This is a genomic window from Burkholderia sp. BC1 (genome assembly GCF_052683555.1).
Genome location: NZ_JBQYLP010000199.1, coordinates 1 through 55921, shown reverse-complemented (window position 1 = coordinate 55921; position 55921 = coordinate 1). Strand labels below are relative to the sequence as shown.

General features: G+C 68.6%; 53 protein-coding genes and 2 pseudogenes (1 of these 55 cut by a window edge). 25 read left to right on the top strand and 30 right to left on the bottom strand.

What is annotated here, in order from left to right; all coding sequences use genetic code 11:
- Both ACSHSS_RS30610 and ACSHSS_RS30605 read right to left on the bottom strand, forming a co-directional pair.
- Positions 1-103, bottom strand: the beginning of a protein-coding gene (locus ACSHSS_RS30610; RefSeq protein ID WP_445546014.1) for a peptidoglycan D,D-transpeptidase FtsI family protein. The gene continues 1754 nt to the left of window position 1, outside the view; only the first 103 of its 1857 coding nucleotides appear in the window; the start codon lies at positions 101-103; its stop codon lies off the left edge, out of view.
- A gap of 385 nt (positions 104-488) precedes the next feature.
- Entirely contained in the window at positions 489-836 is a 348-nt protein-coding gene (locus ACSHSS_RS30605) for a DUF3564 family protein (RefSeq protein WP_445546013.1), read from the bottom strand.
- Between the two features lie 594 nt (positions 837-1430).
- Between ACSHSS_RS30605 and ACSHSS_RS30600 the strand changes: the two genes are divergently transcribed.
- Positions 1431-2627 (top strand): SDR family oxidoreductase, encoded by a 1197-nt coding sequence (locus ACSHSS_RS30600; protein WP_445546012.1) that lies wholly within the window; start codon positions 1431-1433, stop codon positions 2625-2627.
- A 55-nt stretch (positions 2628-2682) separates the two neighbouring features.
- Here the strand turns inward: ACSHSS_RS30600 and hpaR are convergent, their stop codons facing one another.
- Positions 2683-3129, bottom strand: coding sequence for a homoprotocatechuate degradation operon regulator HpaR (gene hpaR / locus ACSHSS_RS30595; protein ID WP_006402383.1), 447 nt, complete (start codon positions 3127-3129; stop codon positions 2683-2685).
- 150 nt (positions 3130-3279) lie between these two features.
- Between hpaR and ACSHSS_RS30590 the strand changes: the two genes are divergently transcribed.
- The 9 genes from ACSHSS_RS30590 (at position 3280) to ACSHSS_RS30550 (ending at position 10322) form a co-directional block, all read left to right on the top strand.
- Positions 3280-3969, top strand: a complete 690-nt coding sequence (locus ACSHSS_RS30590; RefSeq protein WP_445546011.1) for a fumarylacetoacetate hydrolase family protein — start codon at positions 3280-3282, stop codon at positions 3967-3969.
- Positions 3966-4730: a fumarylacetoacetate hydrolase family protein gene (locus ACSHSS_RS30585; protein WP_253572789.1), complete on the top strand. Its 765-nt coding sequence runs from the start codon at positions 3966-3968 to the stop codon at positions 4728-4730. Before ACSHSS_RS30590 ends, ACSHSS_RS30585 begins: the two co-directional genes overlap by 4 nt.
- A gap of 22 nt (positions 4731-4752) precedes the next feature.
- A complete protein-coding gene (hpaE, locus tag ACSHSS_RS30580) occupies positions 4753-6216 on the top strand; it encodes a 5-carboxymethyl-2-hydroxymuconate semialdehyde dehydrogenase (protein WP_445546010.1) in 1464 nt (487 codons plus the stop codon).
- Between the two features lie 42 nt (positions 6217-6258).
- Positions 6259-7107, top strand: coding sequence for a 3,4-dihydroxyphenylacetate 2,3-dioxygenase (gene hpaD / locus ACSHSS_RS30575; RefSeq protein ID WP_012217098.1), 849 nt, complete (start codon positions 6259-6261; stop codon positions 7105-7107).
- Positions 7108-7142: 35 nt separating this feature from the next.
- Positions 7143-7535, top strand: a complete 393-nt coding sequence (locus ACSHSS_RS30570) for a 5-carboxymethyl-2-hydroxymuconate Delta-isomerase (protein ID WP_006403681.1) — start codon at positions 7143-7145, stop codon at positions 7533-7535.
- Positions 7536-7549: 14 nt separating this feature from the next.
- Positions 7550-8353 (top strand): 2-oxo-hept-4-ene-1,7-dioate hydratase, encoded by an 804-nt coding sequence (hpaH, locus tag ACSHSS_RS30565; protein WP_105842135.1) that lies wholly within the window; start codon positions 7550-7552, stop codon positions 8351-8353.
- A gap of 7 nt (positions 8354-8360) precedes the next feature.
- The gene (gene hpaI / locus ACSHSS_RS30560; RefSeq protein WP_445546009.1) at positions 8361-9167 is read left to right on the top strand and encodes a 4-hydroxy-2-oxoheptanedioate aldolase; all 807 of its coding nucleotides are present in this window, start codon (positions 8361-8363) and stop codon (positions 9165-9167) included.
- A gap of 115 nt (positions 9168-9282) precedes the next feature.
- Positions 9283-9750: a helix-turn-helix domain-containing protein gene (locus tag ACSHSS_RS30555; protein WP_445546008.1), complete on the top strand. Its 468-nt coding sequence runs from the start codon at positions 9283-9285 to the stop codon at positions 9748-9750.
- Positions 9747-10322, top strand: coding sequence for a PIN domain-containing protein (locus ACSHSS_RS30550; protein WP_060096181.1), 576 nt, complete (start codon positions 9747-9749; stop codon positions 10320-10322). The genes ACSHSS_RS30555 and ACSHSS_RS30550 overlap by 4 nt, the downstream gene beginning before the upstream one ends.
- 244 nt (positions 10323-10566) lie before the next feature.
- Here the strand turns inward: ACSHSS_RS30550 and ACSHSS_RS30545 are convergent, their stop codons facing one another.
- A complete protein-coding gene (locus ACSHSS_RS30545; RefSeq protein ID WP_445546007.1) occupies positions 10567-11376 on the bottom strand; it encodes an AraC family transcriptional regulator in 810 nt (269 codons plus the stop codon).
- Between the two features lie 95 nt (positions 11377-11471).
- Here ACSHSS_RS30545 and ACSHSS_RS30540 point away from each other — a divergent pair, with 95 nt between their 5' ends.
- Both ACSHSS_RS30540 and ACSHSS_RS30535 read left to right on the top strand, forming a co-directional pair.
- Complete coding sequence (locus ACSHSS_RS30540) at positions 11472-11723, top strand: hypothetical protein (RefSeq protein ID WP_035954739.1); 252 nt, start codon at positions 11472-11474, stop codon at positions 11721-11723.
- Positions 11724-11803: 80 nt separating this feature from the next.
- Entirely contained in the window at positions 11804-12763 is a 960-nt protein-coding gene (locus ACSHSS_RS30535) for a quinone oxidoreductase family protein (protein WP_445546006.1), read from the top strand.
- A gap of 65 nt (positions 12764-12828) precedes the next feature.
- On the opposite strand, the pseudogene ACSHSS_RS30530 reads toward ACSHSS_RS30535, so the two are convergent.
- Positions 12829-12951 (bottom strand): annotated as a pseudogene (locus ACSHSS_RS30530) (porin); the annotation flags it as partial.
- Between the two features lie 275 nt (positions 12952-13226).
- Between ACSHSS_RS30530 and ACSHSS_RS30525 the strand changes: the two are divergent.
- The gene (locus ACSHSS_RS30525) at positions 13227-13727 is read left to right on the top strand and encodes a hypothetical protein (protein ID WP_445546005.1); all 501 of its coding nucleotides are present in this window, start codon (positions 13227-13229) and stop codon (positions 13725-13727) included.
- A gap of 135 nt (positions 13728-13862) precedes the next feature.
- On the opposite strand, the gene ACSHSS_RS30520 is transcribed toward ACSHSS_RS30525, so the two are convergent.
- From ACSHSS_RS30520 to ACSHSS_RS30500, 5 genes and pseudogenes are all read right to left on the bottom strand, one after another.
- Positions 13863-14945, bottom strand: a complete 1083-nt coding sequence (locus ACSHSS_RS30520; RefSeq protein WP_445546004.1) for a porin — start codon at positions 14943-14945, stop codon at positions 13863-13865.
- A gap of 210 nt (positions 14946-15155) precedes the next feature.
- Positions 15156-16223, bottom strand: coding sequence for an ABC transporter ATP-binding protein (locus ACSHSS_RS30515; protein ID WP_105841871.1), 1068 nt, complete (start codon positions 16221-16223; stop codon positions 15156-15158).
- The gene (locus ACSHSS_RS30510) at positions 16216-17988 is read right to left on the bottom strand and encodes an ABC transporter permease (RefSeq protein WP_060042072.1); all 1773 of its coding nucleotides are present in this window, start codon (positions 17986-17988) and stop codon (positions 16216-16218) included. The genes ACSHSS_RS30515 and ACSHSS_RS30510 overlap by 8 nt, the downstream gene beginning before the upstream one ends.
- Positions 17989-18086: 98 nt before the next feature.
- Entirely contained in the window at positions 18087-19187 is a 1101-nt protein-coding gene (locus ACSHSS_RS30505; protein ID WP_253572766.1) for an ABC transporter substrate-binding protein, read from the bottom strand.
- Positions 19188-19326: 139 nt separating this feature from the next.
- Positions 19327-19515, bottom strand: a pseudogene (locus tag ACSHSS_RS30500) (winged helix-turn-helix domain-containing protein); the annotation flags it as partial.
- 228 nt (positions 19516-19743) lie between these two features.
- Between ACSHSS_RS30500 and ACSHSS_RS30495 the strand changes: the two are divergent.
- The gene (locus ACSHSS_RS30495; protein WP_006402365.1) at positions 19744-20418 is read left to right on the top strand and encodes a response regulator; all 675 of its coding nucleotides are present in this window, start codon (positions 19744-19746) and stop codon (positions 20416-20418) included.
- Positions 20415-21842, top strand: coding sequence for a sensor histidine kinase N-terminal domain-containing protein (locus ACSHSS_RS30490; RefSeq protein WP_445546003.1), 1428 nt, complete (start codon positions 20415-20417; stop codon positions 21840-21842). The genes ACSHSS_RS30495 and ACSHSS_RS30490 overlap by 4 nt, the downstream gene beginning before the upstream one ends.
- A 12-nt stretch (positions 21843-21854) precedes the next feature.
- Here the strand turns inward: ACSHSS_RS30490 and ACSHSS_RS30485 are convergent, their stop codons facing one another.
- The 8 genes from ACSHSS_RS30485 to ACSHSS_RS30450 all read right to left on the bottom strand — a co-directional run bounded on the left by ACSHSS_RS30485 (position 21855) and on the right by ACSHSS_RS30450 (position 29956).
- Entirely contained in the window at positions 21855-22721 is an 867-nt protein-coding gene (locus ACSHSS_RS30485) for an MOSC domain-containing protein (RefSeq protein ID WP_445546002.1), read from the bottom strand.
- A gap of 74 nt (positions 22722-22795) precedes the next feature.
- Entirely contained in the window at positions 22796-23758 is a 963-nt protein-coding gene (locus ACSHSS_RS30480) for an ABC transporter substrate-binding protein (RefSeq protein WP_445546001.1), read from the bottom strand.
- Positions 23759-23794: 36 nt separating this feature from the next.
- Positions 23795-24976 carry a c-type cytochrome gene (locus ACSHSS_RS30475; RefSeq protein WP_445546000.1) on the bottom strand — a complete coding sequence of 394 codons (1182 nt, stop codon included), beginning with the start codon at positions 24974-24976 and terminating at the stop codon, positions 23795-23797.
- A gap of 59 nt (positions 24977-25035) precedes the next feature.
- Positions 25036-25851: an ABC transporter ATP-binding protein gene (locus tag ACSHSS_RS30470; protein ID WP_105808541.1), complete on the bottom strand. Its 816-nt coding sequence runs from the start codon at positions 25849-25851 to the stop codon at positions 25036-25038.
- Entirely contained in the window at positions 25845-26936 is a 1092-nt protein-coding gene (locus ACSHSS_RS30465) for an ABC transporter permease (protein ID WP_445545999.1), read from the bottom strand. The genes ACSHSS_RS30470 and ACSHSS_RS30465 overlap by 7 nt, the downstream gene beginning before the upstream one ends.
- A gap of 4 nt (positions 26937-26940) precedes the next feature.
- Entirely contained in the window at positions 26941-27975 is a 1035-nt protein-coding gene (locus ACSHSS_RS30460) for an ABC transporter substrate-binding protein (RefSeq protein WP_012217066.1), read from the bottom strand.
- 35 nt (positions 27976-28010) lie between these two features.
- Positions 28011-28850, bottom strand: a complete 840-nt coding sequence (locus tag ACSHSS_RS30455; protein ID WP_445545998.1) for a class II aldolase/adducin family protein — start codon at positions 28848-28850, stop codon at positions 28011-28013.
- A gap of 20 nt (positions 28851-28870) precedes the next feature.
- Positions 28871-29956 (bottom strand): LLM class flavin-dependent oxidoreductase, encoded by a 1086-nt coding sequence (locus ACSHSS_RS30450; RefSeq protein ID WP_445545997.1) that lies wholly within the window; start codon positions 29954-29956, stop codon positions 28871-28873.
- 380 nt (positions 29957-30336) lie between these two features.
- On the opposite strand from ACSHSS_RS30450, the gene ACSHSS_RS30445 reads away from it, so the two are divergent.
- Positions 30337-31653 (top strand): acyl-CoA dehydrogenase family protein, encoded by a 1317-nt coding sequence (locus ACSHSS_RS30445; RefSeq protein ID WP_445545996.1) that lies wholly within the window; start codon positions 30337-30339, stop codon positions 31651-31653.
- Between the two features lie 169 nt (positions 31654-31822).
- On the opposite strand, the gene ACSHSS_RS30440 is transcribed toward ACSHSS_RS30445, so the two are convergent.
- The gene (locus ACSHSS_RS30440; protein ID WP_445545995.1) at positions 31823-32734 is read right to left on the bottom strand and encodes a LysR family transcriptional regulator; all 912 of its coding nucleotides are present in this window, start codon (positions 32732-32734) and stop codon (positions 31823-31825) included.
- 74 nt (positions 32735-32808) lie between these two features.
- On the opposite strand from ACSHSS_RS30440, the gene ACSHSS_RS30435 reads away from it, so the two are divergent.
- Entirely contained in the window at positions 32809-33375 is a 567-nt protein-coding gene (locus ACSHSS_RS30435) for a cysteine dioxygenase family protein (RefSeq protein WP_445545994.1), read from the top strand.
- A gap of 73 nt (positions 33376-33448) precedes the next feature.
- A complete protein-coding gene (locus ACSHSS_RS30430) occupies positions 33449-35077 on the top strand; it encodes a rhodanese-related sulfurtransferase (RefSeq protein WP_445545993.1) in 1629 nt (542 codons plus the stop codon).
- A gap of 95 nt (positions 35078-35172) precedes the next feature.
- On the opposite strand, the gene ACSHSS_RS30425 is transcribed toward ACSHSS_RS30430, so the two are convergent.
- Positions 35173-36318, bottom strand: a complete 1146-nt coding sequence (locus ACSHSS_RS30425) for a glycerophosphodiester phosphodiesterase (protein ID WP_445545992.1) — start codon at positions 36316-36318, stop codon at positions 35173-35175.
- 360 nt (positions 36319-36678) lie between these two features.
- Here ACSHSS_RS30425 and ACSHSS_RS30420 point away from each other — a divergent pair, with 360 nt between their 5' ends.
- Both ACSHSS_RS30420 and ACSHSS_RS30415 read left to right on the top strand, forming a co-directional pair.
- The gene (locus ACSHSS_RS30420) at positions 36679-37734 is read left to right on the top strand and encodes a phytoene/squalene synthase family protein (RefSeq protein ID WP_105781124.1); all 1056 of its coding nucleotides are present in this window, start codon (positions 36679-36681) and stop codon (positions 37732-37734) included.
- A 439-nt stretch (positions 37735-38173) separates the two neighbouring features.
- Positions 38174-39373 carry a porin gene (locus ACSHSS_RS30415; protein ID WP_006397190.1) on the top strand — a complete coding sequence of 400 codons (1200 nt, stop codon included), beginning with the start codon at positions 38174-38176 and terminating at the stop codon, positions 39371-39373.
- A gap of 109 nt (positions 39374-39482) precedes the next feature.
- Here the strand turns inward: ACSHSS_RS30415 and ACSHSS_RS30410 are convergent, their stop codons facing one another.
- The 3 genes from ACSHSS_RS30410 to pdxR all read right to left on the bottom strand — a co-directional run bounded on the left by ACSHSS_RS30410 (position 39483) and on the right by pdxR (position 41934).
- The gene (locus tag ACSHSS_RS30410) at positions 39483-39905 is read right to left on the bottom strand and encodes a cupin domain-containing protein (RefSeq protein WP_105842087.1); all 423 of its coding nucleotides are present in this window, start codon (positions 39903-39905) and stop codon (positions 39483-39485) included.
- 10 nt (positions 39906-39915) lie between these two features.
- Positions 39916-40353, bottom strand: a complete 438-nt coding sequence (locus ACSHSS_RS30405) for a carboxymuconolactone decarboxylase family protein (protein WP_006397188.1) — start codon at positions 40351-40353, stop codon at positions 39916-39918.
- 93 nt (positions 40354-40446) lie between these two features.
- Positions 40447-41934 carry a MocR-like pyridoxine biosynthesis transcription factor PdxR gene (pdxR, locus tag ACSHSS_RS30400; RefSeq protein ID WP_445545991.1) on the bottom strand — a complete coding sequence of 496 codons (1488 nt, stop codon included), beginning with the start codon at positions 41932-41934 and terminating at the stop codon, positions 40447-40449.
- Positions 41935-42546: 612 nt separating this feature from the next.
- Between pdxR and ACSHSS_RS30395 the strand changes: the two genes are divergently transcribed.
- From ACSHSS_RS30395 to ACSHSS_RS30380, 4 genes are all read left to right on the top strand, one after another.
- On the top strand, positions 42547-43233 hold the full coding sequence (locus ACSHSS_RS30395) for a type 1 glutamine amidotransferase domain-containing protein (RefSeq protein WP_445545990.1): 687 nt from the start codon (positions 42547-42549) through the stop codon (positions 43231-43233).
- 124 nt (positions 43234-43357) lie between these two features.
- Positions 43358-44467 carry an NADH:flavin oxidoreductase/NADH oxidase gene (locus ACSHSS_RS30390; protein WP_445545989.1) on the top strand — a complete coding sequence of 370 codons (1110 nt, stop codon included), beginning with the start codon at positions 43358-43360 and terminating at the stop codon, positions 44465-44467.
- A 105-nt stretch (positions 44468-44572) separates the two neighbouring features.
- The gene (locus ACSHSS_RS30385) at positions 44573-45643 is read left to right on the top strand and encodes an AI-2E family transporter (RefSeq protein WP_006397172.1); all 1071 of its coding nucleotides are present in this window, start codon (positions 44573-44575) and stop codon (positions 45641-45643) included.
- Positions 45644-45780: 137 nt separating this feature from the next.
- Entirely contained in the window at positions 45781-46137 is a 357-nt protein-coding gene (locus tag ACSHSS_RS30380; protein ID WP_254210156.1) for a hypothetical protein, read from the top strand.
- A 19-nt stretch (positions 46138-46156) separates the two neighbouring features.
- Here the strand turns inward: ACSHSS_RS30380 and ACSHSS_RS30375 are convergent, their stop codons facing one another.
- Positions 46157-46951 (bottom strand): SDR family NAD(P)-dependent oxidoreductase, encoded by a 795-nt coding sequence (locus ACSHSS_RS30375; RefSeq protein WP_039218189.1) that lies wholly within the window; start codon positions 46949-46951, stop codon positions 46157-46159.
- A 170-nt stretch (positions 46952-47121) separates the two neighbouring features.
- Between ACSHSS_RS30375 and ACSHSS_RS30370 the strand changes: the two genes are divergently transcribed.
- On the top strand, positions 47122-47793 hold the full coding sequence (locus ACSHSS_RS30370; RefSeq protein WP_445545988.1) for an AraC family transcriptional regulator: 672 nt from the start codon (positions 47122-47124) through the stop codon (positions 47791-47793).
- Between the two features lie 39 nt (positions 47794-47832).
- On the opposite strand, the gene ACSHSS_RS30365 is transcribed toward ACSHSS_RS30370, so the two are convergent.
- The 6 genes from ACSHSS_RS30365 to ACSHSS_RS30340 form a co-directional block, all read right to left on the bottom strand.
- The gene (locus tag ACSHSS_RS30365) at positions 47833-48420 is read right to left on the bottom strand and encodes a LysE family translocator (RefSeq protein WP_445545987.1); all 588 of its coding nucleotides are present in this window, start codon (positions 48418-48420) and stop codon (positions 47833-47835) included.
- A 96-nt stretch (positions 48421-48516) separates the two neighbouring features.
- Positions 48517-49974 (bottom strand): heavy metal sensor histidine kinase, encoded by a 1458-nt coding sequence (locus tag ACSHSS_RS30360; RefSeq protein WP_088926932.1) that lies wholly within the window; start codon positions 49972-49974, stop codon positions 48517-48519.
- Positions 49971-50669, bottom strand: coding sequence for a heavy metal response regulator transcription factor (locus tag ACSHSS_RS30355; protein WP_006397161.1), 699 nt, complete (start codon positions 50667-50669; stop codon positions 49971-49973). Before ACSHSS_RS30355 ends, ACSHSS_RS30360 begins: the two co-directional genes overlap by 4 nt.
- An 11-nt stretch (positions 50670-50680) precedes the next feature.
- On the bottom strand, positions 50681-52189 hold the full coding sequence (locus tag ACSHSS_RS30350; RefSeq protein ID WP_445545986.1) for an efflux transporter outer membrane subunit: 1509 nt from the start codon (positions 52187-52189) through the stop codon (positions 50681-50683).
- Complete coding sequence (locus ACSHSS_RS30345; RefSeq protein WP_445545985.1) at positions 52186-53415, bottom strand: efflux RND transporter periplasmic adaptor subunit; 1230 nt, start codon at positions 53413-53415, stop codon at positions 52186-52188. Before ACSHSS_RS30345 ends, ACSHSS_RS30350 begins: the two co-directional genes overlap by 4 nt.
- A gap of 27 nt (positions 53416-53442) precedes the next feature.
- On the bottom strand, positions 53443-55921 hold a 2479-nt coding region (locus tag ACSHSS_RS30340; protein ID WP_445545984.1), incomplete at its 5' end, for an efflux RND transporter permease subunit.

The following is a 55921-nucleotide window of genomic DNA, read 5'->3' as shown; positions in this document are numbered from 1 at the left end:
CGACGAGCTTCGAGCGCCACATCGGCAGGCGCGACGCGAGCATCGGATTTTTGGTCGCGGACGCATACGGGTCGACGGGGTGGGGCTTTTTCTTCGCGCTCATGCAGTGGCCAGGTCGGTCGCCGGAAGACGGCGGGTCAGTCGGAATAATGGGATTGTAATAAATGAGTAAAGATCATGTGAGGAAACTGTGCGCCGCTCGACGCGCGGCAGCACGAAGCCGGGCGGCGATCGCGGTGAAAACGGCGGGTAAACGACGGTGCGTGCGCGCGATTGCATCGATGCAGTCGCGAACGGCGGCCGGGCCGCGGCGTGAAGGAGGAGCTCGGCGCTGTCGGTGCGCTACGCCACATTGGGCGCGCATCGCTAATGGTGCCGGAATAAAAAAGCGCCTCGGAAACGAGGCGCCAAATTACTGAATATCGAAATAGAAAATCGCCGAGCGGAATAAGCGATTAAATCCGAATCTGATTTTCGTCAACGAAAAACTAGCGGGCCACCGTGATGAATTCCTGATATTCCGGCGAGATGGTGCAGCGATCGACCGCCTGCAGGCGCCACGCGCCTTCGCGATGCTCGCCCGCGAGCACCGCCGTGCCCTGGTCGCGCTGCGTTGCGTCGAACGACAGGCCCTGCAACTCGCAAACCGCGTTCCCGCTGTCGGCCGCGCACAGTGCCATCGCGCCCTCGAGGTCGCGGACCTTGCCCCAGGTGGGCAGGTCGATGCCCTGATGTGCCTCGCGTGACCACAGCCCTTCGTCGGTATCGACCCACAGCACTGCGAACGACTGCCGGGTTGCCGCTTCGCTGCCATTAATGCGAATGGTGAGGCGCATTGGATCGTCTCCTGAGAAATGACAAATTGGACCGTTTGAACTTGAACAGTCTAGATAGACTGTGCTGAAACGCAAGTGATAACCGACAATAAATGCGCATTGCGTTTATTCGAGATTCGGATGAAACGACGTCAGACGAGGACGTCTAATTTGGCGACAGAATGCGCGCGCCGACACGACGGCGCGCACGGCCGCGCGACAGCCGATCGCGCGCGGGAAGAGATCGGATGACCGCAAGCGCGTTCGGCCAGAGCGAGTGGCCCGCCGCCGAAGTGCAGCACAGCGAACGTGCAAATGCGTGCACGCGTGCGACGCGTCCGAACGCCGCGCGACAGAGCCGGACAATCCCGTACAAATCCACACATTTTTACGAAACTTTCAGCACAGACTTCCGCGCGATCGCGCCCCACACTGCGCATTGCCCGACGCTGCGCGCACGGCAACGTGTCGCGACCTCCGCGCGCGACGTGTTCGCCGCAGCGGCCGGTCGCGATCGCCGGCGGCGTACGTGCCCGTCGTGCGGCTCGCTTCCGCGCAGAGCGCTAGCGCCCTGTGCGCGTCGCCGGTCGGGCCGCTTCCTCGAAGGAGACTACCGTGCTGATCTGGAAAACCGCGCTGCCGCTGAACTGGCGCACGAGCCTCGTCTCGCCCGCGAGCGCGCCGGTCGCGGCGGCGAATGTCGAGCGACTCGTGCTGACCGGTGCAACCGGTTTCCTCGGCAGTACCGTGCTGACCGCGCTCGTCAACGCGGGTCTGCTCGAACGCGTCGTCTGCATCGTGCGTGCGCGGGACCGCGGACACGCCGTCGCGCGGCTGCGCGACGCGGCGCTGCGCGCGGGCCTCGCGCCGTACTGGGCGGCGCGCCTCGGCGACGCGAACGTGATCGTCGGCGCGCTCGACGACGTGTGGGACCGCGCCGACGCAGCACGCCTCGCGGCCGCGACGCACGTGATTCATTGCGCGGGCCACGCGTCGGTCGCCGACGGCGCACATCTGCAGAGCGATCTCGACAGCACGCTGCGCTTTGCCGCGCGCTGCACGCAGGCGCCGCATCTGCGGCGGTTCGTCTACGTCGGCACGGCATTCGCGGGCGCGGCCGGCGCCGGCGTCGTGCAGGAAGAGCCGGAGCGTGCGCCCTGCATGGGCGAAACGCCGCGCGGTGCGGTGCTCACCGCCCGCTATCTGCACGCGAAGGCGGAAACGGAGCGGCGGCTGCGCGCGCTCGGGTTGCCGCTCGTCGTCGTGCGGCCGTCGCACGTCGTCGGTCACACGGTGCTCGGCACGCGGCCGGCGCCGAATTCGTTCTGGATGTTTCGCGTCGCGCACGCCGCGCGTCGCTTCACCGCGCGGCCGATGACGCGCATCGACATCGTGTCGGTCGACGACGTCGCACGCGCGACGATGCTGCTCGCCGTCAAGCCGACGCTCGCGCATCGCGTCTATCACGTGTCGGCGGGCGAGGACGCACCGATGGTCGCGCAGATCGTGCGCGCGATGGACGAGGCGGTCGGCATCGCGGACGCGCCGCGCTACGCGGCGTGCGCGCCGGCCGAGCTGCCGCAGGTCGTGCGTACCGTGCTCGGCCGCGCGGATCCGGCGCGCGAGCGCGTGATCGGCGACGCGATGCGGCGTTTCGCGGAATTCGCGACGGTCGACCGCGTGTTCGACAACCGCCGCCTGCGCGACGAAATCGATTTCGAGCCGTTGCCGTTCGTCGATTACGTGGAAGCGTGCATGCGCACGTCGCGCGGGATCCCGGTGACCGACCTGATGCGCGGCGCGCGAGACTGACGGTGCCGCACGCGTACGTACCGTTCGCGCACGGCCACGCCGGCACGCAAGGACATCACGACGACATGCCGTTGCCGAGTTCGATCAAGCGATCGAGCGCGCGATAGATGTCGTCGAGGCCGTCCTGGCCGAAGCGCGCTTCGAGCAGCCGATACTGTTCGTCGATGCGCGGGCCGATCTCCGTGACGAGCTTTCTGCTTTGCGGCGTCAGGCTGACCACGAGCCGACGCTGATCCTCCTGCGCGCGCGTGCGCGTGATCAAGCCGTCGCGCTCCATGCGCTCGAGCACGCCCGTGAGGCTCGGGCTCAGAATGCAGCAGCGCCGCGCAATCTGTCCCGCTTCGAGCGACTGCCCCGGCTCGCCGTCGAGCACGCGGATGATCCGCCATTGCTGCTCCGTCAGTGCAAATTCCTTGAGAATGGGGCGGAACAGGCCCATCAGCGTTTCGCGGGCCTCGAGCAGCAGCATGGCCAGATTGCGATGGTCGAGCGTACGGTTCATCGGGGGATGCGGTGAATGGGACGGATGAATCTTAACAGCCGACGGTGGTGAAATTCGTCTATCAGGGTAATCGAGGTTGTCAGCGTCGCTTTGTTTACTTAAGATGTTAAGTATTGACGATGCGCCGCGACGCGCGGCAGAGGAGTCCCGATGGAGCTGTGTTGCACGACCGCCGCGGCGCCGCCGCTGCCGGTCGCGATCGGTACCGTTTATGGCGCACTGCTGAACGAGCGCGCGGCGCTCGCCGCGCTCGGCGACGCGGTGCATGCGGCGCCTTACGGGCGTCCGCCGCAGGCGCCCGTGCTCTACATCAAGCCGGCCAATACGCACGCGCCCGACGGCGCGGCCGTCGTCGTGCCGGCCGGCGTCGAGGCGCTGGAGATCGGCGCGTCGGTGGCCGTCGTGTTCGCGCGCCGTGCGACGCGCGTGCCGGCCGCCCACGCGCTCGACTACGTACACGGCTTCACGCTCGCCAGCGACATATCCGTTCCGCATCCCGACTACTATCGGCCGGCCGTGCGCTTCAAATGCCGCGACGGCTTTTGTCCGCTGGGCCCGGCGATCGTGCCGGTTTCCGCGCTCGCCGACGTCGACGCGATCGCGCTGAGCGTGCGCATCGACGGCGAAGTCGTCGCGCGCACGTCCACCGCGACGCTGATTCGCCCGCTGCGCGAACTGATCGCCGACATCAGCGCGTTCATGTCGTTCGACGCCGGCGACGTGCTGTTGCTCGGCGTTGCGGGCGGCGCGCCGCATGCACGCGCGGGCAGCACGGTCGAGATCGCCGCCGACGGCATCGGCACGTTGCGCCACGCGCTCGTCGCGGAGGAGGCACGATGAAGACGGCACGCGTCGTCTACAACGGCGCCCTGCATGCGGCCGAGCCGGCCGGCGACGGCGCGATCCGCCTCGATACCGGGCGCGTACTCGGCGAGGAGGCCGTCGCGTGGCTGCCGCCCGTCGTGCCGCGCACGACCTTCGCGCTCGGCCTCAACTACGCGGATCATGCGAAGGAACTCGCGTTCAGCGCGCCGGGCGAGCCGCTGATCTTCCTGAAAGGGCCGAACACGTTCATCGGCCACCGGTCGCAGACGGTGCGGCCTGCCGATGCGACGCACATGCACTACGAGTGCGAGCTCGCCGTCGTGATCGGCCGGCCCGCGCGTAACGTCTCGCGCGCGCAGGCGATCGACTACGTGGCCGGCTATACGGTCGCGAACGACTACGCGATCCGCGACTATCTGGAGAACTACTATCGGCCGAACCTGCGCGTGAAGAATCGCGACACGTGTACGCCGCTCGGGCCGTGGTTCGTGAGCCGCGACGAAGTCGGCGACGCCGGCGATCTCGCGCTGCGCACGACGGTGAACGGCCGCGAGACGCAGCGCGGCAGCACGCGCGACATGATCTTCGACGTGCCCGCGCTGATCGAATACATCAGCGGCTTCATGACGCTCGCGCCGGGCGACCTGATTCTGACCGGCACGCCGCAGGGGCTCGCCGACACGCAGCCCGGCGATGTGGTGGTGACGGAAATCGAACGAATCGGCCGGCTCGTGAACACGATCGTCGGCGAAGCGGACTACTATCGCGCGGGCTGAGCCCGTCGCACAAGGAGAGCAGATGACCATCAAGCACTGGATCGACGGCCGCGAGGTCGACAGCCGCGACAGGTTCGCGACGCTGAATCCGGCGACGGGCGACGTGATCGACGAAGTCGCGTCGGGCGGCGAGGCCGAAGTCGACGCCGCCGTGCGTGCGGCGAAGGAAGCGTTTCCGAAATGGGCGAACACGCCCGCGAAGGAGCGTGCGAAGCTGATGCGCAGGCTCGGCGAGCTGATCGAGAAGAACGTACCGACACTCGCCGCGCTGGAAACGCAGGACACGGGCCTGCCGATCGCGCAGACTGGCAAGCAGCTGATTCCGCGCGCGTCGGAGAACTTCCATTTCTTCGCGGAAGTGTGCGTACAGATGAACGGCCGCACGTATCCCGTCGACGATCAGATGCTGAACTACACGCTGTATCAGCCGGTCGGCGTCTGCGCGCTGATCTCGCCGTGGAACGTGCCGTTCATGACCGCAACCTGGAAAACGGCGCCGTGCCTCGCGCTCGGCAATACCGCCGTGCTGAAGATGTCGGAGCTGTCGCCGCTGACGGCCGACCAGCTCGGCCGGCTCGCACTCGAGGCCGGCATTCCGCCGGGCGTGCTCAACGTCGTGCAGGGCTACGGCGCGACGGCCGGCGATGCGCTCGTGCGGCATCCCGACGTGCGCGCGGTGTCGTTTACGGGCGGCACCGTCACGGGCAAGCGGATCATCGAACGCGCGGGGCTGAAGAAATACTCGATGGAGCTCGGCGGCAAGTCACCGGTGCTGATTTTCGACGATGCCGATTTCGATCGCGCGCTCGACGCGTCGCTGTTCACGATCTTCTCGATCAACGGCGAACGCTGTACCGCGGGCTCGCGCATCTTCGTGCAGCGCACGATCTACGACCGCTTCGTGCAGGAATTCGCGCGGCGCGCGAACCGGCTCGTGGTCGGCGATCCGTCCGATCCGGCCACGCAGCTCGGCGCGATGATCACGCGCCAGCATTGGGAAAAGGTCACGGGCTATATCCGCCTCGGCGAACAGGAAGGCGCGCGGATCGTCGCGGGCGGGGCCGACCAGCCCGCCGGGCTGCCCGAGCGGCTGCGCAACGGCAACTTCGTGCGGCCGACCGTGTTCGCCGACGTCGACAACCGGATGCGCATCGCGCAGGAGGAAATCTTCGGGCCCGTCGCGTGCCTGATTCCGTTCGACGACGAAGCGCACGGGCTGCAGCTTGCCAACGACACGGCGTACGGGCTCGCGTCGTACGTGTGGACGCAGGACGTCGGCAAGGTGCATCGGCTCGCGCGCGGGATCGAGGCCGGCATGGTGTTCGTGAACAGCCAGAACGTGCGCGATCTGCGCCAGCCGTTCGGCGGCGTCAAAGCGTCCGGCACCGGGCGCGAAGGCGGCGAATACAGCTTCGAGGTGTTCGCGGAAGTCAAGAACGTCTGCATCTCGATGGGCTCGCATCACATTCCGCGCTGGGGCGTCTGACGCGCGCCGTGGCGCCGCGACAAGAACGATACGGAGACTACGATGGGCAAACTGTCCCTCGCCGCGAAAATCACGCATGTGCCGTCGATGTACCTGTCGGAGCTGCCCGGCAAGCATCACGGCTGCCGCGACGCAGCAATCCGCGGCCATCGGCTGATCGGCGAGCGCTGCCGCGCGCTCGGCGTCGACACGATCGTCGTGTCGGACGTGCACTGGCTCGTCAATGCCGGCTATCACGTGAACTGCAATGCGCGCTTTGCCGGCACGTACACGAGCAATGAACTGCCGCATTTCATCCGCGACATGCATTACGCATATCCGGGCAACCCGGCGCTCGGCCGGCTGATCGCCGAGACGGCGAGCGCGCGCGGCATCGCGACGCGCGCGCACGAGATCGACAGCCTCGAGCTCGAATACGGGACGCTCGTGCCGATGCGCTACATGAACGGCGACCAGCACTTCAAGGTCGTGTCGATTGCCGGCTGGTGCATGTGGCACACGCTCGACGACAGTCGCCGCTTCGGCGAAGCGCTGCTCGAAGCGATCGAAAAGAGCGATTCGAACGTTGCGTTCCTCGCGAGCGGTTCGCTGTCGCATCGTTTCAACGACAACGGCAGCCCCGAGGAATCGATTCACGAGATCAGCCGCGAATTTTTCCGGCAGGTCGATCTGCGCGTCGTCGAACTGTGGAAGCAGGGCGACTTCAGGACGTTCTGCGCGATGCTGCCCGAGTACAACCAGCACTGCCACGGCGAAGGCGGGATGCACGACACCGCGATGCTGCTCGGCCTGCTCGGCTGGGATCGCTACGACAAGCCGGTCGAAATCGTCACCGACTACTTCGCGAGTTCGGGCACCGGCCAGATCAACGCCATTTTTCCGCTGCGCTGAACGCGCACGCATTCGACATCCGACCGGAGACTGCCATGCCGCACATCGTCGTCGAATATACGGCGAACATCCGCGCCGACGCCCGCATTCCCGAGCTGCTGCGCACGATCAACGCGACGCTGATCGCGCAGGGCGGCGTGTTTCCGATCGGCGGGATTCGCTCGCGCGCGATCGAGCTGCACGACTACTGCGTGGCCGACGGCACCGAAGACGACGCGTTCGTGCACGTGACGCTGAAGATCGGCGCCGGCCGCAGCGAGGCGACGAAGCGCGCCGCATGCGACGCGTTGTTCGACGCGATCAAGGCGCATTTCGCGGAGCTGTATGCGAAGCGTTATCTCGCGCTGTCGATGGAGCTGACCGAGTTCAGCGAAAGCGGCTCGTACAAGCACAACAACATCCACGCCCGCTACAAGCGGGCCGACTGAATCCGAACCCCACCATGCTCGATACCGCCACCATCGATGCGCTCGCGCAGCGTCTGCACGACGCCGAACGCGAACGCACGCAGATCCGCCAGATCTCGCTCGACCATCCGGACATCACGATCGACGACGCGTATGCGATCCAGCGCGCGTGGGTCGCGCTGAAGCTCGCGGAAGGCCGCACGCTGAAAGGGCACAAGATCGGCCTCACGTCGAAGGCGATGCAGAACGCGTCGCAGATCGACGAGCCGGACTACGGCGCGCTGCTCGACGACATGTTCTTCGAAGACGGCGGCACGATTCCGACCGATCGCTTCATCGTGCCGCGCGTCGAGGTCGAACTCGCGTTCGTGCTCGGCAAGCGCCTGAGCGGCCCGAACTGCACGATCTTCGACGTCTACGACGCGGTCGACTACGTGGTGCCCGCGCTCGAGATCATCGACGCGCGCAGCCAGTCGATCGATCCGGACACGCAGCGTCCGCGCAAGGTGTTCGACACGATCGCCGACAACGCGGCGAACGCGGGCGTCGTGATCGGCGGGCGGCCGGTGAAGCCGCACGATGTCGATCTGCGTTGGGTCGCGGCCATCATGTCGCGCAACGGCGTGGTCGAGGAAACGGGCGTCGCTGCGGGCGTGCTGAATCACCCGGCGAACGGCGTCGCGTGGCTCGCGAACCGGCTCGCACGCTTCGACGTCGCGCTCGAGCGCGGCCAGATCGTGCTCGGCGGGTCGTTTACGCGGCCGTGCGCGGCGCGTCGCGGCGACACGTTCAGTGTCGACTACGGCCCGCTCGGAACGATTCAGTGCTACTTCGGGTGAACAGACGATGCAGATGCCGACGAATACGTTCAAGGCCGCGCTCGCGCGCGGCGACGCGCAGATCGGGCTGTGGCTCGGTCTCGCCAATCCGTACAGTGCCGAAATCGTCGCGGGCGCCGGTTTCGACTGGCTGCTGATCGACGGCGAGCACGCGCCGAATACGGTGCCGTCGATCGTCGCGCAGCTGCAGGCGATCGCGCCGTATCGGTCGCAGCCGGTCGTGCGCGTGCCGTGGAACGATCCGGTGATCGTCAAGCAGGTGCTCGATCTCGGCGCGCAGACGCTGCTCGTGCCGATGGTGCAAAGCGCCGACGAAGCGCGCGCGGCGGTGGCGGCCACACGCTATCCGCCGCACGGGATGCGCGGCGTCGGCAGCGCGCTCGCGCGTGCGTCGCGGTGGAATCGCGTGGGCGACTACCTGCATCGCGCGAACGACGAGATGGCCGTGCTCGTGCAGGTCGAGACGCGCGCGGGACTCGACGCGATCGACGCGATTGCGCGCGTCGAAGGGGTGGACGGAGTGTTCATCGGGCCCGCGGACCTGGCCGCCGATCTCGGGCACCTCGGCAATCCCGGGCATCCGGACGTGCAGGCGGCGATCGACAGTGCGATCCGGGCGATCAAGGCGGCCGGGAAGGCGCCGGGAATTCTCAGCGCGGATGAAGCGGCCGCGCGGCGTTACCTCGAAGCGGGCGCGCTGTTCGGCGCGGTCGGCGTCGATACGACGTTGCTGGCAAGGAGCGCGGAGCGGTTGGCGGCGCAGTTCAAGGGGAAGGCGGGCGAGGCCGGGAAGACGGGGGATGGGACGTATTGAACGATGAAGCCGGCTGCGCTCGGAGTATTTGGGGTTCGTTCAAATTTCGTTTATTGCGAATTTCGTTTATTTCGAATAGACTGCTGAAATCCTGAAATTCCGATTGGAGAACGCAATGCATTACGCCACGACACCCGACATGATCTTGCCCGTCGAGCGCGAGATGCAGGCGGCCGTCGAGGGGCAACGCATGCTGGCGGCTTATCTCGCAACACGGACCGATACGCAGCGCATTCAGATTTTTGATGACGAGAACCGAGCCCATCAGGTCGAGCTGCCGACGTCCGCACTTCGTCTGCTGGTGGATATTCTCGCGGAATTGGCGGATGGCAACGCTGTCAAGGTTGTGCCGGTTCATGCGGAATTGACGACGCAGGAAGCGGCAGATCTGCTCAATGTCTCCCGCCCGCATCTGATCAAGCTGCTTGAGTCGAATGCATTGCCCTATCACCGGACCGGCAAGCATCGGCGCGTGCGGTTTTCGGATCTGATGCGCTACAAGGCTGAGCGCGACCAAGAGAGTGCTGACGCAATGGAAGAACTGAGCAAGCAGGCACAGGATCTGCGGATGGGCTACGAATGACGCATTCGCCATTTACGGCGATCTACGATGCCTGTGTGCTTTATCCCGCGCCGCTTCGCGATTTCCTGATGCGGCTGGCGTTAAGTGGATGTTTCCGGGCGCGGTGGAGCGCACATATTACCGACGAGTGGAAGCGCAATCTGTTGGACAACCGTCCGGATTTGACAGCGGAACAGCTTGATCGAACCTCGAGTTTGATGGATCGAGCGATACCGGATGCCGTCGTGACCGGTTATGAATCGTTGATTGCCGGGCTTGTTCTCCCGGATGCCGACGATCGTCACGTGCTTGCCGCTGCAATCCGTTGCAACGCCAGCGTGATCGTGACGTTCAATCGAAAGGACTTTCCGGAAGAGGCGTTGTTGCCGTACGGCATCGAGGCCCAGCATCCAGACGAGTTCGTCGATAATCTTTTCGACCTCGAACCCGCAGTGGTCGTTGCGGCCGCGCGACGACAGCGAGAGGCGCTTAAACAACCACCGTTGACTGCAGACCGGTACCTCGAGATCTTGCGACGACAAGGCATGGTGCAGACGTGTCAGTCGCTCGACGCCTATCGAGCACTTCTTTGAACGGGTGTTGTGCGGTGCGCGGATTCAGTAATGTCATGTGACCGCGCGTCGATGCTTTCGCCATCTAACGTCCATACGTTCCGGCCGGCGTCGTGCTCTGCGATTGCCGTCACCGGTATGCTTCGCGATCACGAACGCGGCGCACGGGTGGCGAACGACGAATTCGCTGCTTGCAGTTTTCAACAATGCCGTGCGCGTTACATTCGGCGGCGTCTAGCCGATCGGCACCGGCGCTGCATGTGAATCATGACGAAGTTCGCTCCTTGCTGGCTTCAAGTCGCGCCAGCTCCCCATACTTCCCCGGCGTCGTCCCGAGCGCACGCCGAAACATGTCGATGAACGCGCTCACGTTCTCGTAGCCGAGATCGAGCGCGATCGTCGTGACCGGCACACCGTCGGCCACTTTCTCTAGCGCGCGCATCAGCCGCGCCTGCTGACGCCACTGCGCGAACGTCAGCCCCGTCTCCGCGACGAAACGCCGGCTCAGCGTGTGTGCGCCGAGCCCGGCCCAGCGCGCCCAGTCTTCGAGCCGGCGGTTGTCGGCCAGATCGGCGGCGAGCGCATCGGTGATCCGCACGAGCCGTGGATCGCGCGGCCGCACGAGCCCGAGCGACTGCGCGTCCGCCGCGGCGATCTCGTCGACGATCACGTCGGCGATCCGCGCCTGCGCGGCGTCGAGCGCCGATCCATCCCAAGTCGCGGCGCGCCGCACGGCTTCGCGCAGCAACGGCGTCGTACGGATCGCGCGCGGTTCCGACGGCAAGGCGCCGCAGCGCGCCTCGGCCACGAACACCGACCATCCCGAAAACGGTCCGAACGACTGCAGCCCGTGCCGGCAGTGCGGCGGAATCCAGATCGCATGGATCGCCGGTACGACCCAGTCCTGATCGTCGAGCCCGATCGACAGCAGCCCGCTCAAGGCGCCGACGAGCTGCCCGCGCGCATGCGCATGCGGCGCGGTCGTACGCGCATCGCGCTGCGTGAGCACGGCCGCGGCGACGAACGGACCGTCGTCGCTGAGCACGAGCCGCGCGGGAAGAAGGGGGGTGGACATGGCCGAATCTCCGTATCGAATGGCTTTTATACCGGAGATCGGCATCGATCGCACGCGTAAATTGTGCGCTTCGATCACAGACATGGAGCCGGACGATGCGAGCCGAACAATTGCTTCCCGACGATCAGGACCGGCTCGATGCCGGCGACACGACGATCCGTAAGGGCACCGTCGGTGCGTTTCTGATCAACGCGCGCGTGCTGACCGACCCGCATGCGTCGACGGAAGAGCGCGCCCGCGCAGAGGCCGACGTGCTCGACGCATTGCCGGCGCTGCGCGCGCTCGGGCTGTTCGAGGTGCTCGACGTGCGCGATCGCGCGCTGCGCGCGTGGCTCGACGCGCATTGAGGGGTGCGCGCGACAGCGCGACGTCAGGCGTACGCGTGCGGCCAGCCCGGTATTCACATCAGCACATTCGAGGAATCGACATGAAAGCGGCAGTCATGAAGGGGCCCGGCGAAGGGCCGGTCTATATGGAATTCGACGCGCCGCACGCGCAGCCGGGTCACCGGCTGATCGACGTGACGGCGTCGGCGGTGAGCCGGCTGGCGCAGGGGCGCGCGTCGGGTGCGCACTACTCGTTCGACGGGCGTTATCCGTTCGTCGTCGGCGTCGACGGCGTCGGGCGGCTCGACGACAGGCAGCGCGTTTACTTCTTCAGCGCCGCGGCGCCGTTCGGCGCGATGGCCGAGCGCACGATCGTGCCCGATACGCAATGGGTGTCGCTGCCGGACGATCTCGACGACGTCACGGCCGCCGCGATCGCGAATCCTGCGATGTCGTCGTGGGCGGCGCTGACCGAACGCGCGCGCATGACGCGCGGCGAGACGGTGCTCGTCAACGGCGCGACGGGCGCGTCGGGCCGGCTCGCGGTGCGGGTCGCAAAGCACCTCGGCGCCGCGACGGTGATCGCGACGGGACGCAACACGGCCGCGCTCGATGCGTTGCTGGACGCCGGTGCGGATGCCGTCGTGCCGCTGCAGCAGGACGCGGCGGCGCTCGCGCGTGCGCTCGAGCCGCACTGGCGTGCGGGCGTCGACGTCGTGCTCGACTATCTCTGGGGCGAGACCGCGCGCACGCTGCTGACGAGCGCGGCGCAAAACGTGCCAGCGGGACGCGCGCTGCGCTTTGTGCAGATCGGCTCGATGGGCGGCGGCGACGTGTCGCTGCCGGGCGCCGTGCTGCGCGCCGCGGCGATCGAACTGATGGGCAGCGGGCTGGGCAGCGTGCCGCTGCCGCGGTTGCTCGCGGTCGCGCGCGGCGTGTTCGACGCCGCCGCACGCGCACGGCTGACGCTCGACACACGCGTGGTGCCGCTGTCGGCGGTCGGTGAGCACTGGAGCGACACGAGCAGTGCCGTTCGTACGGTGTTCACGATGGGAGCTTGAAGGCTAACCGCCGTGCTACGCCGTGGGCGACATGCGTGCCGTCGCCCGCGTCATCGAGCGCGGCGTCAAAACCGCTGCTGAATCCCCGCCGTCACGCCGACCTGTGTCGCGCCATACCCGGCGAAATCGCGCGACACATCCACCTTCCGGTCGTGCTTGGCGTTCGCGATCGCGAACGCGCCGGAGGCGCGCACTGAATGACGCATTCACTGTTTGCAGTCTTCAACAATGCCTGTGTGCGTTATGTTGCGCCGCCGGCTTGTCTGCGGAACGCATCAGGCACCGCGTTTCCGCCCGAAACGGCGACCGTATGTGCAAGGCCAGCATGCGGAGCTGGAACGCCCCGCGTTCGGGATTCGATTGTGCGGACCATGACAGGCGAGGCACCATCGCGCCGGCGACTTCATCACATTTCCCGACGACGGACGATCATGCTGCCCAAACCCATAACGGTGTATTTCGAATGAACGGATTGGCGACAGGTGTGCAAGCGGCCGGCATGCTCGCACTCGCGGCCGTCGTCCTGCTCGGAATCACGGCAGGGCTGCTGATCGTCGTCTTATACAGCTTCTCGCGCCAGGAGGGACGCCTCGGACGAATGAAGTCGGGAATGAAGGTGCTCGGTTCCGCTCTGGCAATTGTCATCTTGCTGTTCTGCGCCGGCGCCTACTACAAGGACGCTCGCTTACGTGCACGCGCGACGCAGTTCGTCACCGAACTTTCCCGGGGCGACGGGGGACGCTACGCCGCGCGATATGCGTACCTCGGAGGGGAGCGAATCCTTTTGCGGCTCTATCGGACCTCCGATATGCAATTGCTTGCCGAGCGCACGTACGCGTACCCCGATGCCGTCCGCTTGATATGGACCAAGGAATCGTTGATCTTCGATACCGCCGTCGACCATGATGGAGAGATCAGGTTGCCGCCCACCGGCTTTGATCGACTCAAAGCCATGTTGCCGTAGTAGGCGGCGCTCCTGCGTGAGCGACTTCATCCGAGTGTGAAAAGGCGTCGCACGACGGCGCGCGAGCGCAGATGACCGCGCCGCGCACAGGCACGGGTGACGTGCGTACCGCCGCCCGCGTCATCGAGCGAGATGTCAAAACCGCTGCTGAATCCCCGCCGTCACGCCCACCTGCGTCGTGCCGTACCCGGCGAAATCGCGCGACACGCCGACCTTCTGATCATGCTTCGCGATCGCGAACGCGCCCGACAGATACAGCACCGTGCGCTTCGACAGCGCGTAGTTCGCGCGCATCGACACGAGCGTCGGATCGGCGTCGGTGCCGCCCTTGATGTCCTGGTGATAGACGGCAGCGATCAGCGAGAACGTCGGTGTGAACTGGTACGACCCGCCGACCCAATACGTGTCGCTCAACTGGTTCGCGGCGCTCGTGTGAAACGTGCGCCGATAGTTGCGATAACCGGCCATCGTCTTCAGGTTGCCGAAGTCGTAGCTGAGGCCCGCGTGGATTCCCTGGATGTAGTTGACCGTGTCGGCGGGCGTGACGCTGTCGGCCGCGCCGTTCTGCCGGTCGAACGTGACCACGGCCGCGAACGGTCCCGTCTCGTAGCCGAGCGCGACGTCGTACTTCGAGCTGGTCTTCACGCTGCCCGGCACGTTGCCGAAGCCGTACATCGCGCCGAACTTGAAGCCGCCGAACTCGCCGTCGTAACGCACTGCGTTCGACGAGCGCGTGAACATGCCGTCCTTGCGGCTGCCGGTCGCCATCGACGACGTCGCCCACGAGTAGTTCTGCGCATAACCCATCGGGTCGAACGGCAGCAGGTAGTCATAGGTGACGGTGTAGTTGCGGCCGAGCGTCAGCTCGCCCCATTTGCCTTTCAGGCCGACCGTCGCACGGCGCGCGAAGATCGAGTCGGGGCCGTCGTCGAATGCGCCGTTCGCGAGATCGATGCCGCTTTCGAGCCGGAACACGGCCTTCAGGCCGCCGCCGAGATCCTCGACGCCGCGCAAACCCCAGCGCGACGTGTTCTTGTTGCCCGACTTCAGCTTGACCGAGCTGCCGCCTTCCGGCGCCGCGTGGTTCGTGTACTCGATGCCGGCATCCATGATCCCGTACAGCGTGACCGACGATTGCGCGTGCGCGGCGCCGGCCGCGAGACCGGCGACGGCGGCCGAGCCGGTCAGAACGGCGGCGCGAAGGGAACGTGACTTCATTGACGGTGTCTCCTTGGTTCTTGTGGTTGAGGTGAAACGGATGCGGCGCGCAGCCGACCGCGGCGGACGCCGCCGGCCGTCTGCGCGCAAATGCACGCGAGCGCGTGGTGCGATGGGAGCGGCGTGCATACGTGCGGCGTGCATACGTGCGGCGTGCACACGTGCGGCATGGGTGCGGTATGCAGCCGCGCCACGCACACGCCGCCCGGGTCAGCCCGCTTTCGCGAATGCCCAGCAGTCGTTGGCCGGAAACTCGATCCAGTGCTTGCCGGCCGCACGCGGCACGTGGCCGAACGCGCGCAGCCGCATGTCGCCGCAATGGAACAGGTATTCCCAGCGGTCGCCGAGATACATCGACGTGACGAGGTCGGCCTGCAGCCGGTTGGCGCCGGGGCCGTCCGCGACCTGCACGCGCTCGAGGCGGATCACGGCCTGCGCGGGCTGGCCCGGCGCGAGCGTGTCGCGCGCGAGCGCGCGCAGCTGCCAGCCGTCGCCGGCGAGCGTCACGCATTCGCCGTCGACGGCCGCGACACGCGCGTCGATCCGGTTGTTGCTGCCCATGAACTCGGCCGTATACAGCGAGCGCGGCGCGCCGTACAGCTCGGCCGGCGTGCCTTCCTGCTCGATGCGGCCGTTGCGCAGCAGCAGGATGCGGTCGGACATCGCCATCGCTTCGGTCTGGTCGTGCGTCACGCAGAGCGCGGAGAGCCCGAGCGACACGATCAGCTCGCGCAGCCACGCGCGCGCTTCCTCGCGCAGCTTCGCGTCGAGGTTCGAGAGCGGCTCGTCGAGCAGGATCACGGGCGGGTTGTAGACGAGCGCGCGCGCGATCGCGACGCGCTGCTGCTGGCCGCCCGACAGCTGATGCGGAAAGCGTTCCGCGAGGTGGCCGAGGCCGAGCTGCTCGAGCGCGTTCTGCACGCGGCGTTTCTGTTCGGCCGCGGCGACGCGGCGCAGCTTCAGGCCGTAGCCGACGTTGTCGGCGACGGTGCGATGCGGCCACAGCGCATACGACTGGAACACGAGGCCGAGCGAGCGCTGCTCGACGGGCAGATCGACGCGCTGCGCGCCGTCGAAGAACACGCGATCGTCGAGCTGGATGCGCCCGTCGGACGGCTGTTCGAGGCCGGCCACCGCGCGCAGCAGCGTCGTCTTGCCGCTGCCCGACGCGCCGAGCAGACACACGACTTCGCCGGCCTTCAGTTCGAACGACACGCCTTTCAGGATCGGATTGGCGCCGTAGCTGAGATGCAGATCGTCGACGATGAGCTTATCCATGAAGTTTCACTCCGAAACGCAGGGCCACGCCGAGACCGACGCCGACCATCGCGATGTTGATGACAGAGAGCGCGGCGACCTGATCGACCGCGCCGGTCGCCCACAGCGACACGAGCAGCGCGCCGATCACTTCGGTGCCGGGCGACAGCAGATAGACGGCGGTCGAGTATTCGCGCTCGAAGATCATGAAGATCAGCAGCCACGCGGCGAGCAGGCCGAAGCGCACGAGCGGCAGCGTCACGTCGAGCGAGACGCGGCTGCGCGTCGCACCGACGCTGCGTCCGGCTTCCTCGAGCTCGGGGCCGACCTGCAGCAGCGCGCTCTGGATCAGCCGCATCCCGTACGCGAGCCACACGACCGTGTACGCAATCCAGATGCTCCACATCGAGTTCTTCAGCTCGCGCAGCCCGGGCACGAACAGGAAGATCCAGAGGAACGCGAGACCGGCGAGCAGGCCCGGCACCGCGCGCGGCAGCAGCACGAGGTAGTCGAGCAGCTTCGTCGCCCAGTCGTGGCGGCGATGGCCGGCGAACGCGACGAGCGAGTAGAAGCCGACCGCGAGCGCGCCGCCGATCACGCCGATGCCGAGCGTGTTGACGATCGCGCGCACGAGGTTGTCCTGTTCGAACAGCTCGGTGAAGTTCGCGAGCGTCAGCACTTCGCCGAGCGCGACGCCTTCGCCCCAGTTCGTGACGAACGCGCGCAGCACGATCCCGGAGATCGGCACGATCACGGTCAGCGTGAGCCACAGCGCGACGATCGCGAGCGCGACCCAGCGCCACACGCCGAGCGGCAGCACGGTCGAGCGGCCGGCCTTGCCCTTCACGGTGACGAAGCGGTTGGCCGTCTTCAGCAGGCGGCGCTGCAGCAGCACGAGCGGAAACGTGATCGCGACGATGCAGACGGCAACGGCCGCCATCAGGTGATACGACGGCACGCCGAGCTTGTTGGTCAGCTTGTACAGATAGGTGGCGAGCACGAGATGGCCTTCCGGATCGCCGAGCACGAGCGGCAGCCCGAACACCTCGAAGCCGAGGAAGAACACGAGCACGCCGGCGAACAGCAGGGCGGGCATCGTCATCGGCAGGCTCACGTCGAGCGCGACGCGGAACGGCCGCGCGCCCGTCACGCGCGCCGCTTCCTCGACGTCCGAGCCGAGATTGCGCAGCGCGGCCGACGAGTACAGATAGACGTGCGGCACGTGCGTGAGGCCGACGATCACCGTGATCGCGAAGATCGAATAGACGTTCCACGGCACGCTCTGCGCGCCGAACAGTTCCTTGAACCACACCGAGTAGAAGCCGACCGGGCCGGCCGCGACCACGTAGCCGAACGCGAGCACCATCGGCGACACGAACACGGGCGTGAGCAGCAGCGGTTCGAGCCAGCGGCGGCCGGGCAGGTCGGTGCGCACCATCAGGAACGCGAGGATGCCGCCGAGCGGGATCGAGATGAACAGCATCCCGCCGGCGATGATGAACGAGTTCTTTACGGCCGACCAGAAGTCGGGGTCGTGGAAGATGAAGCGGAAGCCTTCGATGCCGAGCGTCTTGTTGGCGTCGAAGAACGGCGCGGACAGCAGGCTCTGGAACAGGATGAAGCCGAGCGGCAGTGCGACCGCGACGGTCAGCACCGCGACGACGATCCAGCGCAGCATGCCGGCGAGCGGCTGCAGGCTGCGCGCCGGCAGCGCGGGAATCGCGTCGCCGTTGCCGGCGTGGGGCGGAACGGCGGCGGCCGCTCCGCGTGTGCTGGTTGAAAGCATGAGTTCGCCCCTGCGGCCATCGGAATGGCCGCCGCAAGGAAAATCGGAAAGGGGAAGGGTGCGGCCCGCGCGGCGTCGCGCGGGCGGCCGTCAGCCGATCAGCGCTTGATCGCCTGCTGCCATTGCTTCAGGAAGGCGAGCCGCTTCGACTGGTCGAGATAGACGAGTAGGCCCGTGCCGATCGGAATCGGCTTCAGCGAATCGCCGAGTTCCTTCGTGAGGCTCGCGGCCGACGTTTCGCCGGTCACGTCCGTGCGGATCGCGTACAGGTTCGCCTGGTTCGCGATCAGCGTCTGGCCGCGCTTCGACAGCAGATAGTCGACCCACAGCTTCGCGGCGTTCGGATTCTTCGCCTTCTTCGAAATCGTCGCGAGACGGCTCACGACCTGCGTGTAGTCCTTCGGAAACACGTAGCCGATCGACTTGTCCTTCTTGGCCTTCGCGTACGCATAGGAGCCGATGATGTTGTAGCCGATCAGGTTCTCGCCCGACGAGATCCGTTCCATCATCGCGCCCGTGCTCGACTGCAGCTTCGGGCCGGTCGCGCCGATCGCCTTCACGAGCTCCCACGTGATCTTCTCGTTCAGGTGCGCGTCCTGCGTCAGCGCATTGAAGCCGACGCCGGACTTCTCGACGTCGTAGGTCGTCAACTTGCCCTTGAACTTGTCGGGCTGCGACGCGAGCAGCTTGATCAGGTCGGTGCGCGTCTTCGGCACTTCGTTTTCCGGAATCAGCCGCTTGTTGTAGACGATCGCAAGCGGCTCGAACGTCGTGCCGTACGCCTGCTTCTGGTATTGCGCCCACTGCGGCACGTGCGCGCTCTCGGGCGAATCGTACTGCGCCATCAGGCCGTCGTTGACGAGCTTCACCTGCAGGTCCATCGCCGAGCTCCAGAGCACGTCGGCGCTCGTGCTGTTCGCCGCGTTCTCGCTGATGTAGCGGTTGTACAGCTCGGTGCTGTTCATGTCGTTGTACTCGACCTTGACGCCGTACAGGCTTTCGAAGTCCTTGATCAGCGGCCGCACGAGGCCCGTGTCGGTCGTCGAGTAGACGATCAGCTTGCCTTCCTGCTTCGCGGCGTCGATCACGCCCTGGTAGCTACCCGGATACCCGGCCGGGACCTGCGCGGCGGCCGTGCCGGCGGCGGCGCCCAGGACGATCGCCAGCGCGGCGGCGAGATGCTTCGGTGCAAACGGCATGTCTTCCTCCAGTTACGTTTTCTGTTGTGTCGTTCGAGTGACGCGGATGTTAAGTGCGAGGCACTTTCAGCCTGCTTTCATTTCCGTTGACGATTGTGTCGTGCGCGTCATGGATTTCCCGAAGTCGATGCGGCGAGGGCCGCGCGCCGTGCAATCGATAGCCGACGCCGCGCATGACTTCCGGCATGGCCGAAGCGCCCGCGCACCGGAGCTTCCTGCGCAGCCGGCTGACATGACTGTCGACGGTGCGCTCCAGCGCGTCGGCGTTCATCGGGCACGCGTCGACGAGTTCGCCGCGCGTGAACATACGGTCCGGCGAGCCGGCCAGGCGACCGTCGGCCGCGGCGCGGTGCGCGGGCCGCTGCGCGCAAAACGCCGGGCGGAGCGACGGGCTGCAACGGACATGCTTGGATCTGCTTCGCAAGCGCCGTTTCGCGCGTGACTCGATGGCAATCGGCTACGGGGCCCGCGAGCGCGCAACCGGGTTTGTGCGAGGCGTCGGCGCGGAAAGGATCATGTAATGTAGCGGCCTGACATTTGCCTGACCGGAATCGCCATGCGTGTGCTGCTCGTCGAAGACAACCCCCTCCTTGCGCAGTCGCTGAACGACGCGCTGAGTGCCGCGCGGTTCGCGGTCGACCACATGGCGGACGGCGAGGCGGCGGACCACGTGCTGCGCACGCAGGATTACGCGCTGGTGATCCTCGATCTCGGGCTGCCGAAGCTCGACGGGCTCGAGGTGCTGCGGCGGCTGCGCGCACGCCGCAATCCGGTGCCGGTGCTGATCCTCACGGCGCACGGCTCGGTCGAGGATCGCGTGAAGGGTCTCGACCTCGGCGCCGACGACTATCTCGCGAAGCCGTTCGAGCTGACCGAGCTTGAGGCGCGCGCCCGTGCGCTGATCCGGCGCAGCCTCGGCCACGAACACTCGCGCGTCGAATGCGGGCCGCTCGCCTACGACAGCGTCGATCGCAGCTTCCGGCTCGCGGGCGAGCCGCTGCCGCTCACGCCGCGCGAGCGCTCGGTGCTCGAGGTGCTGATCCTGCGCAACGGCCGCGCGATCAACAAGGAAACGCTGTCGGAAAAGATCTTCGGCCTCGACGAATCCGTCAACGCCGACGCGATCGAGATCTACGTGTACCGGCTGCGCAAGAAGCTCGAGAACAGCGGCGTCGCGATCGTCACGCTGCGCGGGCTCGGCTATCTGCTCGAAGCGAAGGGCGACGCGTGAAGCAGCCGAACCTGCGGGCCCAGGTCGCGCTGTGGTTGCTGCTGCCGCTGCTCGGCCTGCTCGCCTTCGATTCCTGGCTCACCTACCAGCGCGCGATGAGCGCCGCACACGTCGCGTTCGATCGCACGCTGTCGTCGTCGCTGAAGTCGATCCGCGAAGGCGTGCGGCTCAACGACGGCGACATCGAGGTCGACCTGCCGTATCTCGCGCTCGAGATGTTCGAATCCGGCGACGGCGGCAAGATCTACTACCTGATCCGCGAGGACAACGGCCGCACGATCACGGGCTATCCCGACCTGCCGCTGCCGCCCGGCGACGACGCGGCCGCGGCCGGCGATCGCACGCTGTTCGTCACGCACTACTACGACGTCGTCTATCGCGGCGAGCAGTTGCGCATGGCCGCGCTGCGCGTGCCGGTGCACGACGTGCCGACCGCGCAGACGCGCATCGTCTGGGTGATGGTCGGCGAGACGATCGAGGCGCGCCAGGCGCTGGCGCGGCAGATTCTCGTCGGCTCGCTGTTGCAGGAAGGGCTGCTCGTCGTGCTCGCGCTCGGCATCGTATGGCTCGGCGTCGGGCGCGGGCTGCGGCCGCTGAACCGGCTCTCGGCGACGGTCGCCGCGCGCAGCGAGGACGATCCGACGCCGCTCGATACGGGCGGGATGCCGAGCGAACTCGCGCCGCTCGTCGAGTCGATCAACCAGTACATCGGTCGCACGCAGCGGATGCAGGTCGCGCGGCGGCGCTTCTTCGCGGACGCCGCGCATCAGCTGAAGACGCCGCTCGCGGCCGTGCAGGCCGGCGTCGAACTCGCGCTGCGCCCCGACGAGCAGCCGCGCGTGAACGTGCATCTGCGTCGCGTGAACGGCGCGGTGCGGCAGGCCGCGAAGATCGTCCAGCAACTGCTGTCGTTGTCGCGGCTCGATTCGGACAGCGGCCATGCGGTCGCGCACAAGACGGTCGCGCTGCATCGGCTGGCGCGCAGCGTGACGCTCGACTGGTCGCCGGTCGCGCGCGCACGCGACATCGATCTCGGCTTCGAGCACGATGCCGACGTCACGGTGCACGGCCAGCCCGATCTGCTCGGCGAGATGATCGGCAACCTGATCGACAACGCGATCCGCTATGCGGGCGACCGCGCGGTGATCACGGTGCGCGTGTCGCGCGAGGGCGAGTGCGCGCGGCTCGACGTGATCGACAACGGGCCCGGTATTCCCGAAGACGAACGCGATGCGGTGTTGGAGCGCTTTCATCGCGGCAGCACGACACAGACGGTGGAAGGCACGGGGCTCGGGTTGTCGATCGTGCGCGAGATTGCGCGCGTGCATCGGGGCAGTGTGGTGCTAGCCCCTGCAGCGGGCGGCGGCTTGATCGTGACGGTGCGCTTGCCGGCGGCGGACGACGCGGCGTCGCGCGTGCGCTGAGCTTGATCAAATCTAATCGCCGAAGCCGATCTCCGCATCGAGCGGCTGGCCGACCTCGAGCCACGCACCGGCGCCTTCGACGACGATCGCGTTGATGCCGAACGTCAGCGCACCGTCGTAGTTCGGATTCGCACGATAGGTCTGCAGCGTGTCGGTCGGTTCGTGCGGCCATGCCGGATCGGGCGCGCCGGTGCGCTGGTCGATCGTCGGCATCGGGCAGCGCGTGCAGAGCTTCACGAGACGCAGCCGCACGCGCGTCGCGCCGTCGGCATCGAGGTGCTCGACGAAATCCTCTTCATACGCCTCGAGGTCGGATACGACGAGGTTCGGCCGGAAGCGGTTCATCGGAATCGCGGCCGCGCCCTTTGCGGCGAGTCGCGCGTTCAGATCGTCGAGCGACGCCTGCCCGATCACGAGCAGCGGATAGCCGTCGGCGAACTGCGTATGCGCGTCGACGTCGCCCGTCCATTTGGCGCTGCATGCGCGCCGTGCGTCGCGCGCGAAGCGCACGAGTTTCGCGGGTTCGCCGAGCCACTCGCTGAACCACGCCGACGTATCCGTGCCGGTATCGATCGCATCGACGGTGTCGCGCCACACGGTGGCGGCGATCGTCGGCGTGGCCGGCGTCGCGTCGCCGTCGAGCGGCGTGCTCAGTTCGCGCATGCCGGGCGCGTACAGCACGAGCGTGTCGCCGTCGAACGCGGGCTGCACGAGCGCGAGGCGCGGATGTGTGCGTTGCGTGATCATCCGGCCGTGCGCGTCGGTCACCATCCAGTGGCGGTCGTAAGCGAGACCGGTATCGAGCAGTTGCGCGCGCGGCAGCGCGATACCGGCGCAGGATTTGATCGGGTAGACGTGGAGTTCGGCGATGGCTGGCATGACGCTGGCTGACGTGGACGAAACGGTCGAGCCGCGATTGTGCCAGATCGCACGACGGCCGTCCGTGCGGCCGGTCACGCGAGCGGGAAGCCGAGGTCGAACGTCGTGCGCACGTCGAGCGGCTGGCGCAGCAGCCCGGCCTTCAGATAGAAGTCCGCGGTGCGCTGCTGTTCGGCGATCACCGTTGCATCGATCGGCTGCCAGCGCGTTTCCCGACGCTGGAACTGCAGTTTCGCGGCGGCCGGCGGAATGCCGATGATCCGCGCGAGCGTCGCGGAATACGCGTCGACATGCCGGTACGACCATTGCTGCGCGCGCACGACGCGTTGCAGGAAATCGCGCAGCACGTCGCGCTTCGATGCGATCGCGGCGTCGGTCGCGGCGAGGTAGCTGAGCCCCGACCACAGGCCGCGGCCGTTGACGAGCACGCGCGCGCGGCCACTCGTTTCGGCGAGCGCCGTATAGGGCTCCCAGGTTGCCCAGGCGTCGATCGAGCCGGTCGCGAGCGCGAGCATCGTATCGGCCGGCGGCAGGAAGCGGAACGATACGGCGTCGGGCGGCAGGCCGGCCGCGTCGAGCGCCTTCAGCGTGACGAAATGGCCGATCGATCCGCGCGTGGTGCCGATCCGCTTGCCTTTCAGATCGGCCGCGCGTTTCAGCGTCGCGTCGGGCCGCACGAGCACCGCGGTGCCGAACGGATCGGAGCGGTTCGCGCCGATCACCTTGATGCGTGCGCCCGACGCGAGCGCGAAGATCACCGGCGCGTCGCCGATCGGCCCGCAATCGACGGCCGCCGCGTTCAGCGCTTCGGCGAGCGGCGCGGCCGCCGGGAATTCGGTCCAGGCGATGTCGTAGGCGAGGTCGTGCAGTTCGCCGGCCGCTTCGAGCAGCGCGCGCAGCCCGCCTTTCTGGTCGCCGGCCCGCAGCAGCGGGCGTGCACCGGCCTGCGCGCGCAGCGCGGCGGGGGCGACGCTCAGCGTGGCGGCGGTGGCGAGCGCACCGGCGTGCGCGAGGAAGTGGCGTCGGGTCGGATTCATCGTCAAGGTGATCGTCGGAAAGAGGGTTCGGGGAAATCAATGCGGCAGGCCGGCCTGCACGTCGCGTACGGGTTCGGCGTCGATGCGCAGCAGCAGCGCGGTCAGCGAATCGGCGGCGCCCGTTGAGCGTGACGGGCCTGCTCCGGCGTCCGCGGCGCAGAGCAGATCGGCGGCCGACCAGCCCGTGCTGCCCGGCAGCGCACGCATCCGCAGCCAGCCGCGGCGGTCCGTGAACAGCTGCGTGCCGCCGAGCGCATCGGCCGGCACGCCGGCGATCGTCGCGAACGTGCGCCACGCGCCCGGCGACGCGGCGACGCAGTTCGCCCGCGCGGCCGTCGACGGCGGCAGCGGCGCGTCGTCGGTCGTGACGAGCAGCGTCTGCCAGCGCGGGTCTTCCGGCGGCGGCGCGCTGCCGGGCCGCAGCGCGACGATGCGCACCCGCTGTCCTTCGCGCCAGCGCGCGAGCGGCTGCGCCGCCGCCTCGCCGCAGCGCACGTCGAGCGCCGGCAGCGGGACCGGCACGGGCCACGCGCCGGCCGTCCGTGCGCCGCTGCCGGCCGACAGCGCTTTCAGGTAATCGAGCACGGCCCACGTGTCGGCGGCATCGAGCGTCGCGGCGAAGCCGGGCATCGACGGCGCATCGTGCGCGTCGCGCATGCCGTGCCGCACGTGCCAATACAGCTCGCCGTCGAGCCGCCGCGCGAGCAGCGTGCCCGCGAAGGTCGGCGGCCAATGCGCGAGCGTCGCGGCGAGCGGCCCTTCGCCGCGGCCGTCCGCGCCGTGACAGGCCGCACAGTGCCGCGCATACAGATTCGCGCCGTGCATCACGGTCGCGACTGAAAACGGCTCGGGGCTGCGCTGAAAACTCGTCGGCACGGCCGGCGCAAGCCACAGCGACGCGGGCGGCCACGGCGCGCACCACGCGAGCGCGAGCGCGCCGATTGCCGCGGTGACGCGCCACCGGCGCGAAGCGACCGCGACGCAGCCGAGCGCGACCGCGAGCGCCGTCGCCGCACAGGCGAGCGCCAGCTGTCGCGTGAGTCCGGCATCGATGCGTAACGTCTCGAGCGCGATGCGCCGCGCCCACGGCCACGCGGCCTGTCCGTCGGCGTCGCCGGTCAGGCCGACCGCGTGCAACGCGCGCGCGAGCGCGATCTGCGTGCGATACAGCGACTGCAGGAACATGAGCGCCCAGTCGGCGAACGGCGGCACCGTCATCGGCGCACCGATTGCCGCACGCGGCCGATGCGGTCTACCCGGCGAACGGCAGCCTGCATCTACCAGCTCGCATCGAGCCCGAGATGGCGCAGCGCTTCGTGACGCAGCGCCGCGAGGCGCGGGTCGCCGCGATGGCGCGGATACGGCAGGTCCACCTGCAGTTCGGCGACGATGCGCGCGGGACGCGGCCCGAACACGATCACGCGCTGCGCGAGGAACAGCGCTTCCTCGACGTCGTGCGTGACGAGCAGCGCGGAGAAACCGTCGCGTTGCCACAGCGCGGTCAGCTCGGCCTGCATCGTCAGCCGCGTCAGCGAATCGAGCTTGCCGAGCGGCTCGTCGAGGATCAGCAGGCGCGGATCGTTGACGAGCGCGCGGGCAAGGGCGACGCGCTGCGCCATCCCGCCGGACAGCTGATGCGGAAACGCGTTCGAGAACGCCTGCAGCCCGACGCGCGCGAGCGCGTCGTCGACGCGATGCTGCGCCGTGCGCGCCACGCCGCGCGCTTCGAGGCCGAGCGCGACGTTGGCGCGGACGCGGCGCCACGGGTAGAGCGTCGGATCCTGGAACACGACGATGCGCGACGGATCGGGGCGCGCGATCGGTACGCCGTCCTGCGCGATCGTGCCGGCGCGCGCGGCGTCGAGGCCGGCGACGAGCCGCAGCAGCGTCGACTTGCCGCAGCCGCTCGGCCCGAGCAGCGCGACGAATTCGCCGGCGCCGACCGACAGCGACACGTCGTCGAGCACCGGCAGCGAGCCGTCGGGACCGTCGAATGCGTGGCTCACGCGACGAATGTCGATGCGCGCGCCGCGCGGCGCGGCAGCGGCGGGCGCAATGGCGGGCGTAATGACGGAGGCGGCGGCGCTTACCATTGGACGGTTCCTTTCTGCCAGGCGAGCACGCGGTCGCGCAGCGCGAACAGCAGCGCGATCAGCCCGGAAAACAGCAGCGCCATCACGATCAGCGCCGCATACATGTTCACGTACGACGCCCAGCCCTGCGCCCAGCTCAGATACCAGCCGAGCCCCGACTTCACGCCCATCATTTCGGCGACGACGAGCACCGTGAACGACGCGCTGAGTCCCATGAAGATGCCGACGAACACGTGCGGCAGCGCGGCCGGAATCGCGACGCGCAGCACGAGGAAGCGGGCGCTCGCGCCGAACGTGCGCGCGACGTCGTAGTACTGCCGGTTCACGCTCGCGACGCCCGACCACGTGAGCACGGCGACCGGAAAGCCGGTGGCCAGCGCGATCAGGAACGCGGCGGCCGAATAGCTGGTCGGGAAGAAGTAGAACGTCAGCGGCAGCAGCGCGGTGGCTGGCACGGGGCCGAGCACGCGCAGCACGGGATGCACCCAGTAGCCGATGCGGCGCGACCAGCCGATCGACACGCCGACCGCGAAGCCGACGGCGACGCCGTACGCGAAACCGAGCGCGAGCAGTTTCAGCGTGTTGACTGCGCTGCCCGCGAGGCGCGGCCAGTCGTCGACGTAGACCTCGATCAACGCCTGCGGCGGCGCGAAGAACGGCGTCGGCAGCCAGCCGGTTTTCGCGGTCGCGATCTCCCAGGCGGCGAGCACGAGCGGCAGCGCGACGAGCCAGGGGCCGGCGGCGTACACGCGCGCGAGCGGCGCGCGCACGGCCGGCACGAGCGGCCCGAGCGTCGCGGCGACGAACAGCAGCACGGCGAACGCGCCGGCGGCGGTCGCGAACGTGTCCGTGTAGGCCCAGTCGGTGAAGCCGACGACGCGGTTCGGCCACAGCTGCGTGACGGCCGCGAGCAGCGTCCATGCGAGTGCAGCCGCGATGCCGGCGGGCCACACGCGCGTGCGCCGCGCGTGGGCCACGGATGCCGCGTCGCAGGCGCTGCACGCGACGCGCGACACTGCGGCGCCAGCGCCGCCGGCCGGTGCCGGCGCAGTGCGTGCGGAGGAAGCGGATTCGATCGTCGACATTGCGTCACCCCAGCACGTTCGCATAGACCTGCTGCGCGAAGCGCCGCGGATCCGTGCTCTTTTTCAGCACGTTGATGCGACGGAAATCGTCCGCATAGAACGCGATTTCCTGCTGCAGGTCGACGTTGGTCGGATGGTGCGTATAGGTCAGCGTCGCATAGAGCTTGCGCAGGTCTTCCGTACTGATCTTCGGCGAATACTTCGCGAATACCTTGGCGGCCTCGTTCGGATTGTCGTGCGTGTATTCGGTCGCCTGCACGATCGAGCGCGCGAGCGCGGCCGCCGCCGGGCGGTCGTTGCGCACGAGGTCGCCGCGCGCGCCGATCACGCAGCAGACCTTGCGTGCATATTCGCCGGACAGGTTCGTCGCGAGCTCCGCATAGGCGCCCTGGCTGCGCTTCTCGAGCAGATAGAGATTCGGGTCGCCGTCGGCGATCGCCTGGATCTCGCCCTTGTCGACCGCGACGCCGAGCAGGTCGGCCGGATACTGCCGCCACACGATGTCGCGTTCGGGATCGATGCCGTTCTTCGCGAGCAGGATCGAGAAGAAGTGCTTGCCGGGCGCGGCGAGATCGCTGACGCCGACCGTCTTGCCCTTGAGCGCCTGCAGCGTCGTCACGCCGGCGGCTTTGGCGCCGACGAGCCGCACGCAGCCGCCGTGCGAGCTGCCGATGATCTTCACGTCGAAGCCGGCTTCGAGCGGCTTCAGCCAGCGATGGATCATCCCGACCGCCGCATCGGCCTTGCCGGTCGCGATCGATTCGAGCAGCTGGTCGGTCGAGCCGCTGTAGTTGATGAGTTCGACCTGCAGGCCGTTGCGTTCGAAGAAGCCGCGCTCCTGCGCGACGACGATCGGCGTCAGGCAGAACGCGTTCTGGTTCCAGGCGAACGTGAGCTTCTTCAGCGGCGGCGCCGACCACGCGCGGCGGCCGAGCGTGATCGCCGGCGCGGCGAGCGCGGCGGCGCCGGCCGCGCGCAGCAGCCGGCGGCGTGTGGCGTCGTGCGCGTCGGAACGCGCGAGAACGGGGGTATCGGTCATCGTGGGTCTCCGGGGCCGGTCGTGCGGAACGGCGCTCAGTCGAGCAGGTCGGGTTCGTCGGCGACGATGCGCGCGTACAGGCTGTCGAACGCATGCAGCGCGCCGTCGGGGCCGCCGATCTGCCCGTGCGTGTGACGCGCGGTCGCGTGATCGATCGGCTGCGGCGTGCCGGCCGCCTCGGCGAGCAGCTGCGTATGCGCGGCGTTGTCGAGCGCGATGTACCACCATGCGGCAGCCTCGACCGTCGGGCCGGCCGTCAGGATGCCGTGATTCTTCAGAATCACGCCCTTGTGCGTGCCGCCGTCGGGCTTCGCGAGCGCATGCGCGATGCGCGCGCCTTCGCTCGTGTCGACCACCATCCCCGTGAAATCGTCGAACAGCGCATGGTCTTCGTAGAACACGCAGGCGTCCTGCGTGAGCGGATCGAGCGGACGGCCGAGCGTCGACCATGCCTTGCCGTAGGTCGAATGCGTATGCGCAGCGGCGACGACGTGCGGATGCGCGTCATGAATCGCGGCATGGATCGCGAACGCGGCCTTGTTCAGCGGCCGCGTGCCGATCACGGTTTCGCCGCGCGCGTTGACGAGCAGCAGGTCCGACACGCGGATCTGCGAGAAATGCACGCCGAGCGGATTCACCCAGAAGTGATCGGGCAGCTCCGGATCGCGCGCCGTGATGTGGCCGGCGAGCCCCGACGCGAAGCCGAAACGCGCGAACAGGCGGAACGCGGCCGCGAGCCGCTCCTGCCGGTGACGGCGCTCGGCCGCGACGTCGATGCGCGGTGCGGGCGGATCGAACCAGAAATGCAGGCGCGGCGTATCGGCGAGCACGAGGCCCGACGCGGTGCGCGTGGGCGGCGAAAGGACGGCGGACATCGTCGGCGTCTCCCGTCGAATCAGGCTGCGCGACGCGACGCGTCGCGTGCGGCGACGGCGCTGCGCACGCGCGGAATCAGTTCGCGGCCGTAGTCGATCGCGTCTTCGAGAGGATCGAAGCCGCGGATCAGGAAGGTCGTCACGCCGAGGTCGTAGTAGTCGAGCAGCGCATCGGCGACCTGTTCGGGCGTGCCGACCAGCGCGGTCGAATTCGAGCGCGCGCCGGTGAGCTTCGCGATTTCGGTCCACAGCCGCTTGTCGACGCGCGAGCCGCGTTCCGCGGCGGCGAGCAGGCGCCGCGCGCCTTCGCTCTGCTGCGGGCTGCCGGCGCCGAGACCGGCCGCTTCGCGCAGCCGGCGCGCTTCGTCGAGGATCCGGTGCGCACGCGCCCACGCGGCGTCCTCGGTCGCCGCGAGGATCGGGCGGAACGACACGGAGAACCGGACCTGTCGGCCGTGCTTCGCGGCTTCCGCGCGCACGCGCGTCGTCAGGTCGCGCACCTGGTCGAGCGATTCGCCCCACAGCGCATAGACGTCCGCATGTTTGCCGGCGACCGCGAGCGCCGCCTCCGATGCGCCGCCGAAATAGATCGGCACATGCGGCTGCTGGAACGGCTTCACCTCGGAAAAGCCCTGCGTGAAACGGTAGTACGTGCCGGCGTGATCGAACGGCTGCGACTCGGTCCAGATGCGCCGCAGGATGCCGAGATATTCGTCGGTGCGGGCGTAGCGCGCGTCGTGATCGAGAAAGTCGCCGTCACGCTGCTGTTCGCTGTCGGAGCCGCCGGAGATCACGTGCACCGCGAGCCGGCCGCCGCTGAACTGGTCGAGCGTTGCGATCTGCCGCGCGGCGAGCGTCGGGGCGGTAAAGCCCGGGCGATGCGCGAGCATGAAATGGATGCGCTCGGTCGCGGCGGCCGCGAACGCGATCGTCAGCGTCGCCGACGGGCCGGTCGAATGATGCGGAACGAGGATCCGGTCGAAGCCGGCAGTTTCATGCGCGCGGGCGAACTCGCGCACATAGTCGGAATCTACGACGCGGCCGGACGGCGGATGGATTTCCGACTGCTTCTGGCTCTGGATCATGCCGATGAATTCGACGCTCATCTGGGTCTCCGGGAGGGGTACGGCCTGCGCGGCCGTCGTCGGCCGCCGGGCGGGAATGGAGCGCAGATTACCGCCGCGATCATGCGGAACGGAAATAATCAATCCCGATTTGAATATCAGATTTGCATGGTTTGGGTGGGAGGGCGTTACGCATACGCTGTGCGCTCGCGATGTCGGTCGAGACCGAGATCGAGATCGAACCGCTCGCGGAACCGGCGCACGCGCCGTTCGTGCCCGGCGGCCGTGCATCGATGGAGAGCGTGCCTCGGCCGCGACGCGCACGCAGGCATTGCGCCCGTTCAAGGGCGGCGTCGCCGCCGGTATTGCCCGCGTACGCCGCCGCATCGTCCCATTTCCCGTTATCGAGAGAACCCGTACCGATGTCCGCCAGCCTTGCCGCTTCGCCGCCGTCGCGCGAGTCGTCGCTGCGCCGCCTGCCCGACGACGAGGCGCGCCTCGCCGCGCTGCTCGACCGTCTCGTTCCCGAACTCGCGGCCGATGCCGCGCGCAACGATGTCGACGGCCGTTTTCCGCACGAGAATCTCGCGCGGCTGCAGCGCGCGGGGCTGATCGCGCAGGTCGTGCCGCGCGAGTTTGGCGGCGCCGGCGCAACGCTCGCGCGCGCGAGCCGGATCGTCGCGGCCGTCGCACGCGCCGACCCCGCCACCGCGCTCGTGCTGACGATGACGTATCTGCAGCACCGTGCGCTCGGCCGGCCTGATAACCGCTGGCCCGCGCACGTGCGGCGCGCGGTGTTCGACAGCGCGGTCGCCGACGGCGCGCTGATCAACGCGCTGCGCGTCGAGCCGGCGCTCGGTTCGCCGTCGCGCGGCGGGCTGCCCGACACGATTGCGCGTCGCGACGGCGACGGCTGGCGGCTGTCCGGTCACAAGCTCTACAGCACCGGCATTCCGGCGCTGCGCTGGCTGGCCGTGTGGGCGCGCACCGACGAGCCGCAGCCGCGTGTCGGCGTGTTCCTCGTTGCGCGCGATCCTCACTTGGACGACGCGCGGATCCGCGTGATCGAAAGCTGGGACCATCTCGGCCTGCGCGCGTCCGGCAGCCACGAGGTCGTGTTCGACGACGTGCCGCTGCCTGCTGATCATGCGGTCGACGTGCGTACGCCCGACGCGTGGTCGGTGTCGGCGGCCAGTCATGCGGACGTCGACGCGCAAGCCGACCAGCAGGCATGGATGGTCGCGCTGCTCGGCAGTCTCTACGACGCGATCGCGCGGGCCGCGCACGACTGGCTGCTCGCGTTCGCGACGACGCGCACGCCGACCGGCGTCGGCGCGCCGCTCGCGACGCTGCCGCGCGTGCAGGAAGCCGTCGGCGAGATCGAGGGCTGGCTGCATGCGAACCGTGTGCTGCTCGACGATCACGTTGCGCGTACCGATGCGGGCAATGCGCCGGCCGTGACGACGAGCGGACTCGTGAAGCGCACGGTGACGGAGCAGGCGATCCGCGCGGTCGAACAGGCACTGAAGCTGTCCGGCAATCACGGGTTGAGCCGCCGCAATCCGCTCGAACGCCACTATCGCGACGTGCTGTGCAGCCGCGTGCATACGCCGCAGGACGACGCGATCGCGGTCGCGGCCGGACGCGCGGCGCTCGACGCGGCGGCGCGACGCGCAGCAGGCGAGGGCGAAGGCCGGACAACGCCTCGCGCATCGGCATCGGGCCGCTCCGATGCGTGAGCTTCGGGCGAGACGGCGTCTCACGCGCCAGCATTGGGCCGACGCGATGCGTGAGCCTCGCGCCAGACAACCTTTCACGCCCCCGTATCGTGTCGGCGCGATGCATGAGCCGCGGCGTGCGCCCGCCAGCGAGCGCCGTGCCACGCACGACGCATGCGCCGGCCGCCGCTTACGCGGCTTCGTCTTGTGCGCTCGGCGCGAATGCGTCGCGCGCCTGCGCGGCGATCGCGTCGAGCGGCCCCGCGAAGCGCGCCGCATCTTGCCGGCGCAGCAGCCACAGATCGATCTGCGGCTTGAAATCGGCGAGCGGCACGATCTCGAGCGCATCGCGCAGCGGGCTGCATTCGACGAGCGGCAGCGGCATCAGACCGATGCCGATGCCGTTCGCGACGCTCTGCAACTGCAGGTCGCGGCCGTACGCGTCGAGCGCGACCGGCATCGGCAGTCCTTGCGCGTCGAGCGCGCGGCGCAGGCCCGCGCGAAAGCCGCAACCGTCCGGATTGAGCACCCAGCCGTGCGCATGGCAGTCGGCGAGCCGATAGCTGCGGCGCGGCCAGTCGCCCTTGCGGCCGATCGCGACGAGCCGCGTCGCCAGCAGTCGTTCGCCTTCGACCGCCGGCGGCAGCACGATTTCGCGCGCGAGAAACACGAGCGCGGCGTCGAGCTCGCGCCGTGCAATGCGCTCGACGAGCACGCCGCCCCAGGCGGTCGTGACCTGCGTCGCGAGCGCCGGCCATCGGCTCGCGAGCCGCGCGATCAGCTCGGGCAGCATGCGCTCTCCGAGGCCCTGCGTGATGCCGATGCGGAATGCGCCGGCGGGCGGCCGCCGTGCGGCGGTCAGCTCGCGCAGCGCGTCGACTTCGCGCAGGATCGCGCGGCACTGGTCGAACACCTGCCGGCCGATATCGGTCGGGCGCGGCGGTTTCGTGTTGCGGTCGAGCAGCGTCACGCCGAGCGCTTCCTCGAGGTTCTGCACGCGCCGCGTGATCGCGGGCTGCGTCATGCCGAGCTCGGCCGCGGCCTGGCTCAGCGTCTGGCAGCGAACGACCGCTGCAAAAGCGTCGATATCGCTAATTTTCATGTTTGTTCTGCATGGTATTTCCGGTGCATCATGACGATCCATCATGGTGGCCATCATATTCGAGGAGCCGGTCGATGAGTACGCTTTCGTTGCATCACTCGCCGCTGGGCCCGTTCGTCGACGGCTTGCGTGCGTTGCTCGCGTCGGGCGCGGACGAGGCGCGCATCGTCGACGAGGGCCGTGCGCTGCTCGCGGCGCTCGTCGCGCGCGACGACTGGCTGCCCGACGCGTTCGCGCAGCCCGATCCCGAGCGCTATCGCCAGTACCTGCTGCATCTCGACCCCGACGAGCGTTTCTCGGTCGTCAGTTTCGTCTGGGGGCCCGGTCAGTCGACGCCGATTCACAACCATACGGTGTGGGGGCTGATCGGCATGCTGCGCGGCGGCGAGCTGTCGCAGCCGTATCGGCTCGACGAAGGCGGCCGGCCGGTGCCGGCAGGCGACGCGACGCGGCTGCGCCCGGGCGACGTCGAGGCCGTGTCGCCGCGCATCGGCGACATCCATCGCGTGACGAATGCGTTCGCGGATCGCGTGTCGATCAGCATCCACGTGTACGGTGCGAACATCGGCAAGGTCGAGCGCGCGGTGTTCCTCGACGACGGCACCGTGAAGCCGTTCGTATCCGGCTATTCGAATCCGTGACGCCGCCTCCCGCACGCGGGAGGCCGCCGTTTTTTCCGTTTTTCCGACATCCCGTTCAACCGACAGAGACATCGTGACGCCAACCGCCGATTCCGTTTCCCGCTTTCCTGTCGCGTCGTTCCACGACGTACGCGCACGCCTGCTCGCCCGCGACGAAATCGCGCTGATCGACGTGCGCGAGGAAGATCCGTACGCGCAGGGCCATCCGCTGTGGGCCGCGAACTTTCCGCTGTCCAAGCTCGAACTCGACGCGTGGACGCGCATTCCGCGCCGCGACACGCCGATCGTCGTGTACGGCGAAGCCGACGGCGAGGATCTCGCGCCGCGCGCGGCCGCCACGCTCGCGCGGCTCGGCTATACCGACGTGCGGCTGCTCGACGGCGGCCTCGCGGGCTGGCGGGCCGCGGGCGGCGAGCTGTTCATCGACGTGAACGTGCCGAGCAAGTCGTTCGGCGAATGGGTCGAGGCCGAACGGCATACGCCGTCGCTGTCCGCGCAGGAAGTACAGGCGCTGATCGACGCGCGTGCCGACGTCGTGATCGTCGACGCGCGCCGCTTCGACGAATACCGGACGATGAACATCCCGACGTCGACGAGCGTGCCGGGCGCCGAACTCGTGCTGCGCGTACGCGCGCTCGCGCCGAACCCGTCGACGCGGATCGTCGTGAATTGCGCGGGCCGCACGCGCAGCATCATCGGCACGCAATCGCTGATCAACGCGGGGCTGCCGAACCCGGTGGCCGCGCTGCGCAACGGCACGATCGGCTGGACGCTCGCGGGCCAGACGCTCGAGCACGGTGCGGCGCGCCGTTTTCCCGACGAGATCGATCCCGCCTTGCGTGCGGACGCGCGCCGCGCGGCGCGCGCGGTCGCCGAGCGTGCGGGCGTGGCGCGAATCGCGCTCGCGGACGTCGCCGCGCTCGCCGCCGAGCCGGGCCGTACGCTCTACCGCTTCGACGTGCGCACGCCGGAGGAGTACGAGGCCGGCCATCTACCGGGTTTTCTCAGCACGCCGGGCGGCCAGCTCGTGCAGGAGACCGATCATCACGCCCCGGTGCGCGGCGCACGGATCGTGCTCGCGGACGACGACGGCGTGCGCGCGGACATGACCGCGTCGTGGCTCGCGCAAATGGGCTGGGACGTGCGCGTCGTCGAACCGGCGGGTGACGCGGCATTCGTCGAACGCGGCGAGCCGGCGCGCAACGTGCCGACGCCGCCCGAGGCGCAGGACGTGTCGCCCGCGACGCTCGCGGGCTGGCTCGAAGCGGGCAAGCGCGACGACGTCGCGATCGTCGACGTGACGGCCAGCGCCAACTACGTGAAGCGCCATATCCCGGGCGCGTGGTTCGCGGTGCGCGCACAGTTGCGCGACGCGCTCGCCGCGATCCCGCCGGCGACGCGCTATGTGTTCACGTGCGGGTCGAGCCTGCTCGCGCGCTTCGCGGCCGCCGACGCGCGCGCGTGGCTGCCCGAAGGCGCAGCGATGTTCGTGCTCGCGGGCGGGACGGCCGCGTGGATCGACGCGGGGCTGCCGCTCGAAAGCGGCGAAACGCGGCTCGCGTCGCCGCGCATCGACCGCTACCGGCGGCCGTACGAGGGCACCGACAACGCGGCGGCCGCGATGCAGGCGTATCTGGACTGGGAGTACGGGCTCGTCGATCAACTCAAGCGCGACGGGACGCATCACTTCAGCGTGATCTGATCGCAAACGGGCGCGCGGCCGCGCCGCTGCGCCGCCATGCGAGACGGCGCGCGGCGGATGCGGTGCGCATGGGCCGCACCGCCTACGCCGCCGCTTCAGCGCTTGAACGTGTCGACGGCCGTCCGGCCGACCGCCGGATCGTCGGTAAAGAAGCCGTCGATGCCCGCGCGCAGGTACGCCTGGATCTCGCGCACCGAGCCCGCCGTATTGCGCGTGTCGGGCGTCCCGCCGTCCTTCAGCGATGCCGGCAGGAAATTGTTCTCCGGCCGGAACGTGTACGGATGCACGACGAGCCCGGCTTCGTGCGCGTAGCGCACGTAGGGCGTCGGCTGCTGCAGCGTGCCGTCCGCGGCAACGGCGATGATCGAGGTCTTGTACGGGCCGACGCCGTTCGCATACGTCGCGATCTCGCGCATCCCGTCGCGCGTCGACAGGTCGCCGTAGGTGCGCTTGTCGTCTGCCTTCACGAAGTCGTACGGGCGCTGCGCGGCTTCGTCCATCAGCTGCACGAGCTTCCAGTTCGGCTGGCTCGCGCCGATCCGGTTGCGGATCGCCTTCAGGTTCGCGACCTCGAAGGACTGGATGTAGACGGTCGCCGTGCGCGCCGTGTACGGATCCTTCAGCAGCGCGTCGACGAGGCGGTCCTCGAGCGGCAGGCCGATCGACTGGAAGTAGGTCGGATGCTTGGTTTCCGGATACAGATGAATCGTGCGGCCCGTCTGCGCGGCCATCTGCTTCGCGAGCGCGACGATTTCGTCGAGCGTCGGAATCTCGAACTGGTCGTTGTACGCGGTGTTCGCCGGGCGGATCTGCGGAATGCGCTCGCGTGCGCGCAGCGTCTTCAGTTCGGCGAGCGTGAAGTCCTCGGTGAACCAGCCGGTCAGCTGCGTGCCGTCGATCGTCTTCGTCGTCTTGCGGCTCGCGAACTGCGGCAGCGTCGATACGTTCGTCGTGCCCGAGATCTCGTTCTCGTGGCGCGCGACGAGCACGCCGTCGCGCGTTGCCACGAGGTCGGGCTCGATGATGTCCGCGCCGTCCTCGATCGCCTTGCGGTACGACGCGAGCGTGTGCTCGGGACGCAGCGCGCTCGCGCCGCGGTGGCCGACCACCTGGATTTTCGCGGAGATCGGCTGCGTCGGATCGGACGTCAGCGTATCGTCGCCGCCGCACGCGGCGAGCACGAACGTGGCGGCACAGGCGAACGGGACGCAGCGCAGGGCGCTCGGGCGCTTGAAGAACATGGCGATGGACCTTCGAATCGGGAGTCGGAAAAGGGCGCGGTTGCGGCGGCGCGATGCATCATGCCGCGCCGCGCGGCATCGAACGGGACGCGATCGTCGCATCGCATCATTACATATGTATTACTCGTGCCTTTCTTTTTGTTTTGACGCGCGGTGCGTGTGTCGAACCGCCGTCGCGCGCAACGCATTCCGTCGGCCGCAGGGGCGCGGCGCCGGATGCACTAAACTTGCGGGAATTTTGCATCGCCGCGCCGGCCCGCGACGCCGCGCGGGCGCGACGATGCGGCGACTCGCGGGCGGGCGCGGGCGCCCATGCGCCGTACGTGCGCGGGCGCCGCGCCGGCCGATTTTTCCGAATCCATGACGACTCATACCGATCCCGCCTATCTGCTCGGCGACCTGCTGAAGAACGTTTCCCGCTCCTTTTACCTGACGCTGCGCGTGCTGCCCGACGGCATGCGCGAGCCGGTCGGTCTCGCGTATCTGCTCGCGCGGGCGGCCGACACGATCGCCGACACGGCGCTCGTCGTGCCCGAGCGGCGCGCGGCGCTGCTGAACGCGCTGCGCGACGAGATCGAGCGGCTCGGCGACGGCGTCGCGCTGTCGGCCGCACTCGACGACGTGACGCGGATGCAGACCGATTCGCACGAGCACGTGCTGCTCGGCTCGATGCAGCCGATGCTCGCGCTGCTGCGCGCGCAGCCGGAGGCGGACCGCACGTCGATCCGCAAGGTCGTCGCGACGCTGACGTCGGGCATGGAATTCGACCTGCGCACGTTCCCGGACGAGCAGTCGGGGCAGCTCGCGGTGCTGCCGACGCGCGACGTGCTCGACCGCTATACGTATCTCGTCGCCGGCTGCGTCGGCGAGTTCTGGACCGACATGACGGCCATGCATACGCGCGCCGCGCGCGGCTGGGACGTGCCGGCGATGCGCGAGCGCGGAATCCGCTTCGGCAAGGCGCTGCAGATGACGAACATCCTGCGCGACTGCGCGAAGGATCTGCGGATCGGCCGCTGTTACTTGCCGGAGGACGTGCTCGCCGCGCACGGACTGCGCGCGGCCGATCTGCTCGCCCCCGATGCGTATCCGCGCGCGCGCGGCGTGCTGTTCGACCTGCTGCGCGTCGCGCTCGACCAGTATCGCGATGCCTGTACCTATACGGTGGCGATTCCGCGCCGCTTCGTGCGGCTGCGGCTCGCGTGCCTGTGGCCGATCCTGATCGGCCTCGAAACGCTCGAGCTGCTGGCCGGCCACGACGGCTGGCTCGATCCGGCGAAACCGGCCAAGGTGCCGAGGAAGCGGATCTATCGAATCATGGCGTCGTCGCTCGCGTTCGTCGGATCGAACGCGGCGATCCGCGCGCGCATCGCGGCGCTCGTCGACGCGGTCGACGCACGGATCGCATCGCGGTAATCGGCACGGCAAGCATCGCCCGGCGGCGCGATTGCCGCCGGCGTTCCTCTCTCGCGGCCCGCGTTCGCCGGGCCGCCGCGTTTCCTCCCACCGCGCTTCGCGCGACGATTCGGCTGCCGAAACGGAGGTGTCACGATCGTCAGCGATCCTGCGCGGTTGCGCGCCGCGAAGGCGTCTGACGACTTCGCGCACTCGATGTGCAGCAGTAAAAATGTAAAGCTAGGGTTTTCACCGGGAAATGCCGGAAACGCCCGCGGTGTAAGCGTTTCCGCGCCTTATGTAACCGTTTGGTGAACCCGCGCGTTGCGTCGATCATACGATGACCGACCGCGCGTATTGGGAAACAATCGGTAATCCGTCAGAATTGCGCCGGCATGTACTCGCACATGTGTCACAAGACCACACCAGAAAAGAATCATTCTTTGAGGACGGAGAATCAATGAAAAAGCGCGTCGTCGTCGCCATGACGGCAGCCGGCCTTGCGGCCGCTACCGCCGCCCACGCTCAGAGCAGCGTGACCCTGTACGGTATCGTCGATAACGGTCTGGCGTACCAGAATAACGCGGCACCGTCGACCGGCGCGACGAGCGGCGGTCATTCGAAGGTGTCGATGTCCACCGGCGTGTGGGCAGGCAGCCGCTTCGGCCTGAAGGGCAACGAAGACCTCGGCGGCGGCACGAAGGCGATCTTCCAGCTCGAAGCCGGCGTGAACACGGCAACGGGCGCATCGCAGTGGTCGGGCGGCATCTTCACGCGTCAGGCGTGGGTCGGTCTGACGAACGCGGCGTACGGTACGCTGACGGCCGGTCGCCAGTACACGGCGTACTACACGCTGCTGTCGCCGTACAGCCCGACGACGTGGCTGACGGGCGCATACGGCGCGCACCCGGGTGATATCGACTCGCTCGATACGAGCTACCGCGCGAACAATTCGCTCGTCTACATGTCGCCGAAGTTCTACGGCTTCACGGTCGGCGGCTCGTACTCGTTCGGCGGTGTGCCGGGCAGCGTGAACCGCGGCTCGACGTGGAGCGCGGCGATCCAGTACCTGAACGGCCCGGCAGGCATCGCGGTCGGCTATCAGCGCGTCAACAACTCGACGCTCGGCGGCGGCGCGTGGGGCGACAACTCGACGGTCACGAGCGGCGGCCAGCCGGCCGTGTCGGCGATCAACAACGGCTACGCGACGGCGCAATCGCAGCAGCGCCTCGGCGTGACGGCCGGCTACCAGTTCACGCCGGCGTGGGACGTGTCCGTGTCCTACACGAACGTCCAGTACATCCCGGGCGTCGGCTCGTCGTTCCGCAACACCGCGATCTTCAACACGGCCGGTGCCGTGCTGCACTGGAAGGCAGCGGCTCAGTGGGACTTCGCGGCGGGCTACTCGTACACGGCGGCAACGAAGTCGAACGGCATCTCGAGCTCGGCGAAGTACCACCAGGTCACGCTGTCGCAGTACTACAGCCTGTCGAAGCGCACGGGCCTGTACGCACTCGAGGCGTACCAGCATGCGAGCGGCAATACGCTGAGCAAGGCTGGCGCGATCCAGTCGGCAACGACGCAAATCGGCGACGGCGTGGCAGCAGGTGCCGGCCAGAACCAGATCGCCGTCGGCGTCGGCATGATCCACCGCTTCTGATGTCGCGCGGCGCGTCAGCGCCGCTGCCGGCAAGCGGTACGCAGTACGGAAAAACCGGCCCTCGGGCCGGTTTTTCCATTGGTATCGACACATCGTGCGCGACGCGCGCTCACCGCTCCATCGGCGACTTCAGCGGATCGTGCTCGCCGGTCAGCGCGAACACGACGAGCTGCGCGGGCTCGCTCTCGCTCGCATTGCGCGACACCTGGTGGCGCGCGCCCGGCGGCTCGTACCAGCCTTCGCCGGCGCGATAGCGCCGCAGCGGGCCGTCGTTGACTTGCGACAACACTTCGCCTTTCGACACGACCGCGAAGACGGAGCCGAGATGCCGATGCGGTTCGGACGCCTGACCAGGCGCATAGTCGACGATCGCGACGACCGCGAGCTTGCCCGGCGCTTCGGGCACGGTCTGTCGCATGATCGCGTGCGCGGCGTCGCCGGTCTCGTGTGCGTGCGTCGGCACGACCGACAGCGCGCCGAGCGCGAGCACCGCGCCGACGAGCGTGCGGCGCAAGGAGGTGCGGGTCGCCATCGTGCGCACCTCACTCGGGCATCTTGCGGAACGCGATCGCAAAGCGATTCCACGCGTTGATCGTCGCGATCAGCAGCGACAGGTCGAACAGCTCTTCGTCGCTGAAGTGCGGCTTCACGGATTCCCATACTGCATCGGGCACGTGGTCCTCGGCGACCAGCGTCAGCGCTTCGGTCCATTCGAGCGCGGCGCGCTCGCGTGCGGTGAAGAACGGCGTTTCGCGCCAGGCGACGACGGTCGCGAGACGGCGATCGGTTTCGCCGCCTTTGCGCGCGTCGGTCGTATGCATGTCGACGCAGAACGCGCAGCCGTTGATCTGCGACGCGCGCAGGCGGACGAGCTCCGCGAGCGGCTTTTCGATCGAGCTTTTCGCGAGGAAGTCCTCGGCGTTGCGCATCACCTTGATCGCATTCGGGCTGGCGGCATAGAAGTTCAGACGCGGTTGCATCGCAGGTCCTCTTTCGGTTGGAGCGCACGGTGGCGCGATGGACCCACTTTACGAGCCATACTGGCCTGCTTGAATGACCAATTTCGGGAAATATCAGGTGACCAGTGGCGCGCGCTGATCGGCGACGCCGTCGCCGAGTATCGCGGCGAGCCGCGCGAGCGTCGCGTCGATGCGTACCGCGTCGATGCCGCCATACCCGAACAGCAACCCCGCGCGTACCGGCACGTCGACGTGAAACATCGAGATACCGTAGAGCCCGATGCCCTGCATGCGCGCCGCGCGGATCAGCGCCGCTTCGTCGACGCCCGGCTTCAGCAGCGCGGCGAGGTGGATGCCGGCGCTCGGCACGATCGCGTCGAACCACGGCGCGAGCGCGCCGCGCAGATGCACAATCACCATCTTGCGGCGCGCGTCGTAGTGCTTCTGCACGCGGCGCAGATGCCGCGCGAAATCGCCGTCGAGCATGAAGTGCGCGAGCGCCGCCTGCGTCAGCGTGCACGTATGCCAGTCGACGATCTGCTTCGCTTTGCAGAGCGCGCCGCGCAGCGCGCGCGGCGGAATCGCATAGCCGATCCGCAGTTCCGGGAAGATCGTCTTCGAGAACGTGCCGACGTAGGCGACGAGCCCCGTGCGATCGAGGCTCTTCAGCGATTCGACGGGCCGCCCCTCGAAGCGGAATTCGCCGTCGTAGTCGTCCTCGATGATCACCGCGCGCCGACGCTGCGCCCATTCGAGCAGCGCGATGCGCCGCTCGAGCGACATCGGCATCCCGAGCGGGAACTGGTGCGAGGGTGTGACGTAGACGAGCCGCGCCTCGTCGGGCAGCCGCTCGGTCACGAGGCCGTGCGCGTCGACCGGCACGCCGATCACCGTTGCGCCAAGCGACGCGAACGCGGCGCGGGCCGGCGGATAGCCGGGATCTTCGACCGCGACGACGTCGCCGGGCCGCACGACGACGCGGGCGAGCAGATCGAGCGCCTGCTGCGCGCCCTGCGTGACGATCACGTCGTCCCAGTTGCAGACCACCGCGCGGCGGAAGCCGACGTAGCGCGCGATCGCGCCGCGCAGCTGCGCATCGCCGGCCGGCTCGCGATATTGGCCGCGCACGCGCGCCTGCTGGCGCAGCGCGTGATGCAGACAGCGCCGCCACGTGTCGAACGGGAACAGCGTCTTGTCGGTGACGCCGCCGCGGAAGTCGTCGCGCGGCGTGTCGGCCGGCATCGGCATCGGCAGCGCGTCGGGCAGGTCGTTCCACCATGCGCGCGCATCGACCGCGTCGGCACGCGGCGTATCGCGCACGAGAGACGGCCCCGGCGCGTCGGCCGCATGCGGGACGCGCGCGAGCCCGTCGGCGACGAACGTGCCGTCGCCTGCACGCGTGTGCAGATAGCCTTCGGCGACGAGCCGTTCGAACGCATCGAGCGTCGTCTTGCGCGACACGCCGAGCTGCTTCGCGAGATCGCGCGTCGACGGCAGCCGTGCGCCGCCTTCGAGCCGCCCGTCGACGATCGCGGTGCGCAGCTGGCGGTAGATCTGGCCGGTCAGGTCGTGTCGGCCTTCGATGCGGATGGCGATGTCCATCGCAGTAGTGGTTACCTCGATCGGGTCGTTTTGTGGCCGATTGGCATACCGCGAGTATGCACCGGCCGAAACGCCGAACGCGAGCGCCGCCGCGCGCGGCACGGACGCAAAGATGAAACCCTGCGGACGGCAGGGTCGAACGGCCGTTTACTAGACGACCGGTCTAATCAGCGGCTATGATCCGAGCTCCTGAACCGGGCGAGCCGAACCGTGCGACATGCGGCGCGCGCCGGATGACGGGACGCGAGGCGACATGCAGACGTGTGCGTGCGGAAGGGCGGAGCGACAATGCGACGCGCTGCCGGTGGCGGACGCCACGGCGCGACAGGCGCACAATCGGGCTGATGCGGCAACGCAGTCGCCACCGATGCGAGCCGACACCGCGGACACCGCGTATCGCGCGCGGCTTATAGACGACTGGTCTAATACAGCGACCGGTTTTGTGTATCGCCGCCGCACGTTGTCGCACGAGCGCGGACTAACGGGCACGCACCGCGCATGCGGCGCCGGCCGCCGACGCGGCACCGCGCGTCGTGCGCCGGCATGCCCGATGCTCGACACGGCTGCCGCCCGCGCGGCCCGTTCCCGTCAATTTCATAGGAGTGTCCGATCATGAAGATTCTGGTTGTCCTGACCTCGCACGACACGCTCGGCGACACCGGCAAGAAAACCGGCTTCTGGCTCGAGGAACTGGCCGCGCCGTACTACGCGTTCAAGGATGCGGGCATCGCGCTGACGCTGGCGTCGCCGAAGGGCGGCCAGCCGCCGCTCGACCCGAAGAGCAGCGATCCGTCCGCGCAGACCGACGCGACGCGCCGTTTCGATGCCGATCCGGCCGCCAAGGCCGACCTCGCGGCGACGCGCAAGCTGGCCGACGTGTCGATCGACGACTACGACGCGGTGTTCTACCCCGGCGGCCATGGTCCGCTGTGGGATCTCGCCGAGGATCTGCATTCGATCGGCCTGATCGAACGCACGCTTGCGGCCGGCAAGCCGGCGGCGCTCGTCTGTCATGCGCCGGGCGTGCTGCGCCACGTGAAGGACCCGAAAACCGGTGAGTCGATCGTGCGCGGCAAGCGCGTGACCGGCTTCACGAACAGCGAGGAGGCGGCCGTCGGACTGACCGAAGTCGTGCCGTTCCTCGTCGAAGACATGCTGAAGACCAACGGTGCGCAGTTCGAGCGCGGCGCCGATTGGGCGCCGCATGTCGTGACCGACGGGCTGCTGATCACCGGGCAGAACCCGGCGTCGTCGGCGCCCGCGGCCGAAGCGCTGCTCGCCGCGCTGAGCCGGCGCTGAACGCGCCGCTGGCCAGGCGCCGTCGCGTCGCACAAGCGGCGCGGCGGCATCCGTTTCGCGCCGTCGTGCAGCCGCATGACGGCTCAACCCGCCGTTTCGCAGGACCAAGCAATAGGAGTCATGGATGTCTGCCTTGTTCGAACCGTTCAAACTGAAGGATGTCACGTTGCGCAACCGGATCGCGGTGCCGCCGATGTGTCAGTACGTCGCCGAGGACGGCGTCGTCAACGACTGGCATCACGTGCACCTGGCCGGCATCGCCCGCGGCGGCGCGGGCCTCGTGATCGCCGAGGCGACGGCCGTGTCGCCGGAAGGCCGCATTACGCCGGGCTGCGCCGGACTCTGGACCGATGCGCAGGCCGAAGCGTTCGCGCCGTCGGTCGCGGCGATCAAGGCCGCGGGCGCGGTGCCCGGCATCCAGATCGCGCATGCGGGCCGCAAGGCGAGCGCGAACCGTCCGTGGGAAGGCGACGACCATATCCCCGAAGGCGATCCGCGCGGCTGGCAGACGATTGCGCCGTCGGCCGTGCCGTTCGGCGCGCATCTGCCGAAGGTACCGCGCGAGATGACGCGCGACGACATCGCGCGCGTGCAGGCCGATTTCGTCGCGGCGGCCAAGCGTGCGCACGACATCGGCTTCGAATGGCTCGAACTGCATTTCGCGCACGGCTATCTCGGCCAGAGCTTCTTCTCCGTGCACTCGAACCGGCGCACCGACGAATACGGCGGCTCGGCCGAGAATCGCGGCCGCTTCCTCGTCGAGACGCTGGCCGCGGTCCGCAAGGTCTGGCCCGAGCATCTGCCGCTGACCGCGCGTTTCGGCGTCATCGAATACGACGGCCGCGACGAGGAGACGCTCGCCGAATCGATCGCGCTCACGCAGCGGCTGAAGCAGGAAGGGCTCGACATGCTGAGCGTGTCGGTCGGCTTCTCGACGCCCGACGCGCAGATTCCGTGGGGCCCGGCGTTCCTCGCGCCGGTCGCCGAGCGCGTGCGCCGCGAAGCGGGGCTGCCGGTGTCGTCCGCGTGGGGCATCGACACGCCGCAACTGGCGAACCGCGTCGTCGCCGACGAGCAGCTCGATCTCGTGATGGTCGGCCGCGCGCATCTGGCCGACCCGCACTGGCCGTACTATGCGGCCAAGCAGCTCGGCGTCGAGCGTCCGTCGTGGACGCTGCCCGCGCCGTATGCACACTGGCTCGAGCGCTATCGCGTCGCCGAGAAGGCAGCGTAAGCCCACGTCGCGCCGCGCCCATGCGCGGCATCGATGGATAGAATGGCGGTTCGCGCAGTGAGGTTGCTGCGCGAACCGCCATTTTTTTCTTTCGACAGAGGTGCGATGGGCACTCACGTTTCGTCGTCCCGCGACGCGGCCGCGCGGCCGCGCGCGCAACAGATCGCGCGCGCCGTGCTCTATGCGGCGCTTCTCGCGCTTGCGCTGTGGGTGATCCGCGCATTCATTCCCGCGATCGCCTGGGCCTGCGTGATCGCGATCGCGATGTGGCCGCTGCTGCAGCGGATCGAGGCGAACGCGCTGCTGCGCAACCGGCCGACGCTGGTCGCGACGATCGTCACGGCCGCCGTGTCGCTGCTGGTCGTGCTGCCGGTCGCGATCGCGCTCACGCAGGCGATCGTGCAGGCGCACGACCTGCGCGAATGGTTCCAGTCGATCCGCGACAACGGCATTCCGCTGCCCGACGTCGTCAACCGGCTGCCGTACGGCGCCGCGCAGATCACGCAATGGTGGCAAACCAACCTCGGTCATCCGCTGCATGCAGCCACCGCGATGCACGGCGCGAGCGGCGAAAAGGTGCTCGCGTTCGGGCGGCAGTTCGGCACGCGCGTCGCACATGCGGTATTCGAATTCGGCTTCATGCTCGTCACGCTGTTCGTGATCGTGCGCGCCGGACACCGGCTGGCCGGCGAACTGCTGCAGGGCGCGCAGCGTGCGTTCGGCCACGACGGCGCGCATCTGATCGAGCGCATGGTCGCCGCGGTGCAGGGCACGGTCACGGGCCTCGTCGTCGTGGGGCTCGGCGAAGGCGCGCTGCTCGGCGTTGCCTATGCGCTCGCCGGCGTCCCGCATGCGGCGCTGCTCGGCGTCGTCACGGCGGTCGCCGCGATGTTGCCGTTCTGCGCGCCGCTCGTGTTCTGCGGCGCCGCGCTGTGGCTGTTCGTGCAGGGCGCGACCGCGTGGGCGATCGTGATCGCCGTGCTCGGCTTCGTCGTCGTGTTCGTTGCCGAACACTTCGTGCGGCCGGTGCTGATCGGCAACTCCGCACGGCTGCCGTTCCTGCTCGTGCTGTTCGGCATTCTCGGCGGTGCGGAGACGTTCGGCCTCATCGGCCTGTTCGTCGGCCCCGCGCTGATGACGGTGCTGACCGTGCTGTGGGCGGAATGGCGCGCGTAAGCGTTGCATCCGGCACACGCCGCGCACACCCGATTCGACATTTCTTTGCGATCCGAACCCCAAAGGTCGAGTAGCATGGGGCTTTCGGACGCGCCGGCAGGCGCAGCAGAACTCTTCCCAGCATGCGATTGATCCGGATGTCCCGTCCCGCTGCAACGCTTTCTCTGGCCGCTGGCTGCCTGATGTTGAACGGCTGCGCGTGGTTCGATGCATGGCTGCCGTTCTCGTATTCGCGGATGCCGGTGCCGAAGGCCGCGTCGCGGCACGGCGCGACGCGCGACACGGTCGTGCACGCCGGCGGCAATCCGCGCAGCGTGTGGATGGTGCGCAACGGCAGCGGCGTTTGCTACAACTATCTGCTCGAACACGGCGACGAGCGCCGGCCGTACTTCGTCGTGTTCGACCGCGCCGGCGCGGTCACGCACCACGGCTTCGACACCTGCATGAACGCCGACCGCAGCGGCCGGCTGCAGGCGCGCAACGGCGGCGCGTAGCGCGGCAGCCGCCGGCGCGCTAGGCGATCGTGTCGACGACGCCGCCGTCGACGCGCAGCGCCGCGCCCGTCGTCGCCGATGCCTGCGGCGAACAGACGTAGACGACCATGTTCGCAACCTCCTCGGGCGTCGCGGGCCGCTGAATGATCGAACTCGCGCGATGCTCGCGGACGAAGTCGACCGCGACGTCGTCGACGCTGCGGCCGGTCTGGTCGGCCGTCTCCTGCAGCATCGTGCGCACGCCTTCCGACAGCGTCGGCCCCGGCAGCACCGAATTGACGGTCACGCGCGTGCCGGCCGCGAGCTTCGCGAGACCGCGCGCGATCGAGAGCTGGGCCGTCTTCGAGAAGCCGTAGTGAATCATGTCGACGGGAATGTTCAGTCCCGACTCCGACGACACGAACACGACGCGGCCCCAGTCGCGTTCGAGCATCCCTTTCAGATAGTGCCGCGCGAGCCGCACGCCCGACATCACGTTCATCTCGAAGTAGTGCGTCCATTCGGCATCGTCGATGTCGAAGAACGGCTTCAGCCCGTAGATGCCCGCGTTGTTGACGAGGATGTCGGCGTTCGGCGTGTGCTGCGCGATGCGCGCGGCGCCGGCGGCGCCGGACAGGTCGGCGGCGACGCCGTCGATATCCGCGCCTGGCGCGGCCGTGCGCAGGTGGGCGATCGCCGATTGGACCGACGCGTCGCTGCGTCCGTTGACGACGACACGTGCGCCTGCGCGCGCGAGTCCTTCGGCGATCGCGAGTCCGATGCCGGCGGTCGAAGCGGTGACGACCGCGGTCTTGCCTTTCAGATCGATGTGCATGAGCGTACCGGAAGAAGAGGGAACGGAGCCGCCGGCGCATGCCGCAGCGGCCGGAGTTCCAAGCTTAGGCGAAACCGCGCGCGCCGGCAGCGAAGCGATGCGCGCCGCTTGCGCGGTGCGACGCAGTCTTGTACGGTGTGCATTCGTCATTCGCTCCGGGAGCCCGCCGCGTGCGCCGTACCGTCCGCTCGTCCACGATGCCGTCGCCGTTCTGGCGCGACGCCGCGCTGCCGTTCATCGAAGCGCGCACCGTCGACGACGGGCGCGAAATCTGCTACGTGAAGCACACGCACGACACGTTCTCGATCGGCGCGATCGTCGGCGGAACGAGCACGTACGTGAACGGCACGACGAACCAGCACGTCGGGCGCGGCGTGCTCGTCATCATCGATCCGGAACAGGTGCATGCGTGCAATCCGTACGGGCCCGACAACTGGGCGTACCGGATGGTGTACGTCGACGTGCCGTGGCTCGCGCGGCTCCAGCATGCGCTCGGCCGCGACGCGAACACGGATTTCCACGGTTTTTCGTCGAAATGGACGCAGCGGCGCGATCTGTTCGCGCAGTTCGGTCGTTTCTACCGCACGCTCGACGCGATCTGCGCAGCGGCCGATCTGTCGCCGTCGTACCTGATCCGCGCGTTCGGCGCGCGCTACGGGATGACGCCGCATGCGTTCCTGATCGACCGTCGCGTGCAGTACGGGCGCGCGGAACTGCGGCGCGGCCGTCCGATCGCCGACGTCGCGCTCGATGCCGGTTTCGCCGATCAGGCGCATTTCCAGCGCGCGTTCCGCCGGATCGCGGCCGCGACACCCGGCCAGTATCGCGGCGCGGCCCGCTGAAGCGCCGCGCGCGCCGCGCCGCGTGGCGAGGCGTCGAGATTAGACGTCGAGCAGATACAACGCGCTTCCCGCCAGCAGCAACGCCATCAGCCGATTGAATACGCGCATCCGGCGCGCGCTTGCGAGCCGCTGCCGCAGCGACGCGCCCGCGTACGCCCAGCAGCCGATCGACGCGAAACAGATCACGAGATACAGCCCGGCGAACTGCCAGACTTGCGCGTGATCGCCGTTGGCCGCATACGCGCCCATTGCCGCGACGCACGCGAGCCACGCTTTCGGATTGAGCCACTGCATCGCCGCGCCCGACGCCGCGGACGGCCCCGTGACCTTCGTATCGGCCGGCAGCCGGCCGTCGTCGAGTGCGAGGCGCCACGCCATGTAGAGCAGGAACGCGATGCCGGACCAGCGTGTCGCGGTCGTCAGCGCGGGCCAGCGCTCGAGCGCCGCGTGCAGGCCGAGGCCTGTCAGCAGAAACAGCGCGACGAAACCGAGCGTCGCGCCGGCCGCATAGCGCAGCCCCGCGCGCAGCCCGTGACGCGCGCCTGCGCCGAGCGCGACGATGTTGACGGGACCGGGCGTGATCGACGAAGCCAGCGCGAACGCGGCCATCGAAACCAGCATGCTCATCGAATCTCTCCATGCGAATATCGGAAGTCGCATCGAGAGTAAGCGCGCGGCGCGCGCGCGTATTGAAGAAAACTGCCGTCGGCGCGTCGCGCGAACTCAGTGCGCCGCGCGCGACGGACGCGCGTGCGGCAGCGTCGCCGACGCCGGGTGGCCGGATGCGTCCTGCGCGCGCGCCGGTGTGTCGGCGGAAGGTTGCGCGCACACCGAGAAGCCGAACGTGTTGACGCCGTCGGCGCACGTGACGAACACGCTGCCGCCGTGCATTTCGGCGACGGCCTTCACGATCGACAGCCCGAGCCCGTGATTCTCCATGCTGTTCGCGCGCGCTTCCTCGAGCCGGTAGAAACGCTCGAACACATGCGCGCGCCGGGCGGGATCGATCGGCTCGCCGGGGTTCGCGACCGACACGTCGACGAGCGCATCGCGCGGCGCGATCGTCACGTGCAGCGTCGCGCCGGGCGCCGAATGCTGGATCGCGTTGATCAGCAGGTTCGTCATCGCGCGCCGGAACAGCGACGGATCGACGGCCGCGCGCGCGTCGCCGTGCAGCTCCGCGCGCAGTTGCGCTTCGTCGAGCGGGATTTCGAGGAAGTCGAGCATGCGCTGCACCTCGTGCGCGAGCGACACGTACTTCAGATCGGTCGCGCGTTCGCCGCGGTCGCTGCGCGACAGGAACAGCATGTCGTTGATGATCACGCGCAAGCGCTCGAATTCCTCGAGATTCGACTGCAGCGTCTGGCGCAGCCGGTCGGCGGAACGGTCGCGGCTCGTCAGCGCGACCTGCGTCTGGCCGATCAGGATGCTGACCGGCGTGCGCAGCTCGTGCGCGACGTCGGCGTTGAATGCTTCGAGCCGCTCGTAGGTCTGCTGGATGCGCTCGAGCGCGCCGTTGAACGAGGCGGCCAGTTCGCGCAGCTCGGCAGGCAGCGCGTCGGTCTGCAGCCGCTGGCGGCGGTTCGCGACGCTCACGGCCGCCGCGTCCTGCGACAGCCGGTCGAGCGGCGCGAGCCCGAAGCGCGCGACCGCGCGGCTCAGCATCAGCGTGAGGATCGTCGCGGTCGCGATCAGCGCGGCGAGCGTCCAGCCGAAGCGGCGCAGCATCCGCTGCGTGCGCTCGCACGAGCTCGCGACGATCAGCTTCAGCGTCGGCCGCGCGCCGCTGCCGGCCACCGTGACGGTTTTCGTCATCACGTCGTAGCTGCTGTCGTTGAGCGCGTAGCGCTGGAACGCGCCGAGCGGTGCGCCGACCGGCACGCCGTCGACGGGACGGCCGAAGCGGAAGTCCGGATTCGGCGTGTCGACCTGATAGCGCGTCGAGCCGTCGGGCGGCTCGAGGTCGGCGAGCTTCTCCTTCATCAGCCTGCCGCGTTCGGGCGTGAGCGCATGCGACACGATCATTTCGGCGACCTTCGCGCGCGTGTCGAGCGTCGCGCGCAGCTCGGCGAACAGCTGGCGCTCCATCATCACGAACAGCCCGCAGCCGACGAGCGTAAAGACGAGCAGCGACACGATGCCGAACATCGTCGACAGCCGCAGCGCGATCGAGCGTTTCATGTGCGTTTCTCCGTGTCGCCGCCGTCGTCGCGCGCTTCGAGCACGTAGCCCATGCCGCGAATCGTATGCAGCAGCTTCTCCGGGAACGGGCCGTCAAGCTTCGCGCGCAGCCGCTTGATCGCGGTTTCGACGACGTTCGCGTTGCTGTCGAAATTCACGTCCCAGACGAGCTCGGCGATCGTCGTCTTCGACAGTACCTCGCCGCTGCGCCGCGCGAGCACGCCGAGCAGCTGGAATTCCTGCGCGGTCAGATCGAGCCGCGTGCCGTCGCGCGTCGCGCGGCGGCCGATCAGGTCGACACGCAGGTCGCCGATCGAGATCAGCGTCGATTCCTGCACGCGCGCGCGACGCGTCAATGCGCGCAGCCGCTCGATCAGTTCGAGGAACGAGAACGGCTTGGTCAGATAGTCGTCGGCGCCGCCGCGCAAGCCGCGCACGCGATCGTCGACGCGGTCGCGCGCGGTCAGCATGATGACGGGCGTCTGCTTCTGCGCGCGCAAGGCGCGCAGCACGCCGAAGCCGTCGAGCTTCGGCAGCATCACGTCGAGCACGACCACGTCGTAGTCGAACTCGACCGCCTTCCATGCACCGTCCTCGCCGTCGAGCGCGGTATCGACGACCCAGCCTTCCTCGGTCAGTCCGCTCTTCAGATATTCGACGACTTTCGGTTCGTCTTCGATGATCAGTACTTTCATGTTCGGATCCGTTATCGCGTGACCGCCTGCGGGCGCGTGCCGGCGGCGTCCGCGGCGGCCATGTCGGAGGAGGTCGCGGCCGCGCCGTTCCAGCCGCCGCCGAGCGCCTTCGCGAGAAAGACCACGAGCGCCGCGCGCTGCCCCTGGATCTGCACGGCCTGCCGCTCGCTCGTCAGCAACTGCTGTTCGGCCGTCAGGACGTCGATGAAGGGCGCGAGCCCGCCCGCGTAGCGGTCCTGCGCGAGCGACACGAGCCGGCGCGCGTCGTCGACGGCGGCGGACGCCTGCTGCGCCGCATCGGCGAGCACCGACAGCCCGGTCACCGCATTTTGCACCTCCTCGAACGCGGTGAGCACCGTCTGCCGATAGTTGGCCTGCGCGGCGACGTAGCCGGCCTGCGCGAAATCGACGCCGGCCTGCAGCTTGCCGCCCGCGAACAGCGACTCGCTCGCCGACGCGCCGATAGACCACAGCAGCGCCGGCACCGTGAACAGGCCCGAGAAGCGCGTCGCGTCCCAGCCGATGTCGGGCGACAGCGCGATGCGCGGAAAATACGCGGCGCGCGCGATGCCGATCTGCGCGTTCGCGGCGGCCATCGCGCGCTCGGCCGACGCGACGTCCGGGCGCCGCTGCAGCAGATCGCTCGGGATGCCGGTCGGCAGCGCCGGCGCGTTGATCGGCACCACGCGCGGCGGCAGCGAGAACGCGGGCGCCGGCGTGCCGACGAGCGTCGCGATCGCGGTTTCGACCTGCGCGCGCTGCCGTACCAGCAACTGCGCCTGCGTGCGCGTCGCGTCGAGCTGCGCGCGCTGCTGCAGCAGGTCGAGGCCCGACACCGCACCGAGATCGTGGCGCGCGCTCACATAGTCGAGCGCCTTCTGCTGCAGCGCGATCGAGCGCTGCACGACGTCGATCTCCGCGTCGAGCTCGCGCAGCGCGAAATAGCTCGACGCGAGATCGGCGCTCAGCACGACGCGCGCGTTCGCGAAGTCGTCGCGCGCCTGGTCGGTATTCGCCTCGGCGGCCTCGACCGTGCGCCGCACGCGGCCGAACAGGTCGAGCTCGTAGCTGACGCTCGGGCCGACCTGGATGTCGTTCTGCACGGTCGATACGTTCTGCGTCGCGTAGTTCGTCTGCGGCCGGTCGGCCGAGATGCGAAAGCGCTGGCCGCTCGCGTTCAGCGACACGGCCGGATATTGCGCGGACGCGACCGACGCGAGCGTCGCCTTCGCCTGGTCATAGCGCGCGGCGACGGCCTTCAGGCTCTGGTTGTTGCGCTGCGCCTCGGCTTCGAGCGCGTCGAGCTGCGGATCGCCGAATGCGGTCCACCAGGTCGCGTCGAGCGGCGCGCGCGCCGGCGCGGCCGGATGCCAGTACGCGTCGGCCGGATCGACGTGCCACGCGGCCGGCGTGTCGACCGCGGGCCGCCGGTAGTCGGGGCCGACCGTGCAGCCGGCGAGGGCGGCTGCCGCCGCGATCGCGCAGGCGGCGACGGCGCGGCGTGGGCCGGTCGCGATCACGATCGGGCTCCTGCGGCGGCCGACGCCGGTTGCGCGGTCGGCGTCGACACGACGACCGTGTCGCCGTTCGCGAGCGCATCGCCGGGGTTCGCGACGAGCCGGTCGTCCGGCGTGAGCGCGCCGTCGACTTCGAGCGTCTGGCCGATCGTGCGCACGACCGTCACGGGCTTCAGATGCACGCGGCCGTTCGCGTCGACGCTCGCGACGGTCGGCCCTTCCGCGCGGAACAGCAGCGTGCTGGCCGGAATCTGCAGGCGACCGACCGGCGTCATCGGCAGCGTAGCCTGCACGTAGGCGCCGGGCAGCAGCCGCTCGTCCGCGTTCGGCAGCGTGATCTCGACCTGCAGCGAGCGCGTCGCGACGTCGATCGCCTGCGCGGTGCGCGTGATCGTGCCGTCGAACGTGCGCCCCGGCAGCTCGGCCTGCGACACGCTCACGTGCTGGCCGACCTTCACCTGCTGCGCGTACGCCTGCGGCACCTGCACGTACAGGCGCAGCCGGTCGGCCTGCACGACCGTAAACAGCGCGCGCCCGGCGTTGCCGGAGCTGACGAGATCGCCGACGTCGACGTTGCGCTGCGTGACGACGCCGTCGATCGGCGCGACGATGCGCTGGAAGCCCTTCAGCTCGGTGAGCCGGCGCACGTTCGCGTCGGCCGCCGCGAGATTCGCGGCGCCTTGATTGAACGCGCCCTGACGGTCGTCGAGTTCCTGTTGCGACACCGCATCGCGCTCGCGCAACTGCTGCGCGCGCTCGAACGACGTCCTTGCGAGCGCGAGCGCCGCCTGTGCCTGCCGCCGCTGCGCGCTGGCCTGCGCGAGTTCCTGATCGAGCTCCGGCGTATCGAGTTCGGCGAGCAGCTGCCCTTGCTTCACGTGCGTGCCGATGTCGGCGTGCCAGCGCAGCACGTAGCCGCTCGCGCGCGCGTAGATCGGCGCCTCGACGTAGCCGCGCAGCGTGCCCGGCAGCGTCAGGCGGCCGCCGCTTGCCGCGTCGACGGGATGCACGACGGTCACGTATTGCCGCGTGTTCTGCTCGGCGACGGCATCGAGCCGGCCGCGGTTCAGCACGTTGACGACGATCGTGCGCGCGGCGCCCGCCGCGAGCAGCACGCCGATTACGGTCAGCACGATCCGCGCGCGTCGCGACACGGCCGTGCGGGACGGCAGGTGCATCCCGTGGTCGTCCACCTGGATGCCGACGCTGCTGTGATGTTTCTCTTCCATGAATTCAACCGGTCAGGATGCGAGAGGTTAGGGTGCCGCCCGGCGCTCGCGCCGGCGCGCGAGCCGCGCATGCACGCCGCCGAACACGAGCGGCACGAACAGCAGCGTCGATACGGTCGCGAACAGCAGCCCGCCGATCACCGCGCGGCCGAGCGGTGCGTTCTGTTCCGCGCCTTCGCCGAGCCCGAGCGCCATCGGCACCATCCCGATGATCATGGCGAGCGCGGTCATCAGCACGGGGCGGATCCGCGTCGCGCCGGCCTCGAGCGCGGCCGTCAGCGGCGGTGCGCCGGCCGCGAGCCGCTGCCGCGCGAACGAAACGACCAGAATGCTGTTGGCTGTGGCGACGCCGACCGTCATGATCGCGCCCGTCAGCGCAGGCACGCTCAGGTGCGTGCCGGTGATGAACAGCATCCAGGCGATGCCCGCGAGCGCGGCTGGCATCGCGCTGATGATGATCAACGGGTCGAGCCACGACTGGAAATTGACGACGATCAGCAGATAGACGAGCACGATCGCCATCGCGACGCCGGCGCCGAGCCCGAGATACGAGGTGCGCATCGTCTCGATCTGGCCGCGCATCGTCAGGTCCGTGCCGCGCGGCAGCGTCGCGCGCGCGTCCGACACGATGCGCGCGATGTCGCTCGCGACCGAACCGAGATCGCGGCCTTCGACGCTCACGTACAGATCGATCGCCGGGCGGATGTTGTAGTGCGTGACGATGGCCGGCCGCGCTTCCGCGCGCATCCGCACGAGGTTGCCGAGCAGTTGCGCGGGCGTGCCCGTACGGCCGTTCGCGGCGACCGGCGTGCCGAGCAGGTCGTCGACCGACGCGATGTCGTATTGCGGGGTCTGGATCGACAGCGGGTACTGCACGCCCGTTCTCGGATTGATCCAGAACGACGGCGTGGTCTGCGAACTGCCGGACAGCGAGATCAGCATGTTCTGCGCGACGTTCTGCGCGGACAGGTTCAGCTGCTGCATGCGCGTACGATCCATGTCGGCCAGCAGGGTCGGCTCGTCATTGCGCTGCAGTACATGCACGTCGACGGCGCCGGGAATGCGCCTGACCTCTTTCATCAGGCGGCTCGCGATGGTCATGTTACTCGCGAGATCGTTGCCGAGCACCTGCACGTCGATCGCGGCCGGCTGACCGAAGTTCAGGATCTGCGTGATGATGTCCGACGGCTGGAAGAAGAATTCGACGCCGGGAAAGCGCGCCGGCAGCGCCGCGCGCAGCGCGCGCACGTACGCCTGCGTCGAGCGGTGGCCGGGCTTCAGCGCGATCAGGATCTCGCCGTCGAGCGTGCCGATCGTGCCGGCGTTGCTGTACGACAGATTGATGCCGCTCACCGGCAGCCCGAGGTTGTCGACGATCGCGCCGAGCTCGTCGGGCGGCACGATGTCGCGCACGGCACGCTCGACGCGATCCGCGAGGCGCGCGGTCTCCTCGATCCGGTAGCCGGTCGGGGCGCGCATATGCAGCCGGATGTTGCCGGAATCCGCGTTCGGGAAGAAATCGCGGCCGAGCACGAACACGAGGCCGGTCGACAGCACGCAGAAGCCGAGAAAGCAGCTCGCGTAGAAGCGCCGGCGCACGAGCAGCATGCTGAGCAGCACGATGTACCACGCGCGCAGCCGCTCGAACGCCGCGTTGAACGCGCGATGCAGCCGCGCGAAGCGGCCGGTCGCGCGCTCGGGGCCGACGCTCGCCTGTTGCGGCCGGAACAGCAGCATCGCGAGCGTCGGCACGAGCGTGCGCGACAGCACGTAGGAGGCGAGCATCGCGAACACGACGGCCTCGGCGAGCGGCACGAACAGGTAGCGCGCGACGCCCGTCAGGAAGAACATCGGCACGAACACGATGCAGATGCAGAGCGTCGACACGAAGGCTGGCACCGCGATCTCGCCCGCGCCTTCGAGGATCGCGTCGTGCAGATCGGTGCCGAGATGCAGATGGCGCTCGATGTTCTCGATCGTCACCGTCGCATCGTCGACAAGAATCCCGACCGCGAGCGCGAGCCCGCCGAGCGTCATGATGTTGATCGTCTCGCCGAGCGCGGACAGCACGATCAGCGACGTGAAGATCGACAGCGGAATCGAGATCGCGATGATGAGCGTGCTGCGCCAGTTGCCGAGAAACAGCAGGATCATCATCGCGGTCAGCACGGCCGCGATCAGCGCCTCGTGGATCACGCCCTGCACGGCGGCGTTCACGAACACCGACTGGTCGAACAGCGGCGTGATCGTGAGCCCTTCGGGCAGCGTCGGCTCGACGCGCGGCAGCAGCGCCTTCAGGTCCGAGACGACTTTCAGCGTCGACGCGTCGCCGCTCTTCTGGATCGAGACCAGCACGCCGCGCTGGCCGTTCTGCCGGACGACGTTGGTCTGCGGCGAGAACCCGTCGCGCACCGACGCGACTTCGCCGAGATAGGTCGTCGCGCCGTTGACGGTCTGGATCGGCAGGTGCGTGATGTCGGCGATCGTGTCGGCCGACGCGTTTTTT

Excerpts from the sequence above, each read along its gene's own strand:
- ACSHSS_RS30605 (WP_445546013.1), bottom strand. The coding sequence starts at position 836 with ATGCGCCTCACCATTCGCATTAATGGCAGCGAAGCGGCAACCCGGCAG.
- hpaR (WP_006402383.1), bottom strand. The coding sequence starts at position 3,129 with ATGAACCGTACGCTCGACCATCGCAATCTGGCCATGCTGCTGCTCGAG.
- ACSHSS_RS30590 (WP_445546011.1), top strand. The coding sequence starts at position 3,280 with ATGGAGCTGTGTTGCACGACCGCCGCGGCGCCGCCGCTGCCGGTCGCG.
- ACSHSS_RS30585 (WP_253572789.1), top strand. The coding sequence starts at position 3,966 with ATGAAGACGGCACGCGTCGTCTACAACGGCGCCCTGCATGCGGCCGAG.
- hpaE (WP_445546010.1), top strand. The coding sequence starts at position 4,753 with ATGACCATCAAGCACTGGATCGACGGCCGCGAGGTCGACAGCCGCGAC.
- hpaD (WP_012217098.1), top strand. The coding sequence starts at position 6,259 with ATGGGCAAACTGTCCCTCGCCGCGAAAATCACGCATGTGCCGTCGATG.
- ACSHSS_RS30570 (WP_006403681.1), top strand. The coding sequence starts at position 7,143 with ATGCCGCACATCGTCGTCGAATATACGGCGAACATCCGCGCCGACGCC.
- hpaH (WP_105842135.1), top strand. The coding sequence starts at position 7,550 with ATGCTCGATACCGCCACCATCGATGCGCTCGCGCAGCGTCTGCACGAC.
- hpaI (WP_445546009.1), top strand. The coding sequence starts at position 8,361 with ATGCAGATGCCGACGAATACGTTCAAGGCCGCGCTCGCGCGCGGCGAC.
- ACSHSS_RS30555 (WP_445546008.1), top strand. The coding sequence starts at position 9,283 with ATGCATTACGCCACGACACCCGACATGATCTTGCCCGTCGAGCGCGAG.
- ACSHSS_RS30550 (WP_060096181.1), top strand. The coding sequence starts at position 9,747 with ATGACGCATTCGCCATTTACGGCGATCTACGATGCCTGTGTGCTTTAT.
- ACSHSS_RS30545 (WP_445546007.1), bottom strand. The coding sequence starts at position 11,376 with ATGTCCACCCCCCTTCTTCCCGCGCGGCTCGTGCTCAGCGACGACGGT.
- ACSHSS_RS30540 (WP_035954739.1), top strand. The coding sequence starts at position 11,472 with ATGCGAGCCGAACAATTGCTTCCCGACGATCAGGACCGGCTCGATGCC.
- ACSHSS_RS30535 (WP_445546006.1), top strand. The coding sequence starts at position 11,804 with ATGAAAGCGGCAGTCATGAAGGGGCCCGGCGAAGGGCCGGTCTATATG.
- ACSHSS_RS30525 (WP_445546005.1), top strand. The coding sequence starts at position 13,227 with ATGAACGGATTGGCGACAGGTGTGCAAGCGGCCGGCATGCTCGCACTC.
- ACSHSS_RS30520 (WP_445546004.1), bottom strand. The coding sequence starts at position 14,945 with ATGAAGTCACGTTCCCTTCGCGCCGCCGTTCTGACCGGCTCGGCCGCC.
- ACSHSS_RS30515 (WP_105841871.1), bottom strand. The coding sequence starts at position 16,223 with ATGGATAAGCTCATCGTCGACGATCTGCATCTCAGCTACGGCGCCAAT.
- ACSHSS_RS30510 (WP_060042072.1), bottom strand. The coding sequence starts at position 17,988 with ATGCTTTCAACCAGCACACGCGGAGCGGCCGCCGCCGTTCCGCCCCAC.
- ACSHSS_RS30505 (WP_253572766.1), bottom strand. The coding sequence starts at position 19,187 with ATGCCGTTTGCACCGAAGCATCTCGCCGCCGCGCTGGCGATCGTCCTG.
- ACSHSS_RS30495 (WP_006402365.1), top strand. The coding sequence starts at position 19,744 with ATGCGTGTGCTGCTCGTCGAAGACAACCCCCTCCTTGCGCAGTCGCTG.
- ACSHSS_RS30485 (WP_445546002.1), bottom strand. The coding sequence starts at position 22,721 with ATGCCAGCCATCGCCGAACTCCACGTCTACCCGATCAAATCCTGCGCC.
- ACSHSS_RS30480 (WP_445546001.1), bottom strand. The coding sequence starts at position 23,758 with ATGAATCCGACCCGACGCCACTTCCTCGCGCACGCCGGTGCGCTCGCC.
- ACSHSS_RS30475 (WP_445546000.1), bottom strand. The coding sequence starts at position 24,976 with ATGACGGTGCCGCCGTTCGCCGACTGGGCGCTCATGTTCCTGCAGTCG.
- ACSHSS_RS30470 (WP_105808541.1), bottom strand. The coding sequence starts at position 25,851 with ATGGTAAGCGCCGCCGCCTCCGTCATTACGCCCGCCATTGCGCCCGCC.
- ACSHSS_RS30465 (WP_445545999.1), bottom strand. The coding sequence starts at position 26,936 with ATGTCGACGATCGAATCCGCTTCCTCCGCACGCACTGCGCCGGCACCG.
- ACSHSS_RS30460 (WP_012217066.1), bottom strand. The coding sequence starts at position 27,975 with ATGACCGATACCCCCGTTCTCGCGCGTTCCGACGCGCACGACGCCACA.
- ACSHSS_RS30455 (WP_445545998.1), bottom strand. The coding sequence starts at position 28,850 with ATGTCCGCCGTCCTTTCGCCGCCCACGCGCACCGCGTCGGGCCTCGTG.
- ACSHSS_RS30450 (WP_445545997.1), bottom strand. The coding sequence starts at position 29,956 with ATGAGCGTCGAATTCATCGGCATGATCCAGAGCCAGAAGCAGTCGGAA.
- ACSHSS_RS30445 (WP_445545996.1), top strand. The coding sequence starts at position 30,337 with ATGTCCGCCAGCCTTGCCGCTTCGCCGCCGTCGCGCGAGTCGTCGCTG.
- ACSHSS_RS30440 (WP_445545995.1), bottom strand. The coding sequence starts at position 32,734 with ATGAAAATTAGCGATATCGACGCTTTTGCAGCGGTCGTTCGCTGCCAG.
- ACSHSS_RS30435 (WP_445545994.1), top strand. The coding sequence starts at position 32,809 with ATGAGTACGCTTTCGTTGCATCACTCGCCGCTGGGCCCGTTCGTCGAC.
- ACSHSS_RS30425 (WP_445545992.1), bottom strand. The coding sequence starts at position 36,318 with ATGTTCTTCAAGCGCCCGAGCGCCCTGCGCTGCGTCCCGTTCGCCTGT.
- ACSHSS_RS30420 (WP_105781124.1), top strand. The coding sequence starts at position 36,679 with ATGACGACTCATACCGATCCCGCCTATCTGCTCGGCGACCTGCTGAAG.
- ACSHSS_RS30415 (WP_006397190.1), top strand. The coding sequence starts at position 38,174 with ATGAAAAAGCGCGTCGTCGTCGCCATGACGGCAGCCGGCCTTGCGGCC.
- ACSHSS_RS30410 (WP_105842087.1), bottom strand. The coding sequence starts at position 39,905 with ATGGCGACCCGCACCTCCTTGCGCCGCACGCTCGTCGGCGCGGTGCTC.
- ACSHSS_RS30405 (WP_006397188.1), bottom strand. The coding sequence starts at position 40,353 with ATGCAACCGCGTCTGAACTTCTATGCCGCCAGCCCGAATGCGATCAAG.
- pdxR (WP_445545991.1), bottom strand. The coding sequence starts at position 41,934 with ATGGACATCGCCATCCGCATCGAAGGCCGACACGACCTGACCGGCCAG.
- ACSHSS_RS30395 (WP_445545990.1), top strand. The coding sequence starts at position 42,547 with ATGAAGATTCTGGTTGTCCTGACCTCGCACGACACGCTCGGCGACACC.
- ACSHSS_RS30390 (WP_445545989.1), top strand. The coding sequence starts at position 43,358 with ATGTCTGCCTTGTTCGAACCGTTCAAACTGAAGGATGTCACGTTGCGC.
- ACSHSS_RS30385 (WP_006397172.1), top strand. The coding sequence starts at position 44,573 with ATGGGCACTCACGTTTCGTCGTCCCGCGACGCGGCCGCGCGGCCGCGC.
- ACSHSS_RS30380 (WP_254210156.1), top strand. The coding sequence starts at position 45,781 with ATGTCCCGTCCCGCTGCAACGCTTTCTCTGGCCGCTGGCTGCCTGATG.
- ACSHSS_RS30375 (WP_039218189.1), bottom strand. The coding sequence starts at position 46,951 with ATGCACATCGATCTGAAAGGCAAGACCGCGGTCGTCACCGCTTCGACC.
- ACSHSS_RS30365 (WP_445545987.1), bottom strand. The coding sequence starts at position 48,420 with ATGAGCATGCTGGTTTCGATGGCCGCGTTCGCGCTGGCTTCGTCGATC.
- ACSHSS_RS30360 (WP_088926932.1), bottom strand. The coding sequence starts at position 49,974 with ATGAAACGCTCGATCGCGCTGCGGCTGTCGACGATGTTCGGCATCGTG.
- ACSHSS_RS30355 (WP_006397161.1), bottom strand. The coding sequence starts at position 50,669 with ATGAAAGTACTGATCATCGAAGACGAACCGAAAGTCGTCGAATATCTG.
- ACSHSS_RS30345 (WP_445545985.1), bottom strand. The coding sequence starts at position 53,415 with ATGGAAGAGAAACATCACAGCAGCGTCGGCATCCAGGTGGACGACCAC.